This window comes from Nostoc sp. FACHB-110 (genome assembly GCF_014697425.1).
Classification (GTDB): Bacteria; Cyanobacteriota; Cyanobacteriia; order Cyanobacteriales; family Nostocaceae; genus Nostoc_B.
Window position 1 is genome coordinate 1 of record NZ_JACJRU010000056.1, and the last position, 43,779, is coordinate 43,779.

31 protein-coding genes, 1 other RNA gene and 4 pseudogenes are annotated in these 43,779 nt (G+C 41.6%); 23 read left to right on the forward strand and 13 right to left on the reverse strand.

Annotated elements, in window-relative coordinates:
* The 3 genes and pseudogenes from H6G69_RS34230 to H6G69_RS30445 form a co-directional block, all read left to right on the forward strand.
* Nucleotides 1-112: pseudogene (locus tag H6G69_RS34230) on the forward strand (IS630 family transposase); the annotation flags it as partial.
* Nucleotides 86-2,923, forward strand: a complete 2,838-nt coding sequence (locus H6G69_RS34730) for a tetratricopeptide repeat protein (RefSeq protein ID WP_397327044.1) — start codon at nt 86-88, stop codon at nt 2,921-2,923. The pseudogene H6G69_RS34230 and the gene H6G69_RS34730, both read left to right, overlap by 27 nt.
* Nucleotides 2,924-3,435: 512 nt before the next feature.
* The gene (locus tag H6G69_RS30445; protein ID WP_242072245.1) at nt 3,436-3,717 is read left to right on the forward strand and encodes a hypothetical protein; all 282 of its coding nucleotides are present in this window, start codon (nt 3,436-3,438) and stop codon (nt 3,715-3,717) included.
* 11 nt (nt 3,718-3,728) lie between these two features.
* On the opposite strand, the pseudogene H6G69_RS30450 reads toward H6G69_RS30445, so the two are convergent.
* Nucleotides 3,729-4,672, reverse strand: a pseudogene (locus tag H6G69_RS30450) (ISAs1 family transposase).
* A gap of 558 nt (nt 4,673-5,230) precedes the next feature.
* On the opposite strand from H6G69_RS30450, the gene H6G69_RS30455 reads away from it, so the two are divergent.
* The 4 genes from H6G69_RS30455 to H6G69_RS30470 all read left to right on the forward strand — a co-directional run bounded on the left by H6G69_RS30455 (nt 5,231) and on the right by H6G69_RS30470 (nt 8,314).
* The gene (locus H6G69_RS30455) at nt 5,231-5,812 is read left to right on the forward strand and encodes a COP23 domain-containing protein (protein ID WP_190692951.1); all 582 of its coding nucleotides are present in this window, start codon (nt 5,231-5,233) and stop codon (nt 5,810-5,812) included.
* 126 nt (nt 5,813-5,938) lie between these two features.
* Complete coding sequence (locus tag H6G69_RS30460; RefSeq protein WP_190692953.1) at nt 5,939-6,700, forward strand: serine protease; 762 nt, start codon at nt 5,939-5,941, stop codon at nt 6,698-6,700.
* Between the two features lie 53 nt (nt 6,701-6,753).
* Complete coding sequence (locus H6G69_RS30465; protein WP_190692954.1) at nt 6,754-7,557, forward strand: serine protease; 804 nt, start codon at nt 6,754-6,756, stop codon at nt 7,555-7,557.
* Between the two features lie 28 nt (nt 7,558-7,585).
* A complete protein-coding gene (locus H6G69_RS30470; RefSeq protein WP_190693010.1) occupies nt 7,586-8,314 on the forward strand; it encodes a hypothetical protein in 729 nt (242 codons plus the stop codon).
* 96 nt (nt 8,315-8,410) lie between these two features.
* Here H6G69_RS30470 and H6G69_RS30475 read toward each other — a convergent pair whose 3' ends face one another.
* Nucleotides 8,411-8,800 carry a hypothetical protein gene (locus H6G69_RS30475; protein WP_190692956.1) on the reverse strand — a complete coding sequence of 130 codons (390 nt, stop codon included), beginning with the start codon at nt 8,798-8,800 and terminating at the stop codon, nt 8,411-8,413.
* A gap of 838 nt (nt 8,801-9,638) precedes the next feature.
* Here H6G69_RS30475 and H6G69_RS30480 point away from each other — a divergent pair.
* A complete protein-coding gene (locus H6G69_RS30480; protein ID WP_190692958.1) occupies nt 9,639-9,878 on the forward strand; it encodes a hypothetical protein in 240 nt (79 codons plus the stop codon).
* A 23-nt stretch (nt 9,879-9,901) separates the two neighbouring features.
* A pseudogene (locus H6G69_RS30485) lies at nt 9,902-10,033 on the forward strand (antitoxin); the annotation flags it as partial.
* Between the two features lie 275 nt (nt 10,034-10,308).
* Here H6G69_RS30485 and H6G69_RS30490 read toward each other — a convergent pair.
* A complete protein-coding gene (locus tag H6G69_RS30490; RefSeq protein ID WP_190692959.1) occupies nt 10,309-13,371 on the reverse strand; it encodes an NB-ARC domain-containing protein in 3,063 nt (1,020 codons plus the stop codon).
* A 168-nt stretch (nt 13,372-13,539) separates the two neighbouring features.
* On the opposite strand from H6G69_RS30490, the gene H6G69_RS30495 reads away from it, so the two are divergent.
* Nucleotides 13,540-13,755 carry a hypothetical protein gene (locus H6G69_RS30495; protein WP_190692961.1) on the forward strand — a complete coding sequence of 72 codons (216 nt, stop codon included), beginning with the start codon at nt 13,540-13,542 and terminating at the stop codon, nt 13,753-13,755.
* Between the two features lie 86 nt (nt 13,756-13,841).
* Here H6G69_RS30495 and pruA read toward each other — a convergent pair whose 3' ends face one another.
* The 4 genes from pruA to H6G69_RS30515 form a co-directional block, all read right to left on the reverse strand.
* Nucleotides 13,842-16,826, reverse strand: a complete 2,985-nt coding sequence (gene pruA / locus H6G69_RS30500) for an L-glutamate gamma-semialdehyde dehydrogenase (protein WP_190692963.1) — start codon at nt 16,824-16,826, stop codon at nt 13,842-13,844.
* A 274-nt stretch (nt 16,827-17,100) separates the two neighbouring features.
* Nucleotides 17,101-17,284, reverse strand: a non-coding RNA gene (gene ssrS, locus H6G69_RS30505) — 6S RNA.
* Between the two features lie 60 nt (nt 17,285-17,344).
* Nucleotides 17,345-18,484: a 5-(carboxyamino)imidazole ribonucleotide synthase gene (locus H6G69_RS30510; RefSeq protein WP_190692965.1), complete on the reverse strand. Its 1,140-nt coding sequence runs from the start codon at nt 18,482-18,484 to the stop codon at nt 17,345-17,347.
* Nucleotides 18,481-19,038: a pentapeptide repeat-containing protein gene (locus tag H6G69_RS30515; RefSeq protein ID WP_190692968.1), complete on the reverse strand. Its 558-nt coding sequence runs from the start codon at nt 19,036-19,038 to the stop codon at nt 18,481-18,483. The genes H6G69_RS30510 and H6G69_RS30515 overlap by 4 nt, the downstream gene beginning before the upstream one ends.
* Nucleotides 19,039-19,728: 690 nt before the next feature.
* Here H6G69_RS30515 and H6G69_RS30520 point away from each other — a divergent pair.
* On the forward strand, nt 19,729-20,052 hold the full coding sequence (locus H6G69_RS30520; RefSeq protein ID WP_190692970.1) for a hypothetical protein: 324 nt from the start codon (nt 19,729-19,731) through the stop codon (nt 20,050-20,052).
* A gap of 53 nt (nt 20,053-20,105) precedes the next feature.
* Here H6G69_RS30520 and H6G69_RS30525 read toward each other — a convergent pair whose 3' ends face one another.
* Entirely contained in the window at nt 20,106-21,335 is a 1,230-nt protein-coding gene (locus tag H6G69_RS30525) for a lipopolysaccharide assembly protein LapB (protein WP_190692972.1), read from the reverse strand.
* 178 nt (nt 21,336-21,513) lie between these two features.
* Between H6G69_RS30525 and H6G69_RS30530 the strand changes: the two are divergent.
* A pseudogene (locus tag H6G69_RS30530) lies at nt 21,514-21,942 on the forward strand (RidA family protein); the annotation flags it as partial.
* 384 nt (nt 21,943-22,326) lie between these two features.
* Here the strand turns inward: H6G69_RS30530 and H6G69_RS30535 are convergent.
* Nucleotides 22,327-23,337, reverse strand: coding sequence for a metallophosphoesterase (locus H6G69_RS30535; RefSeq protein ID WP_190692976.1), 1,011 nt, complete (start codon nt 23,335-23,337; stop codon nt 22,327-22,329).
* Nucleotides 23,338-23,573: 236 nt separating this feature from the next.
* On the opposite strand from H6G69_RS30535, the gene H6G69_RS30540 reads away from it, so the two are divergent.
* Nucleotides 23,574-24,026 (forward strand): DUF3592 domain-containing protein, encoded by a 453-nt coding sequence (locus H6G69_RS30540; RefSeq protein WP_190692978.1) that lies wholly within the window; start codon nt 23,574-23,576, stop codon nt 24,024-24,026.
* Nucleotides 24,027-24,530: 504 nt separating this feature from the next.
* Here H6G69_RS30540 and H6G69_RS30545 read toward each other — a convergent pair.
* Both H6G69_RS30545 and H6G69_RS30550 read right to left on the reverse strand, forming a co-directional pair.
* Nucleotides 24,531-24,710: a hypothetical protein gene (locus tag H6G69_RS30545; protein ID WP_190692980.1), complete on the reverse strand. Its 180-nt coding sequence runs from the start codon at nt 24,708-24,710 to the stop codon at nt 24,531-24,533.
* Between the two features lie 42 nt (nt 24,711-24,752).
* Entirely contained in the window at nt 24,753-25,724 is a 972-nt protein-coding gene (locus tag H6G69_RS30550; protein ID WP_190692982.1) for an alpha/beta fold hydrolase, read from the reverse strand.
* A gap of 438 nt (nt 25,725-26,162) precedes the next feature.
* Here H6G69_RS30550 and infC point away from each other — a divergent pair, with 438 nt between their 5' ends.
* The 10 genes from infC to H6G69_RS30600 all read left to right on the forward strand — a co-directional run bounded on the left by infC (nt 26,163) and on the right by H6G69_RS30600 (nt 38,424).
* Complete coding sequence (gene infC, locus H6G69_RS30555) at nt 26,163-26,696, forward strand: translation initiation factor IF-3 (protein WP_190692985.1); 534 nt, start codon at nt 26,163-26,165, stop codon at nt 26,694-26,696.
* Nucleotides 26,697-27,009: 313 nt separating this feature from the next.
* The gene (locus tag H6G69_RS30560; RefSeq protein ID WP_190692987.1) at nt 27,010-30,015 is read left to right on the forward strand and encodes an MFS transporter; all 3,006 of its coding nucleotides are present in this window, start codon (nt 27,010-27,012) and stop codon (nt 30,013-30,015) included.
* Nucleotides 30,016-30,267: 252 nt separating this feature from the next.
* Nucleotides 30,268-30,834 carry a CAP domain-containing protein gene (locus H6G69_RS30565; protein WP_190692989.1) on the forward strand — a complete coding sequence of 189 codons (567 nt, stop codon included), beginning with the start codon at nt 30,268-30,270 and terminating at the stop codon, nt 30,832-30,834.
* Between the two features lie 90 nt (nt 30,835-30,924).
* Nucleotides 30,925-31,389 (forward strand): tryptophan-rich sensory protein, encoded by a 465-nt coding sequence (locus H6G69_RS30570; RefSeq protein WP_190692991.1) that lies wholly within the window; start codon nt 30,925-30,927, stop codon nt 31,387-31,389.
* A gap of 7 nt (nt 31,390-31,396) precedes the next feature.
* Nucleotides 31,397-32,521: an HhoA/HhoB/HtrA family serine endopeptidase gene (locus H6G69_RS30575; protein WP_190692993.1), complete on the forward strand. Its 1,125-nt coding sequence runs from the start codon at nt 31,397-31,399 to the stop codon at nt 32,519-32,521.
* 1,047 nt (nt 32,522-33,568) lie between these two features.
* On the forward strand, nt 33,569-33,997 hold the full coding sequence (locus H6G69_RS30580; protein ID WP_190692995.1) for a hypothetical protein: 429 nt from the start codon (nt 33,569-33,571) through the stop codon (nt 33,995-33,997).
* A 124-nt stretch (nt 33,998-34,121) separates the two neighbouring features.
* Entirely contained in the window at nt 34,122-34,802 is a 681-nt protein-coding gene (gene rppA, locus H6G69_RS30585; protein ID WP_190692997.1) for a two-component system response regulator RppA, read from the forward strand.
* Between the two features lie 29 nt (nt 34,803-34,831).
* Nucleotides 34,832-36,103, forward strand: a complete 1,272-nt coding sequence (locus H6G69_RS30590) for a HAMP domain-containing sensor histidine kinase (RefSeq protein WP_190692999.1) — start codon at nt 34,832-34,834, stop codon at nt 36,101-36,103.
* A gap of 202 nt (nt 36,104-36,305) precedes the next feature.
* A complete protein-coding gene (locus H6G69_RS30595) occupies nt 36,306-37,661 on the forward strand; it encodes an amino acid permease (protein ID WP_190693001.1) in 1,356 nt (451 codons plus the stop codon).
* Between the two features lie 124 nt (nt 37,662-37,785).
* Nucleotides 37,786-38,424: a cyclopropane-fatty-acyl-phospholipid synthase family protein gene (locus tag H6G69_RS30600; protein WP_190693003.1), complete on the forward strand. Its 639-nt coding sequence runs from the start codon at nt 37,786-37,788 to the stop codon at nt 38,422-38,424.
* A 79-nt stretch (nt 38,425-38,503) separates the two neighbouring features.
* On the opposite strand, the gene H6G69_RS30605 is transcribed toward H6G69_RS30600, so the two are convergent.
* Together H6G69_RS30605 and H6G69_RS30610 are read right to left on the reverse strand one after the other, a co-directional pair.
* On the reverse strand, nt 38,504-42,073 hold the full coding sequence (locus H6G69_RS30605; protein ID WP_190693004.1) for a DUF4082 domain-containing protein: 3,570 nt from the start codon (nt 42,071-42,073) through the stop codon (nt 38,504-38,506).
* A gap of 313 nt (nt 42,074-42,386) precedes the next feature.
* On the reverse strand, nt 42,387-43,779 hold a 1,393-nt coding region (locus tag H6G69_RS30610; RefSeq protein ID WP_190693006.1), incomplete at its 5' end, for a DUF4082 domain-containing protein.

Sequence of the window (43,779 nt, forward strand, 5' to 3'; positions counted from 1 at the left end):
GAATTAGTTGGAAGAAAACTACATCTTTGAACCCAAAGGCTGACGAGGAGGCTGTTGCGGCAAAAAAAAACAGATTGAAACATTGTTGGCAAGCAACAGAGAAGAAAACGAAGGCAAATATAGTGAAGCAATTCCCTTAGCAGAGCGTGTGTTGGCTATTCGTAAGCAAATACTAGGCGAAGAGCATCCCGATGTGGCAGGTAGCTTGAATAATCTAGCAGCACTATACAAGAGCCAGGGACGCTATGCAGATGCCGAACCCCTGTATCGCCAAGCTTTATCAATGAAAAAACGCTTGCTGGGCCAAGAGCATCCCGATGTGGCAAATAGCTTGAATAGTCTAGCAGAACTATACAACAGCCAGGGACGCTATGCAGATGCCGAACCCCTGTTTCGCCAAGCTTTATCAATGAGAAAACGCTTGCTGGGCCAAGAGCATCCCGATGTGGCAACTAGCTTGAATAATCTAGCAGCACTATACGAGAGCCAGGGACGCTACGCAGATGCCGAACCCCTGTTTCGCCAAGCTTTATCAATGAGAAAACGCTTGCTGGGCCAAGAGCATCCCGATGTGGCAACTAGCTTGAATAATCTAGCAGCACTATACGAGAGCCAGGGACGCTACGCAGATGCCGAACCCCTGTTTCGCCAAGCTTTATCAATGAGAAAACGCTTGCTGGGCCAAGAGCATCCCGATGTGGCAACTAGCTTGAATAATCTAGCAGCACTATACGAGAGCCAGGGACGCTACGCAGATGCCGAACCCCTGTTTCGCCAAGCTTTATCAATGAGAAAACGCTTGCTGGGCCAAGAGCATCCCGATGTGGCAACTAGCTTGAATAATCTAGCAGCACTATACAACAGCCAGGGACGCTACGCAGATGCCGAACCCCTGTATCGCCAAGCTTTATCAATGAATAAACGCTTGCTGGGCCAAGAGCATCCCGATGTGGCAACTAGCTTGAATAATCTAGCAGCACTATACAACAGCCAGGGACGCTACGCAGATGCCGAACCCCTGTATCGCCAAGCTTTATCAATGAATAAACGCTTACTGGGTGAAGAGCATCCCGATGTGGCAACTAGCTTGAATAATCTAGCAGCACTATACAACAGCCAGGGACGCTATGCAGATGCCGAACCCCTGTTTCGCCAAGCTTTATCAATGAAAAAACGCTTGCTGGGCGAAGAGCATCCATCTGTGGCAACTAGCTTGAATAATCTGGCAGCACTATACTGGGGACAAGGTGATATAAACCGTACTCTTGAGTTTTTCACACAAGGGCTAAAAGTTGAAGAACACAACCTAACTCTCAACCTGGCTGTAGGTTTCGAGCGACAGAAACGTGATTACATCAATACTATCTCTGCTACCACATATAGTAGCATTTCCCTACATCTAAATTCTGCCACTAAGAACCCCACAGCTACTACTTTAGCTCTGAATACGGTCTTACAGCGTAAAGGACGCATTTTAGATGTCCTCACCAATAACCAGCAAATTCTGCGTCAACGCCTTGACCCAGAAAGCCAAACTCTATTAACGAATCTAACAAACACCCAAAGTCAACTTGCCCATTTATTTTATAACCGACCAGAGACACTTCCTCTTGAACAGTATCGGACTCAAGTTTTCCAGCTTGAAACCAAGATAAAACAACTAGAAGACCAACTGAGTCGCCGCAGTGAAGAATTTCGTACTCAGTCCCAGCCTGTCACCATTGAAACTATTCAAAAATTAATTCCTGGTGATGCAGCTTTGGTGGAACTAGTCCAATATCAACCTTTTAATCCCAAAGCAGCACCGGATAAACGCTTTGGGAAACCTCGTTACGCGGTATACATCCTCTCGGCAAAAGGAGAAACTAAAGGTATTGACTTAGGCGATACTGAAACAATTCAAAAAACCATAGAATTATTCCGCGATGATTTGCGAGATCGAGGCACTGATATCACCCAAGTAAAACAATCGGCTCGTAACTTAGATAAAATCCTCATGCAGCCAGTACGCAAACTCTTGGGTAATACTCGCAAAATCCTACTTTCTCCAGACAGCGCTCTCAACCTCATTCCCTTTGAAGCACTGGTAGATGAAAATAACCGCTACCTAGTGGAAAACTATTCCTTCACTTACCTCACCTCTGGACGAGATTTGCTCAGACTACAAAACCATTCTCCCAGCCAACAGCCGCCAGTCATCATTGCTGACCCTGACTTTAATAAACCTGGTGAAATAGTTGCACGTCAACCTAATGCTAATAGTATTGATGCAAAAAATACCCGCTCTATTGACCTGTCGCAGAGAACATTTTCTCCTCTACCAGCTACTGCTAAAGAAGCCGAAGCAATTTCGATTCTCTTAAAAGTCAAGCTTTTAACAGGTGTTAAAGCTACAGAAGGTGCAGTCAAACAAGTTAAAAGCCCCAGGATTCTGCATATCGCCACGCATGGTTTTTTTGAAAATGCCCCAGCAAACAAAGAGAAAACCACACTTGATGATAATCCTCTATTACTATCAGGATTAGTTTTTGCTGGCTTAAAACCGCGTCAAAGTGGCGGCGAAGATGGCATTCTCACTGCACTGGAAACAACTGCACTAAATCTAGTCGGTACAAAACTAGTTGTACTATCTGCTTGCGATACAGGTTTGGGAAACATTTCTGCGGGTGAAGGCATTTATGGTTTACGTCGCGCTTTGGTAATTGCTGGCTCTGAAAGTCAAATGATTAGTTTGTGGAAAGTAGATGATGACGCTACTAAAGAGTTGATGGTTGCTTACTACAAAAAATTGCTAGACAATCAGGGGCGCAGTGAAGCACTACGCCAAACTCAATTAGAGATGTTAAAGGGTGAGAAGTATCAGCATCCCTACTTCTGGGCTGCGTTCATCCCTTCTGGTGATTGGAAACCGATGGGTAAGTGAGTTAGTTTTGCGAAGTTTGGCTATCCTTCCATATTATCGGCTCAACAAGAAATAGAGTGCGATCGCCATCGAGTTTTTTTGTATTGTATCCAAATCATTGGAAATTGCTCAAGATTGCGATCGTGATTTGGCAGATAACTAACAGGTGATTTTAGAATCATCGTACAGTCAGCCAATCGTCATTCATTGTTCCAGACTGATTCACTGGTAATAACGGCTACCCTACGGGTTCTGCGAAGCAGTACAGCCCTAGTTTTGTACCACGGAAATGCAAGACTTCAGAAATTATACAACTTTATTTTTTTTAGACTTAGGTAAATAGCAACGTAAATGCAAGCTTTACCAGCTTTGAAATTATACAACTTTTTTATATTTTTACAGCTTTGTAGAGGAATAATTCGGTTGAACAATAAATAATTCGATTCAACAATTCATAAAACGATTGAACAATAACCTCTAAGGGAGTACGATTGTACCAAGTAAAAGTGCGATCGCTTCCGGAGGTTATTTTTATGGTTAGGGGCAGAAGAGAATGGACAGAAGCGAAATATGAGCGATACATCAAAGAAGGTCGCGGTCGAGGAAGTGGTAAACATTATAAACCTTGGCTTACAATCCAAGATGTTCCTTCTAAAGGACGTGCCTCTAGAACTCCTGGCTGGAAAACAAATCGAGTACATCACTTCTTCTCAGACCATGAAAAACGTCTATTTTATTTGTTTGAGTGGTCAGATATAGTCACAGATATAAGAGAGCAATTTCCTTTAGACAATCTGGATCTAGCCACAGGGTAAGAGCATCTCAATCAGGCTTGACATAAGGAATCAGAAGAATCTAATCTATTGTTGATGAAACAACTGAGAACCTGAATTAAATAATTATTATCCATAGCGGCACGCTTCATTTTTTGACGGAGACTACGTTTGTAGGTCTGTTCACTGTTAAGGGCATTCAGTGCCAAGCGTCGTAAAAGGGCAAAATTTTCAGGGCTGTGAAAAGAACGAATGCAACAAGCATCTTCAGCAAAAGTACAATCGAGAGTCCAATGAGCCTGGTTTTCAATGCCCCAGTGTTTTCGGATAGCTCGACCGATAATTTGAGCATCACTGTTTAAAGAAGTGAGATAAAACTGAACCTCACGAGTAGTTTTATTCCAAAGATGACGAACACGGATGACCATAACTAGGGATTGCAAACCTGCCCATAATTTTGGTTGATAAAGCTCGCCAATAGCAGCAACGGGTACAGTCCAAACTTCACGAATTTCTCTGCGATGATGTGCTTTTTCAATCCGTTTGTCATAACTAGGTCATAAGAACCTCTAATTGTCTTTCCATCTATGGGGATAATTTCTCCTGCCCTGAGCGTTACCAGTGTTTCTACCCATCTCAAAAAACATCGATTCAATGCTTCTGGATCAATGAACTCAAACACTCGTCGAAATGTATCATCTGAGGGAATGCCGTTTGGTAAAGCCAAAAACTCTTCTAACCACGCTTGCTTGCTGATGCCATAATTCTCGATGTCTTCCCACCCTTGTGCTCCAGCGATGATTGCTAAAATTGCAATTACTAAGATATCTGTAAGTTGATGTTTCTTTGTCCGCTCTACTCTTGGGTCTTTGATATCCGAGAAATGCTCAACTAGACTCTGTTGAATACTTCCGATGTCTGCTATTTCTCTTGACTTTTGCTGACGACGAGTATTTTTGGCAGTATCAGTAGATTTAGTTTCAAAGCCCTCTGACATCGACTTGACTCCAAGCGATTTTTTACGACAGCATTGAATTCATCTCATTGATCTTGCTCGGTCGTCAAGTCCATTGTTTACACATTCGTCTATGATTGTTCTTCTTTGATTTGTCAAGTTTTCTTTATACCAAATTAGATGAGCTTACCCTGAGCAATTGATTTGACTGCACCATGTTTGTAACTAATTGTTAACTATGCCCAGTTAATGTATTGCAATGTTGTGAAAAAGATGTGGACGAAATATGTCAATGATGTGACTTTTACAAAAAAGCTGAATTTTGCAGTCGCAAGTATAGAGCAGAAAATGGAGAAAAAACTTCTATGTTGTCCAGAATTATCAATAGCAATTTGTAGTTTTTGATACGGTTTTTTAGAATATCTGATGAGTAATTGATAAAAATTATTTGAATAATAACGCCATACCCGCAAATTTACGGTAAAGTATTTGGTAACTTTACCTTCTCGCTGTCGAGAATAAAGACCGTGATTTTGCGGTCAATTATATTTTATTCTGTCAGTAGGATGCCTGATATTTTTAAGGACTTGGATGTTAACCATGAAATTGAAATTATTTGGTCAAGGGTTGATAGGGATGGCAATCATTTCTGGGACAGCAGCCAGTATGATTGCAACGATCGCCCAGCCCAGTTATGCAGGAGGTACTATATTTAAATGCGAAAAGCGTAAGGGTATCCCAACGACAGTAGCGCAAACCCAAGATGGGCGGAAAGTACCGATGATTCAGTGGTCATCCCAAGATTACTTTCCCAAACAGTGGAATTCGGAACGTCGTTGTTATGAAGTGTCGCGGCGATTTCAAAGAAGCTATGATAACGGCAAGCTTAAATTTATTAAAACTGGCACGTTGAGGGGCGAACCTGTAGTTTGTGCAGCCGCAAATCAGAGTGCGCCTTGTACAGATAGTTCTTTGTTATTTACACTCAAACGCGGTAGTAATGCAAAAGCAACCTTAACCAGATTAATGAATCGTCGGGGTTTGGTAGCTGGTAATGTACTCAATGAAAGTGGCGGAGATTCATTAAATATTGATTTTGATACTTATTTGAATCAGTCGAGCAATGAACCAAATGAACTAAATGAACCAAATAGCAACACTCATCACAATATTAATGAATAATGTTGCGATCGCTCGCAGACAATTTTAGATTTTAGATGGCAAATTGCTATCTCGGTCTGGTTTCTACCAATTTATCTGTCGCCATCTTTTTTCATTGGGATCATTTAAAATCTAAAATTTTTGGACATGAAATTTCATCGGTTGATACTGGTTGTCTGCTTTAGCAGTATCTCCTTGGCACTGTCGGCATCTGTACCAGTTGTCAGTGTTTCTGCACCATCTTATAGTGCAAAGTCGATCACTGTTAAGGTCTTGTCTCAAGACTTTTTAGGATCGGGTATTTTGTTGCGGCAACATCGTGCAGTTTATACAGTGCTAACTAATGCGCATGTAATTCAAGCTGGCGACCCCCCGTATCGCGTACAAACTCCTGATGGTAAGATTTACACAGCTAATTTACCTCAACGCTTAAGCTTTGGGAAAAACGACTTGGCTGTGTTGCAATTTCAAAGTGCAGACAGTATGTATGCAGTTGCATCTTTTGGTTCATCCCCAACTGTGGGCGATGATGTTTTTACGGCCGGGTTTCCGGCGGCGGAAGATGCAGGTAAAAAACAACGCTTTGCATTTACCTCCGGGAAAGTGGCGTTAGTGTTAGGCAAACCGCTAGAAGGTGGTTATCAGCTAGGTTTCACTAATAGTATTAAAAACGGTATGAGTGGTGGCCCTTTGTTAAACAGCCAAGGTCAAGTTATTGGCATCAATGGAATGCAGGCTTATCCTCTGTGGGATGCACCGTCAGTATTTGTGGATGGTTCCAAAGCAGATGAAAGGCTACATCAAAGAATTATTCGCTTAAGTTGGGCTGTCCCGATATCAAAAGTGATACAAAAAATGCCAAATGCCGGAAATACCAAGGTTGAGACTGTATTTAATCAAACTGATTAGGATTTGTTTAATTGACTGTCTGTGTTTGAGTTAGTTGAAATTGGTATCAAATTATGAGAGTTGATCGTGGCTTAACAACAGCAATTATCGGTGTAGCGATCGCCTTTACGCAACCAGAAATTGCTCGACCTTTAACTGCTCAAGATGTGACTAATCTGGCTAAAGATATTACTGTCATGATTAGTGGCCCTAAATTAGGGTCAGGAGTAATTATTTATCGCCAAGATAAAACCTATAGTGTATTAACTAACTGGCACGTTGTGGATGAGTCAGGCACATACACCATCCAAACACGAGATAACACTAAATATCAAGTTTCATCTTCAGCAATTACCCGCGTCCCAGAGGCTGATTTAGCAATTGTGCAATTTAACAGTGATAAAGTTCACAATGTAGCTCTCATTGGTAATTCTGATGCGACAAAAGAAGGTACAACAGTATATGTATCTGGCGCACCAGAACCTTTAAATGGCATTGAAAACCGCACTGTCTTAGTACCAACCGGACAAATTGTCGGGACTAACTCACAACCAAAAGATGGTTATTCATTAATTTATAACAATACAACTTATCGCGGGATGAGTGGTGGCCCGGTGCTAGATGATGATGGGCGCGTAGTTGGCATCCACGGACAAGGTGCTAGGGATACCGTGGGGGGTGAAAAAGTTGGTTTTAACTTAGGAATTCCGATCAAAATCTTTATCAATTCTAAAGCCGTTGGCACTTTAAAATTAGCAATACCAACTACTAATACAAGCGATAAACCTCCATCTGGCAACATTCCGACTATTGGTAGACCTAGTGTGATCAATGGTTCTGGCGGTGCGACAAATGCTTGTCCTGGTAGAGTTTGCTAAATCTCCATCGGTTTACATCTTAAGTAAAATGAGAAAGTTTTTAACATCAAGTCTTTTTACTGTATTACTAATACCAGCATTTTTTAACTTTTATGATGGTAGAGCGATCGCGCAAACCACAATTGATGAAGATAAACTCAATACTGTTGATGGTATGCCTTGGGCTGCTAAAGGTTTGCCTTTTAGCAAACTCGTGAATATTCAAGATACACTTGTCAATTCTGCTTTAGGTAAAGCTGTCATCGATATTCACGGTGAAGACCCTTTAAGCAGTTTAATTAAAAGCCCTTTTAGTGGCCCCCGTCCTGGCAGGTTTATTATTGTTTCTCTGTGGGGGAGTAAAATTGAAGGCTGCTTTGCCCAAATTGTGGTTCAGTCAGCACCCGCGAGTGGCGAAGCAAAATTAGAAGAACTTGCACCTAAAACTATAGAATTAGGCATTGATGGTCAAGTTCTGCAATTAACGCCTAGCCCTAATAGTAAAGTCAAAGGTTTTTCTGGCAAATACACATATACCGAATATGAAAATAATACAGAAATACCTCATGACAGCACTTGGTATATGACAGATACTTTATTTGCCATTAATGCCAATGCCGCAAATATTTTACGCAAAGCCACACCAAAAGAAATCCGCGCGCGTTTAACCTTTGCAAATGGCTATACTAAAGTATTCCCCATTGGTAAAGGTACTGTTAAACAATGGCAAGAAGCATACAGTTTTAATAGTGCTTGTAGTGCGCCTAGTCAGCCTTAAGAAAAGTCAAAAGGTAAAAGGTAAAATTTAGAATTAAGAATGTTGATAACGCACCATTAAATATGGTGCGTTACGGCTATTTATGGATGTTTTAATTTAAGATTTAGTATTAGTGATAGCTTCTGGGGAAGTAGATTTTAGGCGAGTGGCGGTGCTTTTGCGGATGCGCTCGCTTTTTCGTACTCCACCAGCCATTTCATATTCGTTGCTGTCTTTACCGTATTTTACCGCAACTGCTAGCAGCATTTTTTCGCATAGAGCGCTTAAGTTTTTTTCTAGCTGTTCAATATCAGTTCTGGAAGCGTTAATCATCGCTAGAGCAGTGTTATGAGTATCTAGTTTGGCACTTAACTGCTCAATTTGTTGTATCATATTTTGCAAGCTATTATTATCGCCAAAATCTATATTTGGATCAATAGCTTTGAGTCCCGAAGCTCTGAGTTGAGCCTTTGCCAGCACGCTAGATGAACGTTTTATTGCAGCCATTAATTCACTCCGATAACCTTTATAGTTAAAACTTACGCACAAAGTTTGTTTATAGAGACTGGGTTAATGGGTGTCGGGTGTAGGGGTGTAAGGGTTTTGGATACATACACCCTTGCCCCCTTCTCCAAACCCTTGATTTTTCGTTGTCATGCGTAAGTTCTGATAGTATTAGCTTGTCTCAAATAATCTCTAATTAGGCTCAGGGTAAATCACATAAAAATGTGTTTTTTAAGACAAGAAATTTTGTTGAATTATGTAATAATCATTAAGCGATTATTGGCTTGAATCTATCAAGAAAAACGTAACTGCTAGTGGCTAAGTGTCATATCTCAGCATAAAGAATTAACTCGTTGCTTACAAACCCGTTGAGGTGATCTATAAATGAGGTCTGATTAATAACAAACCTCAAGTGGTTGGTCACAAATGCGTTGGGTTTGTCTATGGATGAGGTCTGGTTAATAACAAACCTCAAGCCGTTGGTCACAAATGCGTTGAGTTTCTCTATGGATGAGGTCTGGTTAATAACAAACCTCAAGTGGTTGGTCACAAATGCGTTGAGGTTATCTATGGATAAGGTCTGGTTAATAACAAAGCTCAAGTGGTTGGTCACAAATGCGTTGAGGTTGTCTATGGATGAGGTCTCCTTGGTTATGAAAGCAAAGCGTAATTGCATTTTTGATAGGTGCGTGAGCGATCGCAGTTACCATATAGTTTGAACAGCATACTGTTTGATGACAACACTAGCCCAATAGGCGATCGTACATCAGTAAACAATGGAATATAGCTGTTAAAATCAGCATAATGGTGTAAATGTGCAGCAAACACCCCATAAAAACAAATGCCAGCCATTGTTAAAGTACAACTTTCCTTAGAAGCTTTAGCAGAAGCAATATCTTCTCTTGATTTAAAAGAAAAACGCCAACTTCAAGAGCTAATTGAACAACAAATTTTTGAAGCTGAAGAAGCATTGTATGAAGACGATGCAGATACAGAGGCAGAAATTGAAGCAGTTCGTGTTGAGTATAGAAATGGTGAGTTGATAACTTTAAATCTGCTTAAAAGAAATGCGCTCCAGTAGAGTTTTTTATGGTAAAGATAAATATGAACACCGCCAAACTCAGCACTGATGGCACTCACCAAGTCGTGATTTTGCCGGAAGATTTTCAACTTACTGGCAAAGAAGTCTATATCAAAAAAATTGGTAACGCTATTGTTCTCATTGGCAAAGATAACCTAGAACGGCAAAATAAACTAGAGTAGGTTTGTAATGATTGAAACAGGCGTAAATACGTAAATCAAAATTTTCAATAATAACGAATTTACTAGGTTTGAATTTTTACTCTAGCTAACTTTGCCACTCTAGAAGATAACCCTTGGCAATCTCTCATCGAGAGTTTAGACAATTTCTCCGATGATTTCATGGCTACTAGAAATCAGCCACCACTCGACACCAAAGAAATTAAAGTAACAAACTGATAACTGTTAACTGATAACTGACAACTGTTAACTCACCGCCACCATCGTGCCACATCTACAATTGCGCGGGCAACTTCTGCCGTTGCTGCTTCACCACCTAATGCAAAGATAACGGGAAATAATGTCTTAATATCTGATATTAACTTAGGGCGAGTGCGAAGGGATAAGTAATGAAGTGTCTCTTGCCAAAGAGGGAAAAGTTCGGCAGGTGGCATTTGTGGCAGTTTGTCAGCTAATGCACTCAGGGCAGAGGCGCGAGAACTCTCAGACTGAATTGCCCTAGCGGCTGCCAGTGCATCTTTTAACAACTCAGGTGGCAGTTTGTCAGCTAATGCTCTCAGGACATAGGCGCGAGAACTCTCATCCTGAATTGCCCTAGCGGCTGCCAGTGCATCTTTTAACACCTCTGGCAGTTTGTCAGCTAATGCTCTCAGGACATAGGCGCGATACCTCTCATCCTGAATTGCCCTAGCGGCTGCCAGTGCATCTTTTAACACCTCTGGCAGTTTGTCAGCTAATGCACTCAGGGCAGAGGCGCGAGAACTCTCATCCTGAATTGCCCTAGCGGCTGCCAGTGCATCTTTTAACAACTCAGGTGGCAGTTTGTCAGCTAATGCACTCAGGACATAGGCGCGATACCTCTCATCCTGAATTGCCCTAGCGGCTGCCAGTGCATCTTTTAACAACTCAGGTGGCAGTTTGTCAGCTAATGCTCTCAGGGCAGAGGCGCGATACCTCTCATCCTGAATTGCCCTAGCGGCTGCCAGTGCATCTTTTAACACCTCTGGCAGTTTGTCAGCTAATGCACTCAGGGCAGAGGCGCGAGAACTCTCATCCTGAATTGCCCTAGCGGCTGCCAGTGCATCTTTTAACACCTCTGGCAGTTTGTCAGCTAATGCACTCAGGGCATCGGCGCGATAATACTCAGACTCAATTGCCCTAGCTGCTGCCAGTGCATCTTTTAACAACTCAGGTGGCAGTTTGTCAGCTAATGCACTCAGGGCATCGGCGCGATACTCCTCAGACTGAATTGCCCTAGCTGCTGCCAGTGCTTCTGATAGTGCTAGTTTTTTTAAATTTGGCGGCAAATAGTTGACTAACTCTGCCAGGGCTTTGACTTTCTCTTGTAGTTCTGGTTTTTGCAAGGCATAAGCTAGCCCTTGTTCAGCAGTCCAAAGCTTGTTTTTAACCAACGCCACCAGCAATTTTTCTGGTAAATTAGCTGCCAAACTATTAAGAGAAGACGTAATCAAACCATAGCGACACTGCAAACCTACGACTTGTGGCAAAGTTGATTCAGTCCAATTCTTTTCGATTAATTCCCAAGCGCGAGATATATCTGTGATATAACCTCCCGTTTGCGCTAATTGTTCCCGCACTTCATACCAGCCATTGTTGCCCGTTGCCGACTCCTCTCGCAATAACTGGTGAATGTCTTCTACTAGTCCAGTCTTTTCTAAATGCCAAACTAAATGCTGATGAATGTAATTATCATTGGGCAAGGTATGCCATAAATTATGTTGGGTTTTCTGCCGATATTTTTCTAAGAAAGCAGCGTGAGCATCAGCAAGGTTGAAACCTAACCCTGGCAAATCACCTGTTCGCTTTGGTTCTGGGGGAGCAGTTAACAAATTACAGGCTAAGTCGTGAAATAAGTCATGTAGGCGATAGGTAGGCGTACCATCAGCAAGGGGTACTCCTTCTAATAGCAATGCTTTATTCCGTAAATATTGCAATGAGTCAAAAGCATCGCGCTGATCATCCATATTCCAAAGTGTTGCTGCGATTTGGGAAGTAATGCTGACATCTTCAGGTAACACCCCAAGCCAAGTAAAATTTTGTCTTTCCTCTTCTGGCAATACCTTGATACTCAAATTTAATGATGCGGTGAGGCTGAGGCGTTTTAAGCTGGCTTCATCAGTAGCATCTCTAGCTCCAGCAAGGTTAAATGTTTTTAATCGGGCAATTTCTTGCTGAATATCTTTTAAAAAGACTGCCCAAGACAATATACCACTTGCAACCTGAACAGCTGCTAATTCCAATGCCAAAGGAAGATAACCAACTGCTTTGGCTAAATTTTCTGCTGAGTGACGCTCTTCGCCGATAATGTCACGTTCTAGTCTTTTCTTCAGCAGTTCCATCGCCTGGGCTGGTTTCATCACATCCAAATTATAAAGCCTAGCTCCCAGAGCATTTGCGATCGCCCCTTCACGAGTTGTTACTAAAACCTGACAACGCGTACCACCAACATTAAAAGCTTGGGCATCTTGCGTATTCCACGCATCATCCACCACCAGCAGCACAGCTTTGTCATAAAGCAGCGTCCGTAAATGGGTTGAAGTGGCTTCTATACTAGTAGGTTTAAAGCTGTAATCTTTTAAAGCCTGCACCCAACCACTCAGCAAAGACAGCACATCAGGTTGTTGACCTAATGTTGACCACAAAATACCGTCACAAAACCGAGTTTGGATTTTTGCATCATGGGCTAAAGCTGCGGCTAAGGTAGATTTACCCACAGAACCCAAACCGTGAATTGCAGTAATCACCAAAGTGCGATTATCTTCTGTGCAGAGACGTTTCTTTAAATCATCGCTGTATTCTGGGCGTTCTACAAAGTGTGTGGGTAAGGGTGGCGCTTGAAATATTGCCAGTTTAGTTTGGGGTGCAACAGCAACATCCTCATCTTGAGTTCTAGATTTATTTGGTCTGTTTTTTTCCCACACCTCATCAAACTGTTTAAGATTCTTTTCTCTATCCCTCGACCATAGCTTTAGAGTAAAGTGCCAATCATCAGAACCCTTGGTTTGAATACGGTTATCTTCCAGAATTTTGACAAAATCTTTGAGTAAGTTCAGTGCTTCTCGAATTTGCGTTTTAGTTAACTTACCGGGATGTTCGTCTTTTTGCGTCAGCAATTCCAAAGTTACCAGAGTTGTTTTTATCGTCAGCTTGGGGTTAACGTTGTCTTCTTCTTTCCAGTCGTACTCAATCTTCAAGTTATCTTTTTCAACTTCCCCAGCCGCAAAACAAAGCAACGCCGCTAACAGACGCTTGACTCGCTTTTGAATTGCCGGGCCGTAAGTTGTTTTTGGCATTGCAACCGTCAAGTTAACCAGAAAGTTTGGGGCTACCCCAAGTTAAAACTACTACCCCAAATTGATTGAATCCTGATTTTATAGCATTTTCGGCGAGTTTGGGGTGTTTGCTTAAGGACACGACCCCAAAGCGAACCTGTATCTATCAAATCTTTGGGGTACAAACTCATGCAACGCAAGGGTCAAGATATTATCGGTAAAACTATTGCTTTGTTGTTGGCAATGCAACTATTTTTAATTGGCTTACAAGCTAAAGTCCGCATTGACCAAGGCAACTCATCTCTTGAGGCGTTAATGTGGATGATTCAACAGTATATCCCGGTATTGGTTAAAATTCGCAGTTTGCAAAGTAACAAATCAACTACAGAGAACACGGAGGAATAAAAGTTAGTTTTCTTGTAGAGTGGGCATCTTGCCCGCCCTAAATGCGGGACGGGTGAGGACACCCATCCCACAAGATGAAATTAGGATTACTCTGCCCCTTCGATGGGTGCAAAGCCTTGGCGTTGGATATTTTCTGTAATTGTGCGCGGTTCTAAGAACTGTAGCAAGTAGTCAGGGCCGCCTGCTTTGGAACCTACGCCAGAAAGTTTGAAGCCGCCGAAGGGTTGCCGAGCGACGATCGCACCTGTAATATTTCTATTAATGTACAAGTTGCCGACTTCAAATTCTTCCTGCGCCTGTTGAATATGGGAAGGTGTGCGCGAATACAAACCGCCAGTTAAGGCGTAATTTGTCCCGTTAGCAACTTGCAATGCTTCAGCAAAATCTTTCACCTTAATTACAGCTAACACAGGGCCGAAGATTTCTTGTTGGGCAATAATCCCATCGGCTGGCACTTCACTGAAAATCACCGGGCCAATAAAATAACCTTGGGCTGGCGATGGTAACTCTAGGGCTAATTTTGCTTCTGCCTTACCTTTTTCAATATACTCGCGGATGCGATCGCGGGCGTTAGCATCAATCACAGGCCCTACTTGGGTACTAGGTAACTCAGCTTCCCCAATATTCAAAGATTTTGTCGCCTCAACCAACCTCGCCACAAAAGTATCGTAGATTGATTCCACAACTATCACCCGCGAACAAGCCGAGCATTTCTGCCCACTGTAACCAAAGGCTGACTGTACAACCCCCACAACAGCTTGGTCTAAATCAGCACTTTCATCAACGATGATGGCATTCTTCCCGCCCATCTCCGCAATTACTCGTTTCATGTGCCTTTGCAATGGCTTCAAAGTTGCCGCCTCTGCGTATATCCGACAACCCACTTCTTGAGAACCAGTAAAAGCAATTACATGAGTATCGGGGTGACTTACCAAATACGCCCCAACTTGGGAACCCTTACCGGGAACGTATTGAAAAACACCCTGGGGAATCCCCGCCTCAATTAATATTTCTGTGAGTTTGGCAGTAATAATTGACGATGTTTCCGCAGGTTTGAGCAGCGTACAATTACCCGTAACCAAAGCAGCCACAGTCATTCCACAAGCGATCGCCAACGGGAAATTCCACGGCGAAATTACCACCGCAATTCCCCGTGGCTGGTAGATATAACGATTAGTTTCTCCAGGTACGTCATAATTAATACCTTGTTCCAACCGTTCCATCTCATCAGCGTAGTAACGACAAAAATCTATCGCCTCCGAAACCTCTGCGTCAGCTTCCTTAACAGGCTTACCCACCTCTAACACTATCAAAGCCGACAATTCCGCCCGACGTTGTTCCAACAAATCCCCCGCCTTGCGTAAAATATCCGCCCGTTGCTTCACAGGCGTTTTCTTCCACCCAGGAAACGCCGCCTTCGCCGCCTGCATCGCCTGTTCGGCCTGTTCCACACTAATCAACCCAACCTTACCAATCACCTGACTGTAATTAGAAGGATTAACCGAATCAATCACCTCCAGAGTATTCACATACTCCCCATTAATCAACGGTAGATAACTCTTCCCAAACTCCCGACGCACACCCTCAAAAGCCTGCGCCGCCTTTTTCCTTCTCTCCTCCTCAGCATAATCACTATCCGCCGCACCAACAAAATTTGCGCCTTCTTCTTTGCGACTTTGCGCCTTTGCGCGAGACAAATCAATATCGGGAGGTGCAAGCAGTTCCTCCACAGGCCGATTCTCCAAATTCTGCCGCAAAAACGAACTATTCGCCGTATTCTCCAACAACCGCCGAATCAGATACGCCATCCCCGGTAACAATTCCCCGTAAGGACAATAAACCCTCACCCGATAACCCTGATCCACCAAAGCCTTCGCCAGCTTATCCCCCATTCCATACAACACTTGCATTTCAAAACAACGACGGGGAACCTGCAAACTTTCCGCTATAGCAATTGCCCGTGCTTGCGATCGCACATTATGACTACCTATGGCAGCATAGACATATTGATGATTTTCTAACAACAACTGAGTTATCGTTTCAAAATTCGCATCTGTCGCCACCTTGTCATTGTAAACAGGTTGCGGCCAATGCTTCTGGGCTGCTTTAATAGTTTCCTGATCCCAATACGCACCCTTCACCAAACGAATAGTTAACGGATAACCGCGCTGTTTCAACCAAGCAATCACGTTTCTGGCATCTTGCTCACTGTCACGCAAGTATGCTTGGATAGTCACGCCGATATCTGTGCGTTGGCGAAACTCATCTTCTAACAATAACTTTTGCAAAATATTCAGCGTTAAATCTTTATAGGCGTACTGTTCCATATCAAAATGAATAGCTGCGCCTAACTCTTTGGCATAACGTAATAAATTACGAATGCGATCGCTAACTCTTTCCTCACTACCTTTAGCATCTAAAGGGTCAAATTGCGAATAAAACGCCGTTAATTTTACAGAAACTTGGACTTTTGGCAACCTTTCGCCATCCGCTTCATCAATTGCGGGAATATGATTCCAATTTTTCGATGCTTCTACCAACTGGGCAATTAATTCTTGATAGCGTTCTAGATAAGACTGCGCCTCTACTTCTGTAATTACCGCCTCACCAAGCAAATCAATTGTGAACGCCATTTTTTCTTTCCGCAGGCGTTCAACTGTTTTGATAACTTGTTTAATATTTTCGCCAGAAATATATTTATGTGCTAATGTTTCCACTGCCGTTGAGACAGTTGTTGCCGCCACTTGTCCCGGCATCGAATCAGGGTTAGCAAAATTTAACATCCCCTTGAGGGCAGCTGGCAATTCAACAGTTTCATCGCCTAAATATTCTTGTAAATGCGCGGCAATTTCTGGCTTACTGCGTAACGCTGGCAGAGTATCAATAAAGCGAAAAAGTTGCACCCGTAAACCCGGATTACTCATTGCCCAAGCGAGTAGTTTATCATCCCAGCGCATCTGGTCACGCAAGGAAGCTAAAAACGAGCGATTTTCTTGGGTAGAGCTTAACAGTTGTTTAGCAATTTCCTGGGTTTTAGGTTCGTAGATGCTGGTTTGTACTTGTAATACCACAGATAATAATCTCCTTAATTTAGTGCATAACTGTTTGTGGACAGTCCGCGTCTTCTATTGTGACTCTTGAATTTTGCTTGTAGCAAAGTGCTGAGTGCTTAATCAAGGCTGTTTTAACTTATGTGGCTACAGGTAGACAAATCGCAATCACCCACCAACTGCCCTGTCAATCCTACGGATTAAATTAGTTGTTGGTCAGTTCGTCATCGCCCCGCAGGTTTTTGCTAAAAATTAAAGCTCCCAAATTGTAACCAATTTGGGAGCCAAAAATTTTAAGTTCACCGCAACGCCGTTTTACCTAAGTTTATGACCTGGTTAAACCAGGTGGGAAGTGATGTTGCTCGTTTAAAGTTTCCGGGTACATGCCCGGTCTACTGCCACGAGAACGAATTAGTTCCCTTTTCTTTAAAGACATAGATCAAAAAACTTGATGGCAGTCACCAACGTCGCAGTGCAACTAATTCATTATAGCTGTCTCAAACAGCTTGTGTAGCCAATATAAAAATTTTCTGACTCATTTAACTCGGATACCAGAGAGATTCTAGGGTCTGGGCTAGATGATTTGCTGTTTTTTGGTTGGTTTCATTGAGCAAAACTGTGACATGTCCTAATTTTCGCCCTGGACGAGATTCTGTTTTGCCGTACCAGTGGACGGTGGCTTGGTCAATTGCGGCTAATTGTTGGCGTTGGCTTTGATAATCACTATCAGAATTTTCGTATCCTAAGAGGTTAACCATGACAGCCATTTGACAATGTAAGGTAGGATTGCCTAAAGGTAGACCACACACGGCTCTAAGGTGCTGTTCAAATTGGGAAGTTTGGCAAGCATCGATGGAAAAATGCCCGGAATTGTGTGTGCGGGGAGCGATTTCATTGACTAATACTTTGCCGTCTTGGGTGAGAAATAGCTCAATGCCAAAAACGCCGACAGCTTGCAGGCTATTTAATAAAGTATGAGCGATCGCTTCACATTGTTCTGCTTGATTTAATGTAATATCCGCAGGTGCTATCACTCTTCTACAGACCTGCTGTTCTTGTTGGGTTTCTACCACTGGATAGATGACAACTTCACCATTTACAGAACGTGCGGCAATTACCGCTAATTCTCGTGCAAATGGAATAAATTCTTCGATTAAAAATTGTGATTGATTTGCGGCTGGCGATAATTTTTGCTGTAAACTCGCTAAATCTTGGATGATAAATGTGCCTTGTCCGTCATAACCATGTCGTCGAGACTTTAACACCACTGGAAAGCGGAAATGCTCTATCTTTGCTGCTAAATTCTCAACACCATCCACAGCCAAAAATTGCGGCACAGGTAAACCTAAATCTCGTAAATAACAACGCTGATGATATTTATCTAATAGAGGAAATAAAGCTTCTAGGCGAGGACGGAAGCACACACCTTGATTTGCTAATAAAGATAAAGCCTCAAGGTCAACAAACTCGTTTTCAAAAGTGATCACATCACTTTTTTGCGCTAATATTTCTGTGGTTTTGGCATCATCAATTGCCGCAAAAACAGTATCTTGGGCAATACTGACTGCGGGATCAGATTTACTCGGAGTTTGCACCACTAATTCTACTCCTAGTTTTTTGGCTGCATCCCCCATCATCCAAGCTAGTTGCCCACCACCAATTACACCAACACGCTTCATCGACATCCTAAAGATTCACGAGTTTCTACACCAGTTTTAGAATTGATCCCACTGGCTTTACTGCACAGTTCTTTAATTTGTGCTTTATCCAAAATTGCATCGGTGAAGTCTGCACCTTGGATATTCACATCCGTAAACAGGGCGCGCAGTAATAACGCTTCTTTGAAAACGGCATCGCTTAAATCTGCACCTGTCAAGTTTACCTGATCGACCATCGCATTTGTTAAATCGGCTTGGTGAAGATTTGCGTTTGTCATAACCGAAGCACTCATCACTGCGCCGCGCAAGTCTGCACCTGTAAAATTAGCCATTTCCATATTCGCGTTAGAAAACTCCGCCGCTTGCAAACTCTGTCCCGAAAAATCGCGTCTACCTAATTCTGCATTGCTAAAAGATAGTGGATGTGTCCAGTCTACGGCTAGGGCTGGAGAAGGTAGGAGGCAGAAGGCAAGAATACTGAAAATAAATGTAACTTTGGAATGATTTCTACTTTGATAAATTAAGCAGAATAATAAAATGCCTAAAATTATTGCTATTCCTTGCTGCCAAAACATATTTGTGAGCCTGTTGATTATTTAATTGCTGTGATTTGAAGTGTTGTATTTGACTTTATCTTAACATTTCGTAACTCAAGGAACGCGATCGCCAAAATCTAAACAGCAAGTTATTCCTCAAGGCTGAGTTACAAACATTCAATGTAATCAACAAATGTGTATTACAAAAGACTTATTTATTAAAGTTGGAAATTGTCAAGATTTAACTAATGCGAACGCTCACTTTAATATTTACATTTCTTGACTCTACGCAATTCCTGGCTTTCAAAGGCAGCAAGGAAATTGTATCCGATTGTGATATAAATATTTTTATTATTAGACATCTACAAATAGAATTATTTACATTTCTTTATCATGAATTTGGCAGGTAAAGTTTATTGTATTTTGGGTTTAACTCTTACTATCAACTGTTAGTCTTTTTATTAAGGTGAGCAGTCAGCGTTGCTTGAGCATATTAATTATCTGTCTCAAATGCCCGGTCGGCTGCACAATGAGGAGAATTAAGCATACGCAAATAGTTCTTTAGCTAGTGCAGCAGGCAGGAGGAAGGCAAAAGTTCAAGAGGATACAAAATAGGCTTTTTCGCCTTCTCTAACATTCGATTTATTTCTATTGCCACTTGCTAGTTAGAAATCTATCCGTTTATATTCAGCAACTAAACAAAATTCACTCTTCTGCATTCTGACACTAATGATGAAACATTATTCTCTTGAATGGATCGAGGCATGGTGCCAAGAAAATGGTTGGACAGAATTATTTGTCGAGCGACGTAACAATTATTGGGCATTTCCGCCAGGTGGAGTAATGCCAGAACCAATTCCATCTCATGTGTTGAGAGGAATTAAAGCCCAAAAAGGACTCACCATCGAAGAAAGAATGTGGTCGATTTCAGCATTAATCGGTACGGTTGTAGCCGTAATTAGCACTTGTGTATTAAGATGTCCGATGCCTTTAGTCTTGGCTTTTGCTTTTAACGCCGTGACAGTAGCGCAATTTGAAATGGAAGATGTTTAGTCTAGTTAAAAGTCAAATGTCAACGTTGATAAAAGCTGACATTTGACTTTTGACTATTGCCCAGATGCTTTTTGAATTTGTTGCGTAAAATACGCTTCTTCGTGTTTAAGTTGTTGTGCTAATTGTAATCCTCGTTGAAAAGCTGAGACGGCTTGAGGATAATTTTTTTGGGCTAAATAAATTTGTCCAATTTGGTCATAGGCTTGCATCAAGCCATAATAATTAGAAGCTTTAGCTTGTGTCTCTACAAGAATTTGGCTAGTTTGTAAAGCTGCATCAATTTGCCCTTGCGAACGATAGAGAGAAATTAACTTTTGTAAAGCTTCGCCGGCAGTCACAAACTGTTGTGCTTCCCAAGCCATAGTGTAAGCTTGTTGATAATTATTAAATGCCTCTTGTAAAAGATTGGGATTTTCTTGAGCTAAAGATTCATAATTGCTAGCGATCGCCAATTTTAATTGTGGTACTTGAGTAAGATTAGATTGACTCGTGTAAATCTCGACTAGCTGATTTAACTTATCAATTGCTTGCTGTATTTGCTTGTCTTGCTGATAAATATAAGCTAACTGTTGTGTGTAGGTTAACTCGCTAGCAACATCGCCTCTAGCAGTAGCGAGACTTAATAATTCTTGATAAGTTGCCGCCGCTTGGGGATAATCGAACCAGCCAAGATGTAATTCGCCAATTGTCGTTAAAGTTGCTACCTCGGCGGCGACATCATTTTGCTGGCGGACAATTGCCAAAATTTGATGATAAATTGTCAAAGCATCAGGAAGCGATCGCACATTTTGATAAGCTTCCCCAAGAGCCTGCAATACAGGAAAATCTACAGGTTTTTGGGCAGTTTTTTTGGGGGAAAGTTCCTGCTTTTGAATAGCGCGTAATCGTTGAGTAATATATTCAATCTCTTGGCGGTCATTTTGATTCCAGGCAATTTCTCCTACCCGCGATAAAGCTTGAACTTCCGCTAAAGTACCCAAATAGCGACGCAAGCGTAATTCCCGGTTCCAAATTTCCCAAGCTGTCACCTTATCTCCCGCTTGCAACGTCGCCGCCGCTTGTTGATTTAAATTATCCAATGCAGCCTTTAAAGCCAACTGTTCTGATAAAGTTAACGGTTGTTTATTAGCATCCGCTCGCACCAGTGGGTCAGGCGTGGTAATTTCCAAAGGGCTAGGGGGGAATTTATCTGCTTGATTAGGATCTTTAGGTGTTGCTGCCAGCGTTAAGGAAGTATTTAATAAAATAGATGTAATAATAAACGCGCTTAATCGCTTATACATAAAAAATTGGGGATTTTAGTAGTTACTAGCTCAATAATGACGACATTTTTCGCAAAATTCTCCTGTAATACCGTTTCACTTTAAGTTTGATACAAATGGGTCGCAGGGAGCAGGGGGCAGCGAGAAAGGATAAAAAACCCATGAATTTGTCTCAGGATTTTCGTGAAATGGTATAAATATCGGTAAACAGGAAGAATCGCACGACAAAGTAATATCTATGACACGACAAGTTATTAATACTGAGCAAGCACCTGCACCAGTGGGGCCTTATAATCAAGCGATCGCCGCTTCTGGTCAAATGATATTTGTGGCTGGACAAATAGCGATCGATCCCCAGTTGGGTGATGTTGTCTATACTGATGATGTGAAAAAGCAAACTGAACAAGTATTAGCAAATCTAGAAGCGATTTTGAAGGCAGCTGGAGCGACTTTTGCTGATGTCGTGAAGACAACAGTATTTTTAGCTGATATGAATGACTTTGCTGCTGTCAATGCAGTTTACGCACAATACTTCCCAGAAAATACAGCCCCAGCACGCGCTTGTGTGCAGGTTTCGCGTCTACCAAAAGATGTATTGGTAGAGATTGATTGTATTGCAGTAATTTAAAGCAGGCTGAAAAAAGTGCTATGGGATTTAACATCCCAAATTTTATTGTGAAAGTAATATATTTACCCGTCTTATTTTGAGGGCGGGTTTTTTAACAAAACCTATGTAGGAATAATCTTGATTAAGAATAGGACTTACGCAAAAAAACTCTCAAACTCTTATTTCTCCGTGAACTCTGCGTCTCTGTGGTTCGATTTTCCGTAGGCTGTGCGTAAGTCCTGAAGAAGTAAAAAATAAAAAGGTAATCCCTATCAATAAATTTCCGAGCTAGTTGCTTGGGCGGGTTCCCGGAATTGAGCAAACTTGCTTGGGCTTGTGACCATTCTGCTTTCCCTTGCTTTGGCTTTTTTACTTTTGCCTTGTTTGGACAACTTAAAATATTATTTAGAAATCAATTTCTAAATCCGACATAACCTCTATCCATTTATCTGGTGTTGATAAAGTTTGTTGCAAAAATTCTGGAGTCAATTGGCTAGAATTTGCTTTGTATAACAGTGCGGCGTAGCTCAAATTACGAGCTTGCTTTTTGAAATTATCGCTTCCATACAACGCAATCAAATTTGCCAGTTTTTCCTCAAGTTTGGGAATAGCAACTTCAGCCAAAGCCAGTAAATTATTCATCCATTGTTGCTTTTCTGTAAAGAAAGCTGCTAATTCTGGGTTAGCGGAATTTTTAGCCTCTTCACACATAGCTTTAATCTTTTCCCACTTATAAGTATTCCAAGGTTTAGCTTGCATTACAGGTAATTGCCATTTGACAATTTCCTCACACCAGTAGTCTTTAATAGCTTTGACTTGCACAATCTGAAAACCAGGTAAAATTAGTGCAGTTAATTTCCCTCCATGACAGGCTCCAGTATCGATACCATAAACTTTTTGCGCGATGATTAAGGGGTTATCTTCCACAACATGATGCCCAAAAATTACGGGTTTTTGACCTGTATATTGCTGAGTCCAATATGCTCTGCCATACTGTTTTTCGAGATATTTTTCGCCGGAGGTGCAACCACACAAAACCTCTTGTTTTTGAGATGCAATAGCGATGCCATTTTCGACAGCAGCATGAACAAAAATCGCTTCATCTGTTTCATAATAGTAGGGAAGATGACTAATCCAATCTAAAAACTCTGCGTAGCGATCGCTAAACTGTAACTTGACAATTTCTTGAGAGTATGAAAGAGTTTGACGCAGGTGTTTACGTTCGTGATTACCCATTAAAACAATTGTGTTCGGTCGATTGCGCAGAAAGTCATAAACTTTGACAGAATCAGGCCCCCGATCAACAATATCTCCCAAAGAAACTAAACAATCTTCAGCACTTAGTTGAACTTTTTCCAGTAAGAGAATTAGTTCTTGATAACAACCATGAATATCCCCAACTACAATTGTTCGCATATTAAATAAATCTGGTAATTAAAAAATTATTAGCAACCCTAAGCGCATAAGCATCAAAAATCTGGTTAATAAAACTAGTCTAAATCACATTTCTGGCTAAAGTAGCTTTTTCATATTTTTGTAAAATGCTAATCACTTGACTTTGTTAATTCAGTAGTATCAGTTAAAAGAACAACATAGCACTTATCTTGCTGCTTAAATGCTGATTAGCTTGCTACATAAAATCGCCACTTCCTATGAATAAAGAAGACGTAATATTTCTGCGTTTGTTTGGTTCTATATTTGCTGGTGTTGGCAGTATATTTGCTATATCTGGTATTTTCATCGCCTTAAATACGCATTCTTTTGTTGCGAAAGGGATATCAACACAAGGAACTGTGATTGATTTAGTGCGACATACATCACGAGATAGTAATGGTCGTCGTTCAACTGCTTATTATCCAGTAGTAAAATTTACACCTAATTCTGGTGATCCGGTCACTTTTGAAGCTAATAGCGGTAGTAACCCACCAGCACACCAAAGAGGTCAACAAATAGATATTCTCTACAATCCTCAAGAACCAGAAGCAGCAACAATTAACTCTTGGTTTAATTTCTGGTTTTTGCCTACGATGTTTATTGGTATGGGATCGCTGTTTGTCGTGATTGGTGGAATTCCCTTGGTGAAGTCGTTTCTTCCTAGTAGATGAGGTAATGTGTGATTTTGCTTTCTCCGTTGCCACAGGCCTTAACTTCACTCTCACTCCTAAGAAACACATTGCGTGGAGTCAGAAATAGAGATCAATACGGTTCAGTTAAGAGAATAGTAGGTTGGGTGTAGCGATAGCGTAACCCAACAAAGTATGCGTCAATGTTGGGTTCCGTTCCTCCACCCAACCTACACCAGTCTAATACCAATTTAAGAAAAGAATGCGACAGATAGAAATCAGGAAATTCTCACTGGAGCTAGATTTCTTAATTGCGTTAGCGAATCTTTGAGCGTCGGAACGAGCGTCGCGTCATTGCGAATTGTGTTAGCGCAGCGTTAGCGAGCCTGCGAGCGTCATTGCGAATTGCGAATTGGTATAAGTTGTTGCCTTAACTGAACTGTATTGAAATAGAGATGAGTTTCAAGCCAAAAGCTTGTTAACACATATCTTGCACCTAGCGACTGAAGTCGCGGCTACACAGACAAAACCCGCACTTCGACAAGCTCAGTGACCACCTGCACGGGTTCCAAACCCTTGATATTGTGTTAGTCCGCGTGGTGCGCCAAGCGCAGCGCAAGCGCGATAGGCGGACTTCGCTTGTATAGCCGAGCCAGTGCGTTGGGCGGGCAATGCCCGACTTGAAGCATCTGGCGTGCAAATTCCATTCGCCAAGGCTAGGTGCAAGATGTGAATTAAGCTAAAATTTTTCCTGCCTTCTGGAGAAACTTACGTGGGCGGGTTTCCCGACGTGAGCAAATTGTCGTCCTCCTGGCTCTTGTCTTCTAATTGCTCGCTAAGACACCGATTCATCCAATCTAGAATCGCTTGGTTAACCTGTTCTGGGCATTCATCATGAGGGCAATGCCCCACATTTTCTAAGTTGAGCAGTTCTAATTTTTCGTTATATAGAGCAAACTGACTAGCCAGTGCAGGGGGAACAAATCGGTCTTTTTGCCCCCAAATTAGCAGCATTGGAATTGTTAATGTTGGCAATACAGCTTTCACGTTAGGACTAAAATTAACACCGATCGCCGCTTTAAATAAAGCACTAAAAGCCCGTGCAGAACCCCTATCTTGTGGCGGCCCAGCCAGGATTTCTATCAGTTCATCGGTGATAGCTTCGGGGTTAGCATAAGCCAAACTCGCCCAGCGACGCACAAAGTTGGGGCGGCGGACAAAGTGAAACACTGGTTTCAATATCCACGGTGAAGCCACAATATTTTTGATGCTTGTCACAACGGGACGTAGCACAGGTGGAATCGCTTCTTGTTCTAATGATGGGTCTGGTAAACTCATCATGACAATTCCCTGCACCATATCAGGATGAGCCGCCGCCGCCCCTAAGGAAATCAAGGAACCATTGGAATTTCCTATCAATACAGCAGGTTGCCTAATAAATGTCCGCCAAAATTCATATACCTGTTCTACCCAAAGTTCGATACTGTAATTAGCTGGGGCTTTTTCCGAAGCACCAAAACCCAGCATATCTAAGGCATAAACTGTATGATTTTGTCCCAAAACTTCTAAATTATGCCGCCAATGACCAATGGAAGCACCAAATCCATGTAATAAAATTAAAGGCGTTGTTCTCGGGTAACTTTGGCTAGGTCTGATGTAGGTATAACGAATTTTCCAGCCACGCCAAACCCAATCTCTTTGATTCCCAACTCGTTGCTGCCAGTGTACCGCAGTGGTCAAACTTGCCTCCCATTTATCAGCACCGTATTACATCCACTATAAAAGCTGAAAGCTTAGAAGATTTAGACTCTCCTCATCTTCTGATCTATTTACCTTGATGCAAATGTATAGAATATAACTTTTGCTTAAGCATCCAAATTCCGCCTAAAACTTGATATCCTGGTAACATCCATAGCCCTGAGCTTGTCAATAACTAGTAAAATAATTGTTACAATAGTTAATGATTCTCTAGGTTATGTGATTTAAATTAACTGTTGCAGAGAAATTCGCTTCAATATGAGTAGAATGACAAATACAGCCATTGGTAACTAAGCTATAGATTAGTTACTCTAGAATCAGAGTTTCATTTTAAGTCCTCAGCTATTTAAGTATTGTGCTTCTGAGGCATATCAAACAAAACCAAACTATATTCTAAAAAGAGAGCTCCCACAAATCATAATGCCTGTGATTGAGAAAAAAAGAACTCGCGATCTGCCCCAAATTAACGAAAGAATCCGCTTTCCGAAAATTCGAGTCATTGATACTGATGGCTCCCAACTCGGAATTATCACTCCGCAAGAAGCATTGCAACTAGCAGAAGAAAAAGAACTCGACTTAGTGCTGCTGAGTGATAAGGCTGACCCGCCAGTTTGCCGAATTATGGATTACGGTAAATACAAGTTTGAACAAGAGAAGAAAGCGCGGGAAGCCCGGAAAAAGCAACACACGGCTGATGTTAAAGAAGTGAAGATGCGCTACAAAATTGAAGAACACGACTACAACGTGCGTGTGAAGCAAGCAGAGCGTTTCTTGAAAGATGGTGATAAAGTTAAAGCTACTGTGATGTTTCGGGGTCGGGAAATTCAACACAGTGACTTAGCAGAAACCTTGCTCAAGCGTATGGCGACAGACTTAGAGCCTTTCGGTGAAGTACAGCAAGCACCGAAAAAAGAGGGCAGAAATATGATGATGCTGATTTCGCCCAAGAAGTGATGTCTAATTTTTCGACAAATAACCCATAATTGACTGCTAAAAATAGCGTAACGACCTAAAGGTCAGAGAAGTTTATCAAAAATTGATAGTCCTGAGTGCTGAGTGGGAAACATAATACTCAGTTGCTCAGGACTCTTGCTTTTTTAGAGATGAGATTTGTGGGGGAAAGGTGACTGGGGTGTAGAGGTGCAGAAAAATAGGTTCAGGAGAGATAATTTTTGCTCCGCCTTGTCTCCCCCACTCCCAACTCCCTATTCCCCACTTCCTCATCTTGAGCAACCGTTTGCGGGGTGATACCAGAAATTTAAAGTGCATGGAACTGAAACATCACTCGTTGGTTGTCAATAAAGGTGTTCTCTCACGGCTGTTACAGTGGGTAAATCTTCGACCAGAAGAAGGCGAACGAACGTGGATTATGTTTGCCTTTTACACAACTGTATCTATTGGGTTGCGCTGGGCAGAGGATAGTACAGTAGCACTGTTTTTAGATGAATATGGTGCTGGCCCGTTGCCTTGGATGTATATTGCTAGTGCGGCGATGGGTGCGGGGTTAGTTTTTGTCTATTCTTGGCTACAAAAACTATTTCCGTTGCGCTGGGTGGTGGTAGCGATCGCACCTTGTATGGTCGTGCCTCTAATCTTCTTGGTATTATTACGTGATGGGTTACACGTTTCTCACCTGACAGTGATTTTGGTGTTTGTGCTGCGGCTGTGGGTAGATGGACTTTATGTAGTTAATGACCTAAATACATCGATTGTTGCTAACCAAATATTCAACATCCGCGAAATTAAACGCACATACCCACTAGTTAGCAGTGGATTATTAGTAGCAGATGTGATTAGCGGCTTTAGTTTGCCGTGGATTTTGCAATTCGTCAAACTCGAAAAAGTTATTTTGATTGCTTGTGGCTTGATTGTTTTAGGTTCGGCAATTTTATCTTATTTAAGCAATCAATATCGAGCCGCTTTTCCTGATGCGCCCCAACGCGAAGTCCCTCACGAACAAGCTTCTCGATATCGCCGAATTCAAGCACCACTGCGCCGCTATACATGGCAGTTATTTGCTTTTGTTGGTCTTTTACAAGTAATTGGGCTGTTAGTAGACTTTCAATATCTGCGAGAACTGAAATCGAATTTGGGCGATCGCGATCTTGCCAGTTTCTTAGGTATCTTTGGCGGTATCGTTGGTTTATGTGAGTTGGCAACTCAGTGGTTTGTTTCTAGCCGACTCATTGAACGGATTGGGGTATTTTTTACAGCCGCCTTACTACCGATTAGTGTAGGCTTTGTTGTCCCTACTGCGATCGCTGTTTTAAATTTATTCCCCGCTTTGCACTCCTATGGCATTTTTTGGGGATTGGTAGGTTTAAAGTTTTGTGACGAACTCCTACGCTACACCTTTGTAGTCAGTAGTGGCCCGGTGCTATATCAACCTATTCCCGAAAGGTTACGCAGTCATATGCAGACCTTATCTGGTGGTACAGCCGAAGCAATTGCCACGGGAAGTGCTGGGTTACTTATTTTGACAACTTTATTTATCTGTCGCAGATTTGTACCTCCAGGACTACAAGAATGGGTATTTGTGGGTGAAACAGTATTGGCTGCGGCTATCTGCTTAAGAGTTGTTTGGATACTGCGATCGCGTTATGTTGATTTATTAGTTTTAAGTGCCGAACGCGGCGAACTGAGTGCCTCTAAAGTGGGCTTACGCGTCTTTAAACAAGGGGTCGTCAAAGCTTTAGGCGAAAAAGGCAGTGCTGCTGATAAACACTCTTGTATTGAACTTTTAGCCCAAATTGACCCCCAAGGCGCAGCCCAAGTTTTAGCACCACTGCTATTTAAGTTACCTCCCCAATTACAGCGCCAAAGTTTAGAGGTGATGTTCATGGGAGGGGCGAATCCTGCTTATATCCCAGAAGTACGATTGTTAATCGAACAACCTCAAGAACAAATTGACCCTGAAGTTTTAGCGCTTGCGCTGCGTTACGTTTGGCTAGCTGAGGAAAATCCCAACTTGAGCCAACTAGAAGAATACTTACACGCACGTCACCATTCCCTCATCCGTGCGACTGCGGCGGCCTTACTTTTGCGTCAAGGAACGCCAATGCAAAAGGTTGCAGCTACTAAAACCATGCAAAGGATGTTAACTCATAAGCAAGAACGAGAACGGATTAATGGTGTTAAAGCCCTGAGAGAAACCGTTTATTTACAAGCACTGCGGATTCACATTCCCAATTTATTGCAAGATGAATCTTTAAGAGTGCGTTGTGCTGTTTTAGAAATGATTGCCGCTACGCGTTTAGAAGATTACTACTCGGCGTTGATAGCAGCACTTTACTATAAATCAACCCGCAGTACAGCGATGCGTAGCTTGATCAAACTAGAAAACGACGCTCTAGATATGCTGTTGCAACTGGCTACGAATACTTATAAACCGGAAGTGGTACGGATGTATGCGTGGCGGACTATTGCTCAAATTCCTACTTTAGAAGCAATTGAAGCTTTATGGTTACACTTAGAAAAATCTTGGGGTAATACTCGATATCAAATTTTGCGCAGCTTACTCAAAGTCCAAAAACAACCAGAAACCGACAATCGAGTTGACCGTTTTCATCAAACTAGGGTAGAAAGTTTGATTGAGCAAGAATTGAAGTTTTTAGGCGAAATTTATGCGGCTTATATTGATTTACAAGCACCGCAAACTCTAGATCATCAATCATCACAACGAGCGCTTGTTGTTGGCGATTTGCTCCAAAGAGCATTGTTAGAACTAGAAATAGATGGCAGAGAAAGATTACTATTGCTATTGAGATTGCTTTATTCTCCCGAAAAAATGCAAGCGGCGGCCTTTAATTTGCGCTCGCCATCAGGAGTTAATGTAGCTAGAGGCTTAGAAATTTTAGAACATACAGTAACTCTACCTCTGAAATCTCTGTTACTGAATATTTTAGACAAGCGATCGCACCGAGAAAAACTGCATTATTTGGTAGAAGCTGAAATTGTAGAATATCAACCTATGCCAATTAGCGAGCGACTGCGAAAAATGCTCAGTTTAGATAATTTTCTTTCTGATTGGTGCTTGGCTTGTTGTTTTCATTTAGCTCACGTTAGCCGCATTCGCCTCACAAGTAACGAAATTTTAGTAGCGTTGCGTCATCCGACTGGCTTTGTGCGCGAAGCTGCGATCGCATATTTAAGCGCAGTTTCCCAGCGTGTGCTGTTAGAAATTTTGCCTAAGTTACAACAAGATTCTCACCCACTGGTAGCGGCACAAGTAAAAGAATTAATGAAAAAATATCTTGTTAAAGTGAGCAAATGAGCTAAATTCTCTCATTTAACTGGTCAGTTAACCATAAATCATACATTCTACTAAAAATCTACTGATGATGCTGGAATCAACAATTAGTGAGGAAACAATTACTTCTTAAAGATTTTATTACCCCTGGAACAATAGAGGAAAAATACGCTATTGTCTATTTTTTTATAGTACTTTTGTACGAAATACTATGATCGAATTAGCCCCACGACACAGTGGGGTTTTGTTTTGTGGGTATGAACTGTAAATAAGTAGATGACTCTGAGATCCAAACGCCAAAGAAAATTACTGTCAATGATGTGGTTAACATGGATAGCGATCGCCATGTTAACTACAGGGTGTGAAAAACTAGTTGAATATTTGCCATCGTTGCCAAATATTCAGTTACCAGCCTCTCTACCACCTGTGCTACCGACTCAATCAACCAAAGTAGCAGATATGGAAGCCGCAGTCCGCCAAGGAATCAACCAAGTACGACAAAAAAATGGTCTTCAGCCGCTCCAAAATAATGACAAACTAGCCCAGGTTGCTCGTAACTATAGCCGTCAGATGGCTCAGAAAAAGTTTTTTAGTCATACAGGCGCAGATGGGAGCACTTTGTCAGATAGAGTCCGTGCAGGTGGTATCACTTATTGGATGGTGGGTGAGAACTTATTTACCTGCACAAATGTGCCGCGGCCTGTACCAGCAGCGATTGAGGGTTGGATGAACAGCCCTGGACACCGAGCCAATATTTTACGTCCAGTTTTTCGAGAAACAGGTGTGGGCATCTGGCGTGTGGGTAATACGTACTACATGACGCAGTTATTTTTGCGACGTTAGTTATGGCAAATGTAAATACAAACTTACGATAGGTGCAGCGATCGCCTCTGCCAACTAAACTACAAGTGTAGTATTATCTCAAAAACTCCCGTGAAAGCAAGATGGATCATTACAGCAGTTTCCGCTGCGTTGTTTTTTGGTGGTAGCCTGTTTACTTCCCTACGCGACCCTTGGTTTCAAAACCTGCAACGTCCGAGTTGGTTAACCTTTGAGTTTCTCATTCCCTTTATCTGGACTTTTATTTGGCTTTGTCTGACCATCTCTGCAATTATTGTTTGGGAGAAAAGCTCAAGAAAAGGTGCGCGTCCTTGGCGTTTAATGGCTGTATATGCTGCGATCGCATTATTAACTTCCCTTTACAGTCCTGTGGTAGTGGAACTGCGTAGCCTTATAGGTGGCATCATTGTTGGTGGTTCAGCAACACTATTAGTTTATATTCTGGCTTTTATTGTCCAGCCAATTTCTCAAAAAGCTTCATGGCTGTTTCTTCCCTACGCACTCTGGGGGCCTTTTGGGACATATCTGACTTGGTTATTACTACAACTCAATAGTTGAATCAATCATGAAACGAATGCTGCTGCTTTACTTATCTTTGTTATTAACTGGATGTATTTCTAGCAAACAGGAGGGAAATTCTCAATCAATTCCCACTTCTAGCACAGCACCAACAATCAGTGCTAACACTAATGCCAATTATATAACTCAGGTTGTGCAGCAGGTAGGCCCGGCGGTGGTACGCATCAACTCAACTCGAATTGTCGAAGTAGCTCCACAAGACCCTTTTTTAGAACGTTTTTTGAACGGACAACGCTCTAATCGAGAAGAAATTCAAAGGGGTCTTGGCTCAGGATTTATTATTAGTGCGGATGGCATCATCTTAACTAATGCTCATGTAGTTGCTAATGCTAATAATGTCTCAGTAGTTTTAAAAGACGGTCGGCTGTTACAAGGTAATGTAGTGGGTACTGACCCGGTAACTGATGTAGCAGTGGTCAAAATTAAAGCCACAGGATTACCAGTAGCTAAGTTGGGGAATTCTGATAATTTGTTACCTGGAGAATGGGCGATCGCTATTGGCAATCCTTTAGGATTAAATAACACAGTTACGCAAGGTATTATCAGCGCAACTGAACGCTCGGTAGCCGACTTGGGAGTACCTACAGAGCGCGTTGACTTTATCCAAACAGATGCAGCAATTAACCCGGGTAATTCTGGTGGCCCTTTACTTAATGCTAAAGGTGAAGTGATTGGGATGAATACCGCTATCATCCAAGGAGCGCAGGGATTAGGTTTTGCTATACCCATCAATACAGCCCAAAGAATTGCTAATCAGTTAGTGGCGACAGGAAAAGCAGATCATCCTTATGTTGGCATTCAAATGGCTGAGTTAACAGCTGAGTTGCAAACTAAAATCAACCAAAGTGACTTCGGTTTCAAAGTTAATCAAAATACAGGCATAATTATTCTGGCTGTTTCTCCAAATTCTCCAGCTTCTCGTGCTGGTTTACGCCCTGGCGACATTATTCAAAGTATTAACAAAGTGACAATTCAAGACCTGCGTCAAGTTCAACGCCAAGTGGAAGCCACAAAAGTGGGCGAGAGTCTGCAAATTACAATTAATCGTAACGGCAATCAACAGGCGATCGCAATTAAAACAGAATCTTTACCCACAAGAGAGACTAATTAAATAATTGGTATAAAAATTTCGTTTGATGATTGAAATTAATTGTATGGGTAGGGAACAGGAAACACAAAAGAAGGAATAAAAATATACTGATTTTTTCCTGGTCTCCTACTGACTTACTGAATTCTGATCAATCTCTGCCCTTAAAAAATTGTTTTCCTAATAACTTATCGTTTTTAGGTGAATACTCAGAGCAATTCTTGGCCTCTTCAGTCAAAACAATTGACGGCTGAACTGCACACTTCAGATAATGATTATTAGAATAGAACATACAGTTTTTACAAGGAACTGAATGTACATTCTGAACTGGAAAAACCATTTTATTATCTAAAAACCGTCTTACTTTACATAATACTATAAAAAAAATTATCCAGCTACAAAACAAACCTATCGGGCTTAAACTTAAGGCTATTTCCTGTATATTTAAGCCTGATGATTGGGGTTTTTCTTGTGTGTTTGGGCTGCGAGTTATATAGTAAGCTTTATTTATTTCTACTGTTCTTTTTGAGTAGGTATTATAAATATACATAATATTAATTTACCCTTGACATTATCTGTTGTATTTAAAATTTGAAATGCAGTCATTATAATCTTAGCGAATATGTACTGATGAAACTATGATAGCTATTTGTGATTCACCGAAATTAGAGTAAATATCTAAATATTTTCATATGAATATATGAGTTATAAATAAATCTATTCATCAATCATTAAATCTATCTACTCTACTTTGTTGATTGGTACTTTAAGTTCCTAATTATAGGTTTACCAAAAGAAGATTTTTCATATCTCTGCCAAGAGTTTTGATTATCTTTGATGAGTATATGTCTAAAGGAATATTCTGATAGTTTAGGTTGGCTAAAATATTGATTTATGTTAATCTCTATGATGCAATATTAATATTTAGGAGATTTTTCCTGCATATTTTTAATATAACTAACAATAAAATATTCATAATTTTATGAATTAAAGTTTACAGATAAAGCTGTAATCCCAAAATTGATTAAAATTAAAAGTATTAATTTTAAAATTATTATCAAATTGCAGAAAATGAATGCACAATTTGTTAACGGTTTTCCCGTAATGCCGCTTGTGCTACTGTGGTTAGCCTATGCCTTACTAGGATGGTATCTGGCAGTGCATCACATTATTTGGTTAGTTGGAGCTTTTATTGCGACTGTTGCAATTGCTGTTGTCAGAAGAAGTAATACTTGGCTGAATAGTTTGTTAGCTTTTGGGTCAAAAACCTTAATTGTAATTTTGTGTTTAAGTGCTTCAATTGCTTTAATTGCTATTTGGTCATTATTATTTAGTCTATTCGTGATACCTGTAGCTACAACTCTGTTAGCTGATTTAGAAATGCGTTTTGCTGGTTTTGATAAAAGAGATTCGTTTTGGACATTAACATTTTTAGCAGGTTCGGGTTTAATTATTGGCGAAATCATAGATTTGCTATTCTTACCTAGCGGGATGTTTTAAAAGCAGAAATAGCCTATTACCAGTTTCTAATACTCTGATTTAGAAAAAATCCCACCGTTGGCAGAAGCTTTGTTCTGTTGAGTTTTCTACCATCAAGGATTGAAACAGCAAGCCCTAGCTAACGATGCGGATACTTTTGGTAGAAGATGACTTAGCACAATTAGAACCTTTACAGACAGCATTATCCCAAGCTGGACATATTGTAGATGGTGTAGGAAACGGTGCGATCGCCCAGTGGGCAATTTCCCAAAGAGACTATGATTTATTAATTTTAGATTGGATGCTACCAGAAATCAGTGGCTTAGAGCTATGCCGTCAGTATCGAGAAGCTGGCAAAACCGCGCCTGTTTTGATGCTGACAGCCAAAGATACTACTCAAGAAAAAGTTACAGGTTTGGATGCAGGTGCAGACGACTATCTAGTAAAACCAACCGACTTATTTGAATTATTAGCTAGAGTCAGAGCATTAGGCAGGCGCTCGCCAATTTGGCAAGGGGAAAAACTTCAATTAGCAGATTTACAATTGCATATTTCGACCTTGATGGTAGAGCGAGGAGAAACAACTGTAGAATTATCTCCGAAGGAATTTAAATTATTAGAATACTTAATGCGTCATCCATATCAAATTTTAAGCCGTGATCAAATCGAACAAGCATTGTGGGAATGGGGAAGCGAACCAGAAAGTAACGCCACCACAACTTTAGTACGCCGCCTGCGTCAACGTTTACAATTGCTCAATGCAGCCCATTGGTTAGAAACTATTTATGGTATGGGCTATCGCCTAAATCCTGATAGAGAAAAATAAAATTTTTTATCTTTTTACTTTCTTGAGTCATGTTCAACCGTAGCCGTCGTAACTTGGCTCATTGGTTTATTCTCTCAATGGGCGGTATTCTTTTACTTTTTTCTGGCATATTATATTATCGAGAAGCAGTACAGCAGCTAGATGTGATAGATTTAATGCTTTATAAAAAAGCGAGAGTCATCACAGGCAATGTGCAATTGAAAGTTTACCAAGGTCAAAAAAGAGTCTTTCTTAAACATTTACCAGTTTTAGGAATTAACCCTCCGCCAACAGATAGTGAAATTGTTTATGCTCGTTGGTATGATACTGGAGGTAATTTAAAACGTTATTTTGGTCAGCTTCCCCAAAAAAAATTAAATAAAACATTTGAATTTGCAACTTTACAAGTTACTGATAATTCAGGTGCTTCACCTCAAGATATTTGGTTGCGCGAAATTACATTACCAGTGCAGTATCAAGGTGAATTAATTGGCTATTTGCAAATGGCGATGCCATTAACTCGCGCTCATGAATCTTTAAATAAATTTTTACTATTATTAATATCTACAGTCTTAATTGCTTTAGGCGTGACAAGTGTCACAGGCTGGTTTTTAGGAGGATTAGCAATGCAGCCTATCCGCCTGAGCTATCAACAACTAGAACGCTTTACCGCCCATGCTTCTCATGAATTACGTACCCCGTTAGCAGCAATTCTGAGTAATGCTCAAGTTGGTTTGCTAGCTCCAATGGAAGACAGCACTAGTAAGCATCTGCGGTTAGAAAAAGTTACAGAAGTTGCCAAGTCAATGAATACTTTAATTGGCAATCTCTTATTTTTGGCACGACGCTCTGGGCATTTAAATCCAGAATTTTTAAAAGAAGTTGATTTAAATGATTTGTTGCGCGAAATAATCAATTCTCCAGCTGTTAAGACTGCGGCTGAACATTTAAATCTCAACAGTAATTTGCCTAAATATGCCGTTGTTGGGCGCGTAGATGCTGAGTTATTATCTCAAGCTGTGATGAATCTCATTGCTAATGCCTGTAAATATACTCCGGCTGGTGGGGTGGTAGAGTTACGCCTATTTATCAAGTCTAATCAGGCAGTGATTCAAGTAGAAGACAATGGTATTGGGATTGCCGCAGCAGATTTACCGCATATATTTGAGCAATTTTATCGGGTAGAGCAGAAGACATCTGCTAATAGCTTTGGCTTAGGATTAGCGATCGCTCAACAAATTATTGAAGCACATAGCGGTCATATTAGCGTCAAAAGTGAACTCGGCAAGGGTTCTATGTTTCAAATTAAATTGCCTTTATAACCAGCTATGCCTTATTTGTCACTTTCACGTCACATTTATTGTTAACCATAAATAAAGTAATCAACATTTTCTTCAACAACATTGCTCATTGAAAAAAGGGAACGGGGAATGGGGAATAGTTTTTAGATACCTCTATCTCCCTTTCTATTACACTCTGTTGCCAGTTCTCTTTTCTTACACTCAATACCGCTTAGGAGTCAATGTGAGTAGACATGAAAAGTACAGTTTACTTGAAGGTTTAGCAAATACAGAAGCAGCACCCAAGCCATCACTGACACTATCAGATGCTATCGCGTTGATTGTCGGTATTGTGATTGGCGCAGGAATTTTTCAAACTCCTGCTTTAGTAGCAACCCAAGCAGGTAGTAGTTTGGCTGTAATGCTATTTTGGTTAATCGGTGGTTTAGTATCTCTAGTTGGCGCATTGTGCTACGCAGAATTAGCTACGACATATCCCGATGTTGGTGGAGCTTACTATTATCTCAAACGTGGCTTTGGGCGAGAAGTAGCCTTTTTATTTGCCTGGGCGCGAATGACAGTCATTCAAACAGGTTCGATTGCTTTGTTGGCATTTGTGTTTGGTGACTACGCTGCGCAAATTTGGCAACTAGGCAACTTTTCATCTTCAATTTACGCTGCAATTGCGATCGCTTTATTAACTGCTTTAAATATCATTGGTTTGCAACAAGGCAAATGGACGCAAAACTTACTAACTGTAGCCAAAGTCCTTGGCTTGTTGCTGGTGGTATTAATTGGGTTAACAACTACACCAAATGTCACTGCTCCTGTAGAGTCCACATCAACCGGCACTTGGGGACTAGCGATGGTGTTTGTTCTGTTGTCCTATGGTGGTTGGAATGAAGCGGCTTACATTTCCGCCGAAATTCAAAACCGCCAACGCAACATCGTGAGATCGCTACTTTGGAGTATTGGTACAATTACAGTCATTTACTTGCTGATTAACCTGGCTTACCTGCGGGGACTAGGATTAACCAACATGGCCAACTCCCAAGCTGTAGCCGCCGATTTAATGCGTACACTTTGGGGTGCGCCTGGTGCTTGGTTTATCAGCCTATTAATTGCTGTTTCGACATTGGGGGCACTAAACGCCACTGTTTTCACCGGAGCCAGGACTAATTACGCTCTGGGACAAGATTTCTCTATTTTCAGTTTTATGGGACACTGGCGGCAACGCCCCAGCACACCTAGCTATGCCTTATTATTACAAGCTGCGATCGCTTTGGCGTTGGTTTTATTAGGTACGTTTACCCGTAAAGGCTTTGAAACAATGGTGGACTATACCGCCCCCATATTTTGGTTTTTCTTTTTACTGTCCGGCATATCTTTGCTAGTGCTACGCCACCGAGAACCACAGATATTAAGACCCTTCCGCGTCCCCTTTTATCCGCTCACACCATTACTATTTTGTGCAGTCTGCTGCTACCTGCTTTATTCCAGCTTGGTGTACACAGGCGTAGGTGCAATTGTTGGTGTTCTAGTTGTAGCCGCAGGGATTCCCCTCTTGCTGTGGAATCGTTACCGCCAACATAGAACGTAATACAATTTTGGACTTCGGATTGGGAATCTCACTTTGTCAACCCAATCTTTCGTAATCATTAGTCCAATTTACCATTGCTCTACGTAGTTTAAAGTTCCACTATTTTTGCTCAAGGAGTAGATTCATGCTGAACAAAATTCTGCTTTCATTAATTGCCAGTGTTAGCGTCGCCAGTATAGGAATTGCCGGATGTACTAGCCAACAACAAGACTTAGAAGCCCAGGTACAACCGCCTACTTTAACAGGACAGACAGAAGCACCAACTACAACAACACAACCACAAGAACGCCCGGGTGATGTGCCCTATGTACCAACACCACAACCAGTAGTAGATGCAATGTTGCAAGTAGCCAAGGTAGGTAAAAATGATGTACTTTATGACCTAGGTAGTGGTGATGGTCGAATTGTAATTACCGCAGCACAAAAGTATGGTACACGCGGCGTAGGCATAGATATTAATCCAGAACGTATCCAAGAGGCTAACGCCAACGCCCAAAAAGCAGGGGTAACAGACCGCGTGCAGTTTCGTCAGCAAGACCTATTTAAAACTGATTTGAGTCAAGCGAGTGTCATTACCCTTTACCTACTACCCGAAGTTAATCAAAGACTTCGCCCCGAACTATTAAAACTCAAACCAGGTACAAGAATAGTCTCCCACGCGTTTGATATGGGCGATTGGGAACCACAACAAACACTACAAGTAGATGGCAAAACTGTGTACTACTGGGTAGTTCCTCAAGAAGTGCCAGCTAACTTACGCTAATCAAAAAGAAATACCCTGCCCATTTTAGGCGGGGTATTTTTTTGAAGGGTTACTAATTTAAGATGTTCTGCTAAAACTCCTAAGGAGTAGTACTAAACAATACATCTACCCAATAATTGCTGGCATTGTAACTAGAGTTAGGAAAGGCAGGATTGGCATTATAAGTATAAACACCGTTACCGCTACTTTCACTACTACTCAAGGCACTTAATGGGCTGTTACTCACCCTAGAAGTGAAGAAATTCTCAGTGACAGAATACTTACCAACATTTGTGTGATAAGAAGCAACGTAAGTAGTATTGCCAGTAATCGCTACTGGTGTAGCAAAATTAACCTGTTGCCATCCTGAAGCTGTCTCGCTGTTAAATGTCACTTGAGCTAACTGAGTACCAGTGCTACTCCACAATGTTCCCACATGAGTATTCGTATTTTGAGGACTCTTGTAGAACCTGATACCCTTGATATAGCCATTGATACTAGATTGAAACTTCACTCCTAATTCCACAGGTGAGTTATCTGGGTCTGTGATGGTAGCAGGTGTAGCACTATTATTCCATATACTACTAATTACTGTCGTAGTAGAGCCTGTAGTAAACGACCAGCTATAGTTTGCAGCAAGAGCATTACCAGCTAAGTCTTTGACTCCAGTTGCACCACCTTTAACCGTAGCAGTATAGGTTGTGTTTGCTGCTAGTGCTGCGCTTGGTACTAACGTTGCAGTGTTGTTAGCATAACTGATGCTTGCATTTACTAATGTAGTGCTTGGGTCGCGTAACTCAAAATTACTACCAATGGTGGCTGTATCAAGCGCCTCGTTAAAGGTAGCTGTCACAGCTGTGGTTGTACTAACTCCTGTTGCATTGTTACTTGGAGTTGTAGCTGTCACCGTTGGCGGAGTCGTATCTGGAGTATTTGTAGTGAACGACCAGCTATAGTTTGCAGCAAGAGCATTACCAGCTAAGTCTTTGACTCCAGTTGCACCACCTTTAACCGTAGCAGTATAGGTTGTGTTTGCTGCTAGTGCTGCGCTTGGTACTAACGTTGCAGTGTTGTTAGCTGAGTTATAACTGATGCTTGCATTTACTAATGTAGTGCCTGGGCCGCGTAACTCAAAGTTACTACCAATGGTTGCTGTATCAAGCACCTTGTTAAAGGTAGATGTCACAGCTGTGGTTGTGCTAATTCCTGTTGCATTATTACTTGGAGTTGTGGCTGTCACTGCCAAACTAGCATTAGTATTAAAAACTACATCCACCCAGTAATTGGTAGAGTTAAAAGTAGAACTTGGGAAAGTAGGAGTAGAACTGTAAGCATAAACCCCATTACTACCGCTTTCGCCATCACGGAATGCGTAAAGTGGGTAACTGTCTACACCAGAACTGGCAAAGTATCCTTCGTTATTAGAATAGCGGCCGACATTAGTGTGGTAAGAAGCAACATAAGTAGTGTTTGCCGTAATCGCCACAGGACTAGCAAAATTAACTTGCTGCCAACCAGAAGCGGATTCATTGATAAAGGTCGCCCTGGCTAGTTGTGTTCCACTACTGCTCCACAGAGTACCCTCATGAGTACCAGTATTTTGCGACGCTTTATAGAAGCGAATACCAGTAATGAACCCATCGACTTGAGAACGGAATTTTACCCCTAGTTCTACCGCAGAAGAATCGGAATCTGCGAGTATAGTTGGTGTGGCGCTACTATCCCAAATCGTGCTACATGGGTTAGTGGTAGTACATCTGGCTCCGACATTGACAGTAATTTGGGTATCTGATGTCTGAATGTTACCGCTATCATCAATGGCACGGCTTTTAATGGTGTAAGTTCCGGCAATTGTGGGTTTCCAACTGTAACTCCAGTTAGCACGACCATTTGCTGGGTGCCATGTTGTACCACCATCAGTTGATACCTCTACACCACCAACGATACCGCCGCCTGTGTCACTGGCTGTACCACTGATTGTGGCTATGGTATTAGTTTGGATAGTTGCGCCGTTTGTTGGTGGAGTGATTGTCGATGAAGGAAGTAGAATATCCGCTGAAGCAGAGGCTAATGTTAATCCAGATTGGAGCGTAGCAGGTTGTACACCCATGTCAGCAAACAGGTTAACAGTAGCCTGCTGCATATTTACATCTGGTGTTGTAGCACCGCGATCGTGATTTCCATCTAGACCCCAAGACCACTGGACTGTACCTGCACCAAATACTAAGGCAGTTTTACCAGTGCTACCTTTATATTTGTAAAGCATCAGGTGGTGAGTAGCAGTACCAGTACCAAACTCTGACCCGTAGTCTATGAGGACAGGGGCATTATTAACCGTCGTAGTTGACATCCGAAATGCCCCAGCAGCTCGAAAGCCATTATCTATGTCTTCGTCCCATTCATAACCTAATGTTCCATTTGGTAATGTGTAAGTGCTACTTGAGGACTGGTTAGCAACACTCGTATTGCGCCAAAAACGCATCTTACCATCTTCTGCCGGCACTTGAATAGCTGTAGTTGCTCCATCATTGACCGTAAATAATGTACCAGTCAGAGGATTTTCTGGACGACCACCGTCAGAAGGTGGACTAAAACGGGGGTCGCGCCAAGTACCAGTCCACTCTGGAGTCGGATCGATTTTGGCTCCCGCATGGGTTTCCTTATAACAAACTAGTGTGCGATAGGGTGTACCTGAGCCGTCAATACTATTTTCCCAACGGGTTTTCCAGTAGACTTCATTACCACTGAAGAATGCGAGATTAACACCTGCATCCCTGGCTGCTTCGACTTTGGCACGTTGCTGCTTCGACCAATACTCGTCATGGCCTACTGATAGGAATAGTTTATGTTTTTTGATTAAGTCACCGTAGCGATCGCTATCTACACCAGTAAAGTAACTAACGTCGTAACCGTTAGCTTCTAACCAACGCACCATTGGATATTCAGCATTAAATACCCAGTCTTGACCATTATCAACACCCCGCGTGTTAAATGGGCGGTTATAGCTGACTTTATAAGCACCTCCTTTAGGGCCTGGCCCACCACTATAGAGACTTGCTCCACCATAGGTGTTATATGCTTGCCAAGTAGTATCAGAAGTCTGGAACAAAATATCAGATGTGCTAGTGTCATCTCGCACAATAAAGAAAATATGACTAGACCCTGTTGCGCCAGATGTTAAGACTGCTTTGGCAAAATAAATTCCTGAGGTGACGGTGGTTGGAATAGTCCATGAACCAGACACTTGCCATTTACCACAATCATAGATAGCAGTTGAGTTTGTGTCACAAGCAACTTGATTTCGAGAATTAGAAATCTGTTGTGAAGTAGGAGTCACAGTAGCTATTTTGCGCGCACCGTTGCCAGCATAGTAGCCCATCCGGTATACATCTAGGCGGTAATTAGTAGCACTGCTAATAGTTTTAATCTTGAAGTTAACTGTTTGACCCCGGTTATAACTAATATCTGTAGTAAACCCTTGAATATTATCACTTCCAGCACCAGTAATGTCCCATTCTGATTTGGGATTACCTGTTAGAGCATTTTCAATAGTAATTGGGTTAGTTGCAGCAAGCGCACGGTTTGTTCCTAGTGTAAAATTTCCGTTAAGGTTGATCGCTAATAGCGCGGTGATGATAGCGATCGCGATCGCGCGAATGAATTTTCTCATACAGTCTCCTTTATAGGTTCGTAGTAGCTATCAGATAAGCTCCTCAAACCACATCTGTTGCTTTCTACTTTGAAAAAATTTGTTATGTTTTTTTCTCTAGAAATCATCCTCTGTAAATAGAAGAGAAACTTAACTACGATGTTTTTCATCTGATGGTTCTTCCAAAAACTTATGATTGTGGAAAATAGTTTTGGTAAATGCTCAATTCCTGATTGGATTCAAATTAGAGTCTTTCATAGAGAAGAGACAAGGGGGTAAAAGGTTTTGAAATCAAAACTCATTTACCCTCCTCTTCTTTAATATGTGTGTGATGCTACGGAGTCAGACTAAACACAACATCTACCCAGTAGTTACTTGAATTATAGGTAGAGTTAGGAAAGCCAACTGTTGAACCATAGCGATAAACTCCGTTACCACCGCTAACTCCATTTTGCAAAGCATGAAGTGGGGGTTTATCTACACCAGCACTGGCAAAATAATTCTGGTTAATAGAATACCGACCAATACTTGTGAAGTAGGAAGCGACATACACTGTGTTGGCTGTAATTGCCACTGGGTTAGTGAAGTTAACTATTTGCCAGCCAGTACCACTTAAATTATTAATGGATGCAGTTCCTATACTTGCCTGAGTGCTGTTGTTCCAAAGATTAACAGTATAGTTAGCGGTGTTGTTATTTCCTTTATAGAAACGAATCGCCTTGATATAACCATTTGCGTCAGATCGGAACCTCACACCCAAAGTTACAGCACTAGTATCCGAGTCTTGCAAAACTGCTGGAGTTGCTGAGTTATCCCAAAAGGTGATTAAATCACTTGTGGTAAATGTCCAAACATAGTTATTAGCTAAAGCATTACCAGCCAAGTCTTTAACTCCAGAGTTACCCCCAGTAACAGTTGCAGTATAAGTAATGTTTGGAGTTAAGACTGCATTGGGTGTTAGTGTTGCTGTTCTGGTTGTTGCATCATAAGTAACGTTAGCAGGTACTACTGTGTTACTTGGATCGCGTAACTGGAAAGTAGTGTTACTAATAGTTGAGGGATTCATCGCCTCACTAAAGGTTGCTTGAACTTTTGTGCTAATAGCAATACCTGTACCACTACTAGCGGGTGTAGTTGAAATAACTGTTGGTGCAGTAGTGTCAGCACTGACAGTATCAGTGAATAATACATCTACCCAGTAGTTGCTGGATTGATAAGTATTGCTGGGAAAACCGCTATTACCATACTTGAAGACACCATTACCTCCGCTTTCTCCATTACTTAAGGCACGCAATGGTGCTTGAATAACACCAGAACTAGCAAAGAAGCCGTTATCAGAAGCATATCTGCCAATACTTGTGTAGTAGGAAGCTATGTATGTAGTGTTAGCCGTAATGGCTACTGGGCTAGCAAAGGTGAGGGTTTGCCAACCAGAAGCACTCAAGTTGTTACGAGTTGCTGTACCTAAATTCTGGCCATTGCTATTCCACAAGTTAACAATGTAGTTACCTGTGATGGTATTACCTTTGTAGAAGCGAATACCTGTGATATAACCATCAATACTTGAACTGAATTTGACCCCCAACTCTACAGCACTGGAGTCGTTTTCTGATTGGTTGGTGGGAATTGTCGAATTAGTCCAAATACTACAAGGCTGCTGCTCAGGACAGACTGATGCGGCGGTGGTGAAAGTCCAAGTAAAGTCGGTTGCTAGGGCGTTACCAGAT

Bases quoted from the DNA above. Each gene is read 5' to 3' on its own strand.
- H6G69_RS30445 (WP_242072245.1), top strand. From the start codon at position 3,436: ATGGTTAGGGGCAGAAGAGAATGGACAGAAGCGAAATATGAGCGATAC.
- H6G69_RS30455 (WP_190692951.1), top strand. From the start codon at position 5,231: ATGAAATTGAAATTATTTGGTCAAGGGTTGATAGGGATGGCAATCATT.
- H6G69_RS30460 (WP_190692953.1), top strand. From the start codon at position 5,939: ATGAAATTTCATCGGTTGATACTGGTTGTCTGCTTTAGCAGTATCTCC.
- H6G69_RS30465 (WP_190692954.1), top strand. From the start codon at position 6,754: ATGAGAGTTGATCGTGGCTTAACAACAGCAATTATCGGTGTAGCGATC.
- H6G69_RS30470 (WP_190693010.1), top strand. From the start codon at position 7,586: ATGAGAAAGTTTTTAACATCAAGTCTTTTTACTGTATTACTAATACCA.
- H6G69_RS30475 (WP_190692956.1), bottom strand. From the start codon at position 8,800: ATGGCTGCAATAAAACGTTCATCTAGCGTGCTGGCAAAGGCTCAACTC.
- H6G69_RS30480 (WP_190692958.1), top strand. From the start codon at position 9,639: ATGCCAGCCATTGTTAAAGTACAACTTTCCTTAGAAGCTTTAGCAGAA.
- H6G69_RS30490 (WP_190692959.1), bottom strand. From the start codon at position 13,371: ATGCCAAAAACAACTTACGGCCCGGCAATTCAAAAGCGAGTCAAGCGT.
- H6G69_RS30495 (WP_190692961.1), top strand. From the start codon at position 13,540: ATGCAACGCAAGGGTCAAGATATTATCGGTAAAACTATTGCTTTGTTG.
- H6G69_RS30510 (WP_190692965.1), bottom strand. From the start codon at position 18,484: ATGAAGCGTGTTGGTGTAATTGGTGGTGGGCAACTAGCTTGGATGATG.
- H6G69_RS30515 (WP_190692968.1), bottom strand. From the start codon at position 19,038: ATGTTTTGGCAGCAAGGAATAGCAATAATTTTAGGCATTTTATTATTC.
- H6G69_RS30520 (WP_190692970.1), top strand. From the start codon at position 19,729: ATGATGAAACATTATTCTCTTGAATGGATCGAGGCATGGTGCCAAGAA.
- H6G69_RS30525 (WP_190692972.1), bottom strand. From the start codon at position 21,335: ATGTATAAGCGATTAAGCGCGTTTATTATTACATCTATTTTATTAAAT.
- H6G69_RS30535 (WP_190692976.1), bottom strand. From the start codon at position 23,337: ATGCGAACAATTGTAGTTGGGGATATTCATGGTTGTTATCAAGAACTA.
- H6G69_RS30540 (WP_190692978.1), top strand. From the start codon at position 23,574: ATGAATAAAGAAGACGTAATATTTCTGCGTTTGTTTGGTTCTATATTT.
- infC (WP_190692985.1), top strand. From the start codon at position 26,163: ATGCCTGTGATTGAGAAAAAAAGAACTCGCGATCTGCCCCAAATTAAC.
- H6G69_RS30560 (WP_190692987.1), top strand. From the start codon at position 27,010: ATGGAACTGAAACATCACTCGTTGGTTGTCAATAAAGGTGTTCTCTCA.
- H6G69_RS30565 (WP_190692989.1), top strand. From the start codon at position 30,268: ATGACTCTGAGATCCAAACGCCAAAGAAAATTACTGTCAATGATGTGG.
- H6G69_RS30575 (WP_190692993.1), top strand. From the start codon at position 31,397: ATGAAACGAATGCTGCTGCTTTACTTATCTTTGTTATTAACTGGATGT.
- H6G69_RS30580 (WP_190692995.1), top strand. From the start codon at position 33,569: ATGAATGCACAATTTGTTAACGGTTTTCCCGTAATGCCGCTTGTGCTA.
- rppA (WP_190692997.1), top strand. From the start codon at position 34,122: ATGCGGATACTTTTGGTAGAAGATGACTTAGCACAATTAGAACCTTTA.
- H6G69_RS30590 (WP_190692999.1), top strand. From the start codon at position 34,832: ATGTTCAACCGTAGCCGTCGTAACTTGGCTCATTGGTTTATTCTCTCA.
- H6G69_RS30600 (WP_190693003.1), top strand. From the start codon at position 37,786: ATGCTGAACAAAATTCTGCTTTCATTAATTGCCAGTGTTAGCGTCGCC.
- H6G69_RS30605 (WP_190693004.1), bottom strand. From the start codon at position 42,073: ATGAGAAAATTCATTCGCGCGATCGCGATCGCTATCATCACCGCGCTA.